Origin of the sequence: Streptomyces sp. NBC_00989 (assembly GCF_045162655.1) — a bacterium.
In the GTDB taxonomy this organism is placed as follows: Bacteria; Actinomycetota; Actinomycetes; order Streptomycetales; family Streptomycetaceae; genus Streptomyces.
Window position 1 is genome coordinate 10,226,037 of record NZ_CP108728.1, and the last position, 57,053, is coordinate 10,283,089.

Here is a 57,053-nt window from a genome sequence, read left to right on the forward strand (position 1 = left end):
CGAAGCCCTGATGCACCAACTGGACCTGACCACCGTCCAGTTGGTGTGGCGGGAGTCGGCCACCGTCTTCCACGTCCGTGACCCCTTCCCCGTCGGCGGCGTCGTCGAGGACCCGGCGACCGGCGCCGCGGCCGCCGCGTTCGGTGCGTACGCGCGTCAACTCGGCCTGGTTCCCCAGGACGTCGCCCTCACCCTGCACCAGGGCGAGGACCTCGGCCGCCCCGGCGAACTCGCCGTGACGCTGCGCGCGGGCGACCCGCGCGTCCGTGTGGGCGGCGCGGGAGCACGCATCGGCTGAAGGCGCCGGCCTCCATGTCAGTGGCCCATGGCACGATCCCGGGCATGACATCGACCGACGAAGCACTTCTTCTCGAGACGGCCGCCAAACACGGCGTTCCCGGGCCCGTCGTACGGAAGTTGATGGCCCGGGCACGGCCGTGCCTCTACCTGGTGCCGTACGAAGAAGTGCCTGAATCCCGTCGGGAGAACGTCCGTCCCGCCGCGCGGACGGGCGGGCTTCCCGCGCTGCCGGACGGGGTGGACTGGCCCGACGGGAGGGAGCCGCTCGTGCTGAGCGTCGACTGCGCGGCCCTGCCGCACGGCGTGCTGGACATCGAACTGCCCGCCGATGGGCACCTGTTGTTCTTCACGGAGATCGAGTACCCGCCGGAGCGCTCCGCGGTGCTCCACATACCGGCCGGAGTACGCACGACGGAGCACCCCGCGTCGTACGAACTGGGCGGTGAGGTCGGGGAGATCAGGGTCTATGAACCACGCACCCTCTATCCCGTCGCCGGACTGACCTTCGACGGCGAGTGGGAAGGCGGCCCGCAGATCAGCGAGTTCCTGGACGCTGACGGTGGCCAGGACGCGCTGGACGGTTTCGAGGAAGCAGTCGGCGACCTGGCCTTCGGCGGGCATCGTCCCGGCGTCTGTGTGCAGCTCGGCGGGTTCTGCGACCCGTGGGACATGGCACCCGACACCGGCGAACTCGTGCTCTTCGCGCAGCTGGCCGGACAGGCGATCGACTACAACGTGTTCACCATGAACCTCATCGTGGGCACACGGCAGGACATCGCCGCCCGGGAGTACGCCGGGCTCCAGTACGAGCAGCAGTGCTGATCCCCCCTGGCCGGTCGCTGGTCGTCTTCACCGCGACCCCGGGTACGGAAAGCCACCGGGAACTCGCCCTCCTCGCGGTGCCGGGCACCGAGCGGTTCGCCACCGGCGCCGGGTGATCCGGTGCGTCCGGCGGTGTGGCCCGTGGGGCTGGAGTGACGTAAGCGCAGGTTGGTGCGACGGAACCGTCGCCTCCTCCCCGCGGAAGTGGCTGATGTTCGTCGGTTGAACGTAGGTCAGGGATCTGGGCGTGTCCACTTATCGGTCAGTCGGAACGTGACTGATTGTCGATGTGAGCTGTGCGACGTCTGTCCGGCATGTGCCTGGTGGGCAGGCCTCTGTCCGTATTGGGTGCCTGTTGTTCGCCCTTGGTCGGTTTCTCTTCGTGACGTGTCCGGATGAGACCATGTCGTGGCTCATATCGCACAGTTGGGAGTCCCCGCAAGGCGCCGGGTTTCAGTCAACCTCGTATGGTGATCTTGGCTGAGATGGGTCGACAAGTAGACAATATTTCGGGCAGGCGCCCAAGGGCGACGAACCACTGCCCGACGAACGACCTCCGGATCAAGCCGGACACGGAGGCAGCGTGCAGGAGGGGTTGTGGAACGCTATTTCACCAGCGGGTGGCACGAGGACCTGCGCCAACGGGTGCGCGAGTTCGCCGAACGCGAGGTACGTCCGCGGATAGCGGAGATGGAGAAGTCGCGCACGGTGGCGCGCGAGCTGTCCAGTCTCATCGCCCGGCAGGGCTGGATCGGCGTGACCATTGGGAAAGAGTACGGCGGAATGGGCGCCGGGCACCTTGCCAAGACCATCACCATCGAAGAACTCGCCCGTGTATGCGGTGCTATGGGAGCCATGGTTCAGGCCTCCCAGCTCGGTGTGGCAAAGATCATCCACTTCGGGAACGCGGAGCAGAAGCGGAAGTGGCTGCCGCGCATCGCCGCCGGCGCCTGCCTCCCGACCATCGCCGTCACCGAACCGGAGTCCGGCGGCCACGTGTTGGGGATGGGGAGCACCGCCGTCCGGGACGGTGACGACTACATCCTCAACGGCCGCAAGGTCTTCGTCGGCAACAGCCATGTCGGCGACGTCCACGGCGTCGTCGTACGCACCGGTGAGGGATCGAAGGGACTGTCGGCCTTCCTCGTCGAGTCCGACCGCCCCGGCTTCTCACTCGGTGAGCAGGTGCCCGCGATGGGCCTGCACGGCTTCAGCTTCGGCGAGATCATCTACGAGAACTGCCGTGTACCGGCGGCCAATCGGCTCGGCACAGAGGGCCAGGGCCTGGCCGTCGCCTACTCCTCCAGCATCCTCTACGGCCGGCCCAACCTCACGGCGGTCTCCCTCGGCATCCACCAGGCCGCCTTCGAGGAGACGACGGCCCTGTGCATCGAGCGCGAGCGCTTCGGAGCGCCGCTCGGCGACCTCACCAACATCAAGCTCAAGCTGGGCCGGATGAAGTCCCGGCTGATGACGGCCCGCCTGGCCGCCTACCACGCCGTCCACCTCCTCGACCAAGGGCTGTCCTGCGACGCGGAGTTGATGAACGCCAAACTCCTCAACGTCGAGGCGGCCGTCGACTCCGCCCGTGACAGCATGGAGATCCACGCCGCCAGCGGCCTGTTCACCGACCGCCCCGTGGAGCGCTATCTGCGCGACGCCCACCACATCTACGCCCCCGCCGGCACCTCCGACATCCAGCTGCTGAGGCTGGGCGAGGTGGCCCTCGGCACGGCCAAGGGCCAGTGGTCAGAGCGACTGGCCGACCTCGTGCGGACCGTCCAACCCCAGCGCCGGCTGGGGCAGTTGGAGACGGCCGGGCACGCGGGCTGAACACCGGGGAGCCACGGACACAGCGTCGTGCCCGCGGCTCCCGTACTTGAACGCCCTTGGCCCCGGCGGCCGTTGGGCAGTGGGCTCAGATCCCGCCCCGGGTCTCCATCGTGTGGAGCCGGTCGACCAGCTGCTGCGCCAGCGACTTGATCGTCGCCAGACCCTCGCGCCCCCACGGATGGGTGTCCGTGTCGACCACGCAGATCGTGCCCAGGGCCATGCCAGTCTTCCAGTCGATCAGCGGCGCGCCCATGTACGAGCGGATGCCTATCTCGTCCACGACGCTGTTGCCCGCGAACCGCGGGTAGTCGCAGACGTCCTCCAGGACCAGCGCCTTCTTGCGCACGACGACGTGCGGGCAGTACCCCTGATCACGCGTCATCGTCCGGCCGACCTCCGGCTGCTCGTCCGGCGCCAGCTGGACGCCCGGACGGCCACCGGCGTAGAGACCGGCGAAGTACTGACGGTTCTCGTCGATGAAGTTGACCATCGAGAACGGCGCGCCCGTGACCTGCGCCAGGTTGCGGGCGAACTCGTCGAACTCCGCGATCGGCGCGTCCCCGAGGCCGAGTTCGCGCAGCCGCGCCACCCGGGCGGCCGCCTCCCGGTCCTCGGGCGTCAGCAGCAGATGGCTGGTCGGGTCGTACGAGTTCTGGGTGGAGTAGGGAACCGGGGCTGACATGCAGGCTCCATTCGGTCACGTCGAGCAGGGCTCAGCGCGACGGGTAAAGCTCCGCGGGCGGGGTGCCGGGAGTCGAGGCGAGCAGATGCTGTACGAGGGCGATCAACACGCGGGTACCGGAGTTGCACTGCCGCGCGTCGCACATCACGACGGGTACGTCGGGCTTGAGGTCGAGAGCCGCGCGGATCTCGTCGGACTCGTAGTGATAGGAGCCGTCGAACTCGTTGACGGCCACGATGAAGCCGATGCCCCGTCGTTCGAAGAAGTCGACGGCGGCGAAGCAGTGGTCCAGTCTTCGGGTGTCCGCGAGCACCACGGCACCCAGCGCGCCGTTCGACAACTCGTCCCACATGAACCAGAAGCGCTCCTGCCCGGGCGTGCCGAACAGATAGAGGACGTGCTCCTTGTCGAGGGACATCCGGCCGAAGTCCATCGCCACGGTGGTGGTCGACTTGTCCTCGATGCCCACCAGGCTGTCGGTGCGGGCACTGACGGAGGTCAGCAGTTCTTCGGTGCTCAGCGGCTCGATCTCGCTGACCGCACCGACGAACGTGGTCTTGCCGACCCCGAAGCCCCCGGCGATCAGGATCTTCAGGGCGGTGGGGAAGGGGTCAGAGCCGCTTACGTAGTCCATGCAGCACCGCCTCCAGGAGGTTTCGGTCGGTCGGGGAGGCCGCCTCGACGGCACGCGGCGAGCGCAGGGAGAGCGCCTGATGCGTCACGAGGTCGGAGAGCAGAACTTTGGTGGTCACCGCGGGCAGGCGCAGATGGGCGGCCACCTCGGCGACCGAGATGGGCGCGTCGCACAGGGTGAGGACCTGGTCGTAGTCGGGCCCCAGATAGCTCTGTGGGCGGGTGCCGGTGGCCATCACCAGGGTGAGCAGGTCGAAGTGCGCCGAGGGGCGGGTACGACCGTTGGTGACGGTGTACGGCCGTATTAACCGCCCTGCCTCGTCGTCGAGCCACGACCCGTCCTCCGCGTCGGACATGGTCAGCGCCTCTGATCCATCGACGAGCCGGCCCCCTGCTGTCGGACCGGCGTGGCGAGATAGGGACGAACACTCTTGACCAGCATGGCCATTTCGTAACCGAGGACGGCCGCGTCGGCCTCCCGGTCGGCCAGCACGGCAAGACAGGCACCGGAGCCCGCGGCGCACACGAACAGCAGGGCGCTGTCCAGCTCCACGACCACCTGTCGCACATCGGCGCCCTGGGCGAACTGCGCGCCCGCACTGCGGGCCAGCGAGTGCAGACCGGACGCCAGGGCGGCCAGATGCTCGGCCTCGGCGGCCGTATCCAGCCCGTCTGCGGCCTTCGCGAGGCCGTCCGTGCTCAGCAGCACTGCGCTGCGTGTATAGGGGACCCTCTGGACGAGTCCCGCCAGGAGCCAGTCGAGGTTCTGCTGGCCGGCGTGCATGTCGCTCACGGTGGCGTTCTTCTCCTTAGTGCGAGTAACGGAGCCTGCGGTCAGCGAGCGCTGTCAGTGGGAGGCTCGTCGGGTTCGTTGTCGGCGAGGCTGACTCCGCGCCGGAACATGGCCATCAGTCCCGGATCGTGCTCGACCTCTTGTTCCTCGGTCTTGCGCGGGGCGGGACCCTCACGCAGCTCCGGTACCAGGTGCTCCTGTGCGTGCCGCTGGGGCAGCCGCGGCCGCTCGTCCCGGGACTCCCTGCCGTACGGCACGGACCCGCGCTCGCGCGGCGCCACCGGATCCACGGTCCGGGGGTGCGGCTGCTGCGGGTGCTGGTGCACGACGGGCATCGGCGCGTTCCCGGTGCGGGCCGGGGGCAGCGGCTGGCGGAACGTGGGCGGCGGAGCGGCGGGCTGGGCGGTCTGCGCGAGGGAGTGGTGGGCCGGAGCCGCCTGTACGGCCTGGTGGTGGGCCGGGGCGACCTGGGGCGGCCGGGACATGTCGGCGACCGCCTGGTGGTGCGACTGGGCGGGGATCTCGCCGGGGTCGTCACCCATCAGGCCGCGCGGGATGACCAGGATGGCCTGGATGCCGCCGTAGATGTTGCTCTGCAGCCGGACCGCGATGCCGTGCCGGCGGGCCAGCGCGGACACCACGTACAGGCCGATACGGCCGTCCGCGAGGAGCTTGCTGATGTCGATGCGGTCCGGCTCGGCGAGCAGGGTGTTGATGCGGGCCTGCTCCTGCGCGGGCATGCCCAGACCGCGGTCCTCGACCTCGACGGCGAGACCGGCGGTCACGCGCTGGGCGCGCATCAGCACCTGGGTCTGCGGCTCGGAGAACGTCGTGGCGTTCTCGACGAGCTCGGCCAGCAGGTGGATGACGTCGGCGACGGCGTGGCCGCGCAGGGTGCCCTCGATCGGGGGGACCAGCTTGACCCGGGAGTAGTGCTCGACCTCGGCGATCGAGGAACGCAGCACCTCGGTCAGCGTCACCGGGCGGGTCCACTGCCGGCGGGACACCGAGCCGCCGAGCACGGCGACGTTCTCCGCGTGGCGGCGGATACGGGTGGCGAGGTGGTCGACGTGGAAGAGACCCTTGAGCAGCTCCGGGTCCTCGACCTCGTTCTCCAGCTGGTCGAGCATGTTGATCGCGCGGTGCACCAGGGACTGCAGACGCCGGGCGAGGTTGACGAAGACCTCGACGCGCTCCTCGCTGTCCGGCGCGGAGGCCCGGGCGAGCTGAGCGGTCTGCGCGACGACGGTACGGGCCTGCCACAGGCCCACGCCTATCTCGTACGTGAGCCGGCCGAGCGGGTCGGTCCCCGACGGCGGCTGGTGCGTGAACGGCACCTGCTCCACCGGCTCGCCGCGCTCCAACCGCTGGAGCACGTCCTGGAGTTCGGCCTGCCCGGTGGTGACCGTACGGCGCAGCGACGCGTACTGCCGCGAGATCCCCGCGGCCTCGGAACGGCCGAGCCGCAGGCCCGCGAAGAGGATTCCGCAACCGAGCACGGCGGCGACGGCGAGCACCGTGTACGTGGTCCCGTCGGCGAACCCGCTCTGCGTGCGCAGCACGGTCAGGACGACGGCGGTGGCCAGGATCGCCATCGCGGCGGCGGGCAGTACGGCGAGCCGGACCGTGCGCGACCGAGTGGCCGAATCCGACGGTCCGTCCTGGACGGAGGACCGGGCGTGTCTGTTTCGCGCGGAGCTCGATCCAGACGTTCGATCAGGCTCCGAGGGCACAGCATAGGAGGGGATTTCGGGCATCGGAGTCCTCTCGATCAACCGGGTGGGACACACGGCGCGCAGCGCACATTAACCGTCAAGTCCGGTAAGGAATGCGACAGTTAACGGTCAGCCACCCTACGCCACCATCCTTAATGCGGTGTAATCACGTCACGTCTGACGCCCGAGCTGGCCTGCTGAAACGGTTCTCTGGTGGTTCCTATGAAGAGAACGGGGACTGTTTACGCGGCATAGGACCTATTTGCCGCATCCCGCAACGCACCGGAAATCCAGAGTTGGCACGACTGTCGTCTGCGGGAACCGCGAAGTTCGCCCAGCAAGACGGCCTGCGGGTGCGGGAGTTGGCGTGTACCTGCCCCCAACTGTGTGGAGAGGTCGCGGAGTTACCGTGCGTCCGCGGTGGCTGGATTCACGCCCTTGTCCGACGGGCCGATCACGGGGTGCGCTGCTCGCCGAGGTCGATGTGCCCGTCCGGCGTGGTGATGCAGGCGGCCACCACATCACTCGCGTGCAGGTAACGAGGGTTGCGGGCCAGGCTCTTGGTGAACATCTTCCACTTCACGGCCGGGGGCGGCAGTGCGCCGATCTTCTCCACTACTGCCGCAATGACAGGTCCCGCTCCTCCACCGCGGTCCACACCGGCAGCAACGCCCCCTTGAACAGCCCGAGTTCGACCTCGTGGGCGAGGACGTTCACGTGGGACGGCCGGAACCTCGCCGGTGTACCCCGAATTGCGTGCGTGGCTGCGGTAGTTGACCATCTGGGCGGCCACCCGGCAGGGCGTGGTGACCGGTGACAGCGCGACCAAGTCGGCGACGGGCGGGCCCGGTTCGCCCGCCGCGCACCACCCGCCAGCCCTCAGCGGTCCCCAGGGCGTTCGTGCTCATGGGGTCATCTGCCCCAACTCCGCTTGTGACCACCCTCGTTGAGGTACTTGGCGCCCGCGGTGATCGACGGCCGGGGAGCCCCGGTCGCAGCGCAGGAAGGCCGTCGTCGGACCCCGGTCGCGCGCCGAGATGCATGCTCGCCGTCGCGCTGGATGACGCGCGCGGCGGCCCGGCGAGCATTGCCCGACCTCGGCCGACACGTCAACCTGCCCTCACGTCAACCCGCCCTGTATGTCAGTACCTTCTTCCCCAGCTCTTTCCTTGCGCCGGTGAACCTCGGCGACTCCTTTCACCTCTACGACGTGTAGTGGAGGTTGCCCCGGAGCGAACTGCCGACCGACGGGGACGGAACGAGGAGAAGGACGCCATGGATGACGGTCCCCGCGCCGGCGGTGGTCTCCGGCTGAGGCGGCGCGACGCGCCCTCCCCGGCCGGGCCGCCGAGCACCCGGCCGCCCGCGACCGAGCCCGCCGCGCCCCAGCAACTGCACCGGGGGATGACGCTGATCGCCGCGATCAGCCTGTTCATCGGCACCCGCGACGCCTGGACGAGGGCGATGACGTCCCATCCGACCGTCGCCGCGATCATCTCCGTCTGCTACGCCGGGATACTCGTCGCGGGCGTCCTCGCCCTCACCACACGCACCCGGCGCGCCCTGACCCGGGTGGACGCCGGCGTCCTGCTGCTCGCCGTCGTGCTGGTGCTGTGCGGCTACTGGCTCAACCATGCCGGCACCGACGAGGGCGTACTCACCGCGCAGGCCGCCCACGAGATCCTGCACGGACACCCGATCTACGGGCAGCCCTGGCCGTGGCTGTTCGACCGTTCGACGGTCGGCATCACCAAGACCATGTCGGGCGGCGCCGACTACACCTACGGCTATCCGCCCCTGACCGCGCTGCTCGCCGCCCCCGTGCAGGCCGTGGTCCACTCGACGGCCGCCGCCACCCTCGTCACCACCGGCGCGCTGCTCGGCGGCGCCGTCCTGCTGTGGCGGGTGCTCCCGGCCCCCTGGCGGTCCGGCGGCACCGCCGTGTGCCTCGGCTTCGGCCTCCTGCCCGGCTACGCCTACTCCGGCTACCCCGCCGTCCTCGCCCTGGTGCTGCTCATCCCGGTGGTGGTCCGCTGGCCCGACACCGGAGCCGGCGGCCGGCTCGGGCTGCCCGGAGTGGCGCGGGCCCTCTGCCTCGGCGCGGCCTGCGCCACCCAGCAACTCGCCTGGTTCCTCACGCCGTTCCTCCTCATCGGCCTCTACGCCGTCCGACGCGGCGACCTCGGCCCCCGGCTCGCCCTCGGCGTGATCGCCCGCTACACGGGCACCGCCGCCCTGACATGGGCCGCGATCAACGCCTACTTCGCCACCCAGGACTTCCACACCTGGCTGCACGGCCTGCTGCTCCCGCTCACCCAGAAGGCGATCCTGCACGGCCAGGGCCTCATGGGGATCTCGTACTACTTCACCGCGGGCAGCAGGCACCTCGACTACTACTCCTACGGCAGCCAGCTGCTGCTGTTCGGCCTGCTCGCCGCCACGCTGCTCTTCGTGCGACGGCTCGGCCCGGCGATCACCGTGCTGCCCTGGCTGAGCTTCTACCTCGCCACCCGGTCCCAGGACGGCTACTTCCTGATGATGACCCCGCTGTGGCTCGCGGCGGCCGCCACCGTCCCGGCCTCCGCGCTCGCCTCGGCCTGGCAGCCCCGCATCCCGCACATCACCGGCCCCCGGGCCAAGGCCGTCCTCGCGGTGGGGCTCGTCACGCCCGCCGTGGTGTGCGTGACGGTCGCCGCGGCCGGCGCACCGCCGCTGCGGATGAACGTCACACCGAGCTTCGCGGAGCGGGCCGGCCACCTGGACATCACCGGTCTCGCGGTCCGGGTCGTCAACACCACCGGCACCCGGCTCACCCCCCACTTCGCCAGCCGCCTCGGACAGGGCGCCTCCGACTGGTGGACCGCCTCCGGCGGCCCGGCGACCCTCGCCGCGCACGCCTCCGCGACGTACGCCGTGAAGCCGCCCGGCGGTGTCCGGCGGGCGCCAGGCGGGTCGCATCCCCTCTTCTACCTCATCGCCGTGACCGGTACCCCGATGACCATCACCAGTGCACGGATTCCGATCAGTTGACCGAGTTTGACGTAAAAGGATATCCCGTAAATGAGAAAGGCCCTACAGGGTTCTCATCTGAGATTGTTATATTGCGCAACCACGCAAGCGAGACGGGAACCCCGCCTCGCTCGACCCGACACGGCCGCGCGCCCCTGGCCGCAGCATCGAACGGCCTGAACGGCCCGACCGTACGTGGGAGTGCCAGATGACCGACCTCGGGGACGGCCCCGTGGGACATGCCACGCGCAGCCGCACACGAGGCGTGCCCAGGCCGCGTGCGGGTGAGGCCGACGAACCGCTGCCCACCGGCGGCCGGGCCGCCGCCCGCGCCGCGGCCCGGCAGGCCCCGCGCGGCGGATCCCGCGCACGCGGCCGCACCGCCTCGCGCCGCCGCGCCAAGGAGACCTCGCGCGGCAAGCGGGTGCTGAAGATCAGCGCGATATCCCTGTCGGTGCTGATCATGGCGACCGCGGGCGGCGGCTGGTGGTTCTACGAGCACCTGAACGGCAACATCAACAGCGTCGCGATCGACGACGGCGCGGGCGGCGAGGAGAAGGCCGACGCCTTCGGCCGTACGCCGATCAACCTCCTGGTGATGGGCAGCGACGCCCGCAGCAGCGCGACCGACTGCAAGCTCGGCGGCGGCTGCTCGGCGACCGGTGTGCAGTCCGGGAACGGCAACGCGGACGTGGAGATGGTGGTGCACATCTCCGCCGACCGCTCGAACGCCACCGTGATGAGCATCCCGCGCGACACCATGACCCAGGTCCCCGCCTGCAAGGACCCGGAGAGCAGCCAGTCGACGGCCGGTTACTACGGCCAGATCAACAGCGCGCTGCAGTACGGCCAGGAGTGCCAGGTCAAGACCGTGCACGCGCTCACCGGCATCACCATCGACCACTTCGTGCAGATGGACTTCTCCGGCGTGGTGAAGATGTCCGACGCGGTCGGCGGTGTCTCGGTGTGCGTCGACGCCGACGTCTACGACACGTACTCGCACCTGAAACTCTCCAAGGGCACCCACACGCTCAAGGGCAACGCGGCGCTCGAGTTCGTCCGCTCCCGGCACGGCTTCGGCGACGGCAGCGACCTGGGCCGTACCGTCTCCCAGCACCTGTTCCTCAGCGCGATGATCCGCAAGTTCAAGAGCGCCGGCACGCTCACCGATCCCACGGCGGTCTACAACCTGGCCGACGCCGCCACCAAGGCGCTCACCGTGGACACCGGACTCGGCACCGTCAAGAAGCTCATCGGGCTCGCGGCGGACCTGGACAAGGTCCCCACGAAGCGCATGACGTTCACCACCATGCAGACCGGCGCCGACCCGAACAACGCCGACCGGGTCGTGCCCGCCACGGCGGCGAAGAGCCTGTTCGCGACCATCGCCAACGACCAGTCGCTGACCACGTCCTCCGGCAAGAAGTCCTCGGCGGCGACCGCGACCGCCACGGCGGTGGCCGTACCCGCCGCGCAGATCGCCGTGACGGTGGAGAACGGCACCAGCATCAGCGGGCGCGCCTCCGCGGTCGCGACCTCCCTGATAGACGGCGGCTTCAGCTCCGGCACCACGACCGGCAACGCCGGAGTCAGCGCGACCACGACCACGCTCACCTACGGCTCCGGGCAGAAGGCCCAGGCCCAGACGGTGGCGAGCGCGATCGGCCTCGCCTCCTCGCACCTCAAGCAGGGCACGGGCGCCGGCCTGACCCTGGTGATCGGCACGGACTGGCCCAGTGGTACGACCTACCCCGGCGCCACCTCGTCCCCGGCCCCCGCCGACACCAAGGCGGCCACCTCCAACGCCCAGGCCTCGACCGCCGACCAGTCGAAGTCCTGCGCCAAGGTCAGCACCTACAAGACGGTCAGCCTGAACGGCGTCCCGATGACCCCGACCCAGGCGTACCGACTGGCGACGAACAAGAAGGACTCGGCGTCCTGACCGAGAGCTACGAGAACTACGAGAGCTAGCGGGCGGCGGCGGTCCAGGTGATGTGCGGGGGATCCACCCGCGCGCACAGCGGGCCGCCGTTCGCGTCGGTCAGCCCGAGCCGGCCGACCAGCAGACCGTCGCGCGCGGCGGCGGCCAGGACGTCGTCCGGCACCGAGTCCAGCATGAGCTTGGCGCGCCGGAACATGGTGAAGAGCCCGGCCTCGTCGACCGTCCCCCACGACAGGTACACGAACCGCAGCCCCATCCGGTGCTGTACATAGGGGCCCGTGACCACGATGCCGTCCGGCGTGGCCTCCGCCGTGCACTCCAGGTTCCAGCTCGCGGACACGGCATCGCCCGGCTGCGGATCCAGCAGCTCGGCCGGCCGGTCCCGGCGCTGCACGGCGACGTGGACGTTGTCGTACGTCGGGACGGGCTTGTCGGCGGGGGCGGGGAAGGTGCGGCCGGGCAGGTCTACGGCGTCGATGCGGAGGTGCATACGGGCCATCATGCCGGGTCCGCCTCCGTACCCTCAGTCGATCAAGGGGAAGTGGCAGGCGGTATGGCGCCCGGAGGCGGTCATGGTCAGCCGGGGCCGCTCCACGGCGCAGCGTTCCTGCGCGTAGGGGCAGCGGGTGCGGAACGGACAACCGCTCGGCTTGTCCACCGGGTTGGGCACCTCGCCGGTGAGCACGATGCGTTCCCGGGGGACCTCATCGGTGAGCGTGCCGTCGTCGATGTCCGGTACGGCCGACAGCAACGCCTGCGTGTAGGGATGCGCGGGCTCCTTGTACAGCGCCTCCGTCTCGGCGAGTTCGACGATCTCCCCGAGATACATGACCGCGATCCGGTCCGACACATGACGGACCACACCGAGGTCGTGCGCGATGAACACGTACGTGAGCGCGAACTCCTCCTGAAGATCCGCGAACAGGTTCAACACCTGCGCCTGGATGGACACATCGAGCGCCGACACCGGTTCGTCGGCGACGATCAGCTTCGGGTTGGTCGCCAACGCCCGCGCGATACCGATGCGTTGCCGCTGACCGCCGGAGAACTCGTGCGGATAGCGGTCCAGATGGGCTGCGGCCAGCCCTACGACGTCGAAGAGCTCGGCGACCCGACGGCGCACGGCGGCCCCGTCGCCGTAGCGGTGCACGAGCAGGGGCTCCGCCACGATGTCCCCGGCGCGACGGCGCGGGTTGAGCGAGGCCTGCGGGTCCTGGAACACCAGCTGCATGCCGGGCCGTACGGGACGCAGCCGCCGTGTGGAGAGCGTGCTGATGTCCTGGCCGTCGAACTCGACCCGGCCGCCGGTGAGTTCGGTGAGCCGGACCAGACAGCGGCCCAGCGTGGACTTGCCGCAGCCCGACTCGCCGACGATGCCGAGCGTCTCACCGGCGCGCACCTCCAACGACACGCCGTCCACGGCCCGCAGCACCCGGCGGCGCGCGGACAGCCCGTCCGCGCGCAGGGGGTAGTGCTTGGTGACGTCCGTGGCGCGCAGCAGCACCTCTGTCGATGTCGTCAGCGCGCTCATGATGTCGCCTCTCGTTCCCTGTCCGGTACGTCCGTCGCCGCCGCGCGCGAGGTCAGGCGCAGCGAGGCGCGGTCGTCGTCGGGCAGCCAGCAGGCGTCGCGGTGTGCGCCGTCACCGGAGTTCGTCGACAACTGGGGCCGCTCCTCGCAGCGTTCGTGCCGCAGCCGGCACCGGGGCGCGAACGCGCAGCCCTCCGGCAGACTCCCCGGCGCCACGGGCATCCCCGCGATGGTGGGCAGCCGCCGGAGTCGGGGTCCGCCCACGCGGGGCACCGAGTCGAGCAGCCCCCACGTGTACGGATGCCGCGGTCCGTGGAACACCGCCCGGCGCGGACCCTCCTCGGCCGCCCGGCCGCCGTACATCACCAGGACCCGGTCGGCGATCTGCGAGATGACGCCCATGTCGTGCGTGATGAGGACCACCGCCGAGCCCTGTGTGTTCAACTCCCGCATCAGGTCGAGTATTTGGGCCTGGACCGTCACGTCCAGCGCCGTGGTCGGCTCGTCGGCGATCAGCAGTGCGGGTCCGCAGGAGAGGGCCATCGCGATGACCGCGCGCTGGCGCATGCCGCCGGAGAACTCGTGCGGGTAGGCGTTCGCGCGAGAGGCCGCGTCGGGGATGCCGACGTCGGAGAGGAGCCGTACGGCACGCTCGTGCGCCTCCTTGCGGGACACCTTCTCGTGCGCCCGGATCTGCTCGGCTATCTGCCAGCCCACGGTGTACACGGGGGTCAGCGCGGTCATCGGGTCCTGGAAGACCATGGCGATCTCCCGGCCCCGTACCGCCCGCATCTCCTTGTCGGGGAGGGCGAGCAAGTCCCGGCCGCGGAACCGGACTTCGCCCTCGACGGTCACGTTCGGACTGGTCAGCAGACGGAGCACGGCGAGCATCGAGACGCTCTTGCCCGAGCCCGACTCGCCGACCACGCCCAGGATTTCACCGGGCGACACCGAGAAGGACAGGCCGTCGACGACGGTGACGGAGCCTCGGCGGGTGCGGAAGGACACCCTCAAGTCGCTTACGTCCAGCAGGGGTTGGTCAGGCATGGCGGGCCCTCGGGTCGAGTCGGGCGTACAGGATGTCCACCAGGGCGTTGGCGAGGACCACGAAGAACGCCGCGTACAGGACGGTCCCCATGATCACGGGCAGGTCCAGGTTCTGGAGGGCGTCGAAGGTGAGCTTGCCGATGCCGGGGAGGCCGAAGACCACCTCGGTGAGCAGCGCGGCACCGCCCACGAGCGCGCCGAAGTCCAGGCCGAACAGCGACACGATCGGGATCAGCGAGCAGCGCAGGGCATGGCGGATCAGGATGCGCCGCTCGGAAAGGCCCTTGGCGCGCGCCGTGCGGACGTAGTCCTCGTTCAGCGCGGTGACGACCTCGCCGCGCAGCAGCCGGGCGTAGATCCCGGCGTACAGCAGCGCGAGGGTCAGCCAGGGGAAGAGCAGGTGCAGCGCCCACTGGCCGGGGTCGTGGCTGAGGTCGACGTAGCCCGGTGGCGGTACCCAGGAGAACACCGAACTGTGCAGCTGCTTCTGGGTGATGAGGTTGACGACCTCGCCGAGCCAGTAGGCCGGCAGCGAGACCCCGACCACGCCGACGAGCATGATCAGCGGGTCGGCCGCCTTGCCGCGCAGGGCCGCGGCGGCGGTGCCCATGACGATGCCGGCCGTCATCCAGATCAGCGCGGCGCCGATGACGAGGGAGAGGGTCACCGGGGTGGCCTGCACGATCTGTGGGATCACGCGGGAGCCGCGGTTGACGAACGACTCCAGGTCGCGGTCGATGAGCAGGTGACGCATCATCAGCAGATAGCGGACGGGCATCGGACGGTCGAGGCCGAAGGAGTGCCGGACCTGGGCGAGCGTGGCCGGGTCGGCGTTGCGCCCGGCTATGCGTGCGGCCGGGTCAACTCCCGGTGTGGCGAAGAAGATCAGGAAGACCAGCACACTGATCGCGAACATCACCAGCAGGGCGGACGCGAAGCGTTTGACGACGAACCGGAGCATGACTCTCACACCCCTCCGCGCAGCCGGGCGCCCGGGTCGAGCGCGTCGCGCACGCCGTCGCCGAGGACGTTGAGCGCCGCCGTGGTCAGCGCGATCAGCAGGCCGGGCGCGATCGTCACGGCGGGCCGCGTGTAGAGAAGCCCGAGCCCGTCCTCGATGATCGTGCCCCAACTGGCGTCCGGCGGCTGGACCCCGACGGACAGGAAGGACAGCGCGGACTCGGTCAGCATGGCGAGCGCGGTCATCAGCGGGACGAACACGATCGCCGTGGGCAGCACGTTCGGCAGCACCTCACGGCGCAGGATGCGCACCGTCGGCGCCCCGGAGCCGATGGCCGCCTGGATGTACTCCTTGTTGCGCAGCACCAGCACCTGACCGCGCAACGGTCGTGCGATGTACGGCACATAGATCGCCGCGATGATCGCGACGGGCAGCCAGAGACTCCCCGCCTCGACGGTGATCGGCCCGAGGTGCAGCCCGTCGGTGAGGAGGACGACCGACAGGCAGATCGCCAGCAGGTACACGGGGAACGCCCAAATCACGTCCAGGACACGGGAGATGACGGCGTCCACGGCACCGCCCGCATAGCCGGCGACGACTCCGACGGCCGTACCGAGGGCGCAGGTGAGCAGCGCCGCCGTGAACCCGATGAACAGGCTCGTGCGGCCGCCGTAGAGCAGGCGGGCCATGACGTCGCGGCCCTGGTTGTCGGCGCCGAGGAAGTAGTGGGCGGGGTCCCAGGTCGGGCCGATCGGGGTGACGCCGAGGCCGAGGCCGGTGCTGCTCGGGGTGAGCACCGGCACGGTCTTCCCGCCGACGACCGTGGAGCCGGAGACGTGGGACTGGAAGGGGTCGGTGCCGGCGACGTGGTGCGCGTACAGCGGGGCGCACAGGGTCGCCAGTACGACCAGGAAGAGGACGACGGCCGCGGCAAGCGCCGACCTGTTGCGCAACAGGTCGGCGCCGGCCGTCCGCCAGGGGCCCGGCGAGCGCCGGGCCTCGACGATGACCAACTCGGTTGTGGCGGTGCTCACTTGACCCACGTCTGGCCGACGATCATGTAGAACTGCTTGCTGAACTGGTAGTTGCCGAGCCGCTTCGACGTGAAGTCGATGATCTTCGGGTTGATGAGTGGGACGACCGGCGACTGCTGCATGATCGACTGGTCGATCGCGCCCCACTGCTTGTTCGCCGCCGTCGGGTCGGTCTGCGCGGTCTTCAGCGCGGTCTGCATCTTCGCGTCGATGCCCTTGTCGCAGAAGCCCGAGATGTTGATGCTGGAGTCGCTGCCGGGGTGGAACGCGGCGCAGGACAGCAGCACGTTGAGGAAGTCCGAGGCCGCCGGATAGTCCTGGTACCAGGACGTCAGGGCGAGTTGGACCTTGTTCTTCGTGTTCTGGATGTACGTGAACTGGATGTTCGCCGACAGCGGCTTGAGCGTCGCCTTGTAGCCGAGCTGGGTGAGCAGGCTCTGCAGGTACTGCCCGATCGACTTGTTGACGTCGTCGTCCTGCACGACGATGCCGACCTCCTGCCCCGCCGTACCGGACTTCTTCACCAGCGCCTTGGCCTTGGCCAGGTTCGCGGCCGTCCAGGTCTTGCCGCCGCCCTTGGTGTAGTCGCACGAGTCGACGTGCCCGGGGAAGCCCGGCGGCAGGATCGTGCACGCGGGGGAGGCGAGGTTGGTGCCGCCGTACAGCCGCACCACGGCCGACCGGTCCACGGCGTAGTTGATGGCCTGCCGCGCCAACTTGTTGTTGAACGGTGCCGAGTTGACGTTCAGCGTCGCGTACCAGAACGCGGTCAGCGGGTTCACGTGCGCCTGGGACGTGTACTTGGTGCCGATCTCGTTCAGCCGGTCGGCGGGTGGCGGGTCGAACACCCAGTCCGCCTGGCCGTTCTCGACGGCGGTCACCTCGGACTCGACGGTCTGCCCGAAGGTGTAGTCGATCTGGTCCGGGTAGCCCTGCGGTTCGGCCTCCCGCGACCACTCCTTGAAGTGCGGGTTGCGCACCAGCTTCAGCGCACGGTTCGGGTCGTACGAGGCCGCCATGTACGGGCCGGTCGTCGGCAGCGGCTTCGTGCCCGCGTCCTTCGCCGGCGAGTCCTTCGGCAGGATGCTGGCGTGCGGGACGGCCAGCTTGTACGGGAACTCCGAGTCCGGCGCCGTCAGGTCGACGGTGACCGTGTTCGCCTTCGCGTCGCCGGTCACCCCGGCCTTGAGCGTGCAGGACGCGGGCGTCTTCAGACAGGCGGTGGCGCCGACGATGCCGTTGTAGAAGGTGCCGGCGGTGGGGCTGGAGACCTTGAAGATGCGCTGGAAGGACGCCACCACGTCGTCGGTGGTCAGCGCCTTGCCGTTGGAGAAGCTGATGCCCTTGCGGAGCGTGAAGGTGTACGTCTTGCCGCCGTTGGTGACCTTCGGCATCGCCGCGGCCAGGTCCGGGACGACCTTGAACGACTCCTGGCCGCCGACCTTCTTGAACGACAGCAGCCCGTCGTACATCGACTGGTACAACTGCCAGTACTGGAGCGTGTAGTTGACCTGCGGATCGAGGCTGCCCGCGGCGGCGTGGGCGACGAGCTTCAGGGTGCCGCCCTTGTGCTGCGGCAGGAACGCGGAGGTCCCGGACGCCGACGAGGACGTGGACGTGGTCGGGTCGGAGGAGCCGCTGTCGGAGGACGAGCAGGCGGCGGTGGTCAGGGCGAGGGCGACGGTGGCGGCGGCGAACGCGCCTCGTCTGGTGCTGCGGGACATCCAGGGAACTCCCGTCGGGGGAACGGCGGTCGGGTCGGCCGAGATGGGCCGAAGGGGCTCAGTCGGTGGAGTCGAGGAAGGTGCCCACGACTTGGAGGTAGAGCTCCTCCTCCTCGACGTGCGGCATGTGGCTGGAGTGCTCGAACATGTGCCAGCGCACGTCGGGGATGTGGTCGGCGAACGGGCGCAGGGTCTCGGGCGTCGCCTCGTCGTACCGGCCGGACACCAGCAGGGTCGGTGCCTCGACCAGATGCAGCCGGTCGATCACGGACCAGTCCTTCATGGTGCCGACGACATGGAACTCGTTCGGCCCGTTCATCGTGTGGTACACGGTCGGATCGGCCGCGATGTTCTCCCAAGTCGCCTGCACCTCGGGTGGGTTGGGGTCCAGCCGGCACACATGGCGTTCGTTGAAGACCTGCTCGGCGGCGATGTAGTCGGGGTGGTCGGTGGTCCCGGCCGCCTCGTGGGCGAGCAGGGTGCGCTGGACCTCGGGCGGGAGCTGGGCGCGCAGTTCGGCCGCCGCCGCGAGCCACAGCTCCATGGACGCGGGGGAGTTGGCGATGACCAGCCCGCGCAGCCCGGCCGGCCGGCGTACCGCGTGCTCGGCGGCGAGCATGCCGCCCCAGGACTGGCCGAGGAGATGGTAGGCATCGGCGATGCCCAACTCCTTGAGCAGGTTGTCGAGTTCGTCGAGGAAGAGCTGGACGGTCCAGAAGTCGGCGCCCTCGTCGGGCAGATGGGTGGAGAGCCCGGTGCCGAGCTGGTCGTAGTGCACCACCTGGCGGCCCTGCTCGGCGATGCCCGCGATGCTGAGCGTGTAGTTGTGACCGGCGCCGGGTCCGCCGTGCAGGACGACCAAGGGTGTCCTGCCCGGTTCGCCCGTGATCCGGTACCAGGTCGACTTGCCGTTGAAGTCGACGGTGCCGGTGTGGTTCGGTTCGGGGATCGCCACGCGGTTGCCTCCCAGGCACGCCGTTGAACAGGCGGGATTGCGGCCGGTCGTCGGACGGGACGAGGAGCTGAGACGCGGAACTGCGACGACGGGCCGGGACGAAAAGGATGTGACGGATGGCTGCGATAGTGATTGGGTAAAAGGTCAGCGCACAAGACCTTTTAGCGGTGGCTGGGCAAGACGTAACGGCGTGTTCACGTGGCCCGCCCGCGTTTACAGAAGCGGCATTGAAGGGGGAGGACAGCTGACATCCGTACCTGAGGCATCCGAAGCGGGGGACGAGTTCTCCCGCGTGCTCGACCGCGTCCTCCTCGGCGGCTCCCCGTCCTCCGCGCTCCGCCCGGTGCGGGTGGCCTCCGCCGTCGACGAGGTGTCCGACCGGCTGCTCACCGCGATCGCCGTCGGCGACTTCCTGCCCGGCGAACGGCTGCCGGCCGAGCGCGAACTCACCGGCCTGCTCCGGGTCAGCCGCCCCACGGTCCGCGAGGCGGTCGCCCGCCTCCAGGCCGTCGGCGTCGTCGAGATCCGCCGCGGCCGCAACGGCGGGACCTACGTCCGCGACAGCTGGACCGAGTCGACGGCGGCCGCGGTCCGGCACACGCTGCTGCCCCGCTGGGAGGAGTTCGAGCAACTCTTCGACCTGCGGGGACTGGTCGAGGGCATGGTCGCCGCGACGGCGGCCCGACGCCGTAGCGCCAAGGACCTCGAACCCATGCGGGACGCCCTGTCCGCCTACCTCTCCGCGAGCACCCAGCGCGACGCGCACACGGCGGACAGCGCCTTCCACCAGGCCGTCCGTACCGCCACGGGCAACCCCCAGATCGTCATGCTCAGCCAGGACCTGCTGGCCCGCATCAGCCTCGGCTTCCCGGTCGAACCCTGGGGCAAGGGCGAACAGACCCACTTCCACCGGGGCGGCGAGGACCACAAGGCCCTGTACGAGGCCATCGCCGCGGGCGAGCCCGAGCGCGCCGAGGAGATCGCCCGGGGCCACTTCACGATCAGCGCCGACCTGATCCGCGAGGTGCTGGCGAGGGTCCGGGCGAGTTAGGCCGACACCGGTCGGCTACGACGGCCGGATCACGTCCGTGACCTCGGCGGTGCCGCCCACCTGCACGGCCGACCCGGGCCGGGCCGTCGCCGTGATCGTGGCGGGGCTGCCGAGCGAGTCGCCCATGTCGACGGCGATCTCGGTGACACCCCGCCCCGCGAGGTCGGCGGCGAGGCACGCGGTGCTGTTGGCGTTCGCGATGTCCTCCGGGACGCCGATCGACGGCGCGAACATGCGCGCCGCGACCCGGCCCGAGTGCGTCGGCACCGAGTAGACGTAACAGCCGAGGAGTCCGAACCGGTCGCAGGCCGACCGGAGTTGACCGAAGTCCGGGGCGAGCGCGCCGAGCACGGACCGCGAGGCGACGGGCACCAGCAGCCGCGCCCGCCCGACCGAGGCGACCCGGGCACCGGGCGCGAGCGTGTCGCTGCCGACACCCAGCGCCGGCAGGGCGAGCCCGCACTCTGCCGCGGTCGGCTCACGCAACTCGACGGGACCGGGCTCGAAGGCGGCACGGACCCGCACCCCCTCCCGTACGGCCCACCCGGCGAAGGAACGCCCCGCCGCACGCAGAGTGCCCCGGTACTCCGTACCTCCGGCACGCTCCGCGAGGAAGGCCAGGGCGGCGACCGTACCGTGGCCGCACGCGGGCAGTTCGCCCTCGGCGGTGAAGAAGCGAAGGGACACGGCCGACCCGCGCGCCGAGACGAAGACGGCGTGTGACGTCCCGGCGAGAACCGGTACCCGGCACCGTTCCTCGTCGCTCAGCGGCGCCTCGTTCAGCACCGCCGTCGGACTCCCGCCCCGCCCGTCCCGCAGACACGCGCGGACGATCGTGACGGGCGGTCGGCTGATCACACGAGAACCGTACTCCGGAGCCCCGACCCGCGGTCCGGACGGCGTGTGGGCGCGGTGACGGCCGTACTCCTCGCTATGTTCTGTCACAACATCAGACATTCGGAGCAAAAATGCCAAAAACGGATGAGCTGCTTGATGTGACGGAGACGGTGTTCCCGGCCGCCGTCCGCCCACCCGAGCGGCGGCGCCGCGTCCTCCGCAGGCCCCCGCCGACCACCGCACTCGTCATCGCGCTCGGCCTGGCCGCGGCCGTCCTCGCGCTGTCCGGCACGCCATGGCTGAACGACCCCGCCGTAGCGGCCTGGCGCACCGTCTGCCTGGCCATCACCGTGCAGGCGCTGCCCTTCCTCCTCCTGGGCACCGCCCTGTCCGGAGCCATCAACGCCTTCGTCCCGGCGGACCTGTTCACCAAGGTGCTGCCCAAGCGCCCCGCCCTCGCCGTCCCCGTCGCGGGCATCGCCGGCGTGGTCCTGCCGGGCTGCGAATGCGCGTCCGTGCCGGTGGCCAACAGCCTGATCCGCCGGGGCGTCACCCCGGCCGCGGCCTTCGCGTTCCTCCTCTCGGCGCCCGCGATCAACCCGATCGTGCTGACCGCCACCGCCGTCGCCTTCCCGGGCAGCCCCGCCATGGTGCTGGCCCGGCTCCTCGCCTCCCTCGCCACCGCCGCCGTCATGGGCTGGCTGTGGCTCTGGCTGGGGCGTGAGGAGTGGCTGCGGCCCGTCGTACGCCACACCGGCCACCAGTCGGGACACAGCCGCTTCACGGAGTTCCGGCTCGGCTTCCAGCACGACTTCCTGCACGCCGGCGGCTTCCTCGTGCTGGGCGCCATGGCGGCGGCCACCTTCAACGTGACCGTCCCGCGCTCGGTCCTCGACACCTTCTCCGGCTCGCCCTGGCTGTCCGTGCTGTTCCTGGCCGCACTCGCCGTCGTCCTCGCGGTCTGCTCCGAGGCCGACGCCTTTGTAGCGGCCTCACTCACAGGCTTCTCACCCACAGCACGGCTGGCTTTCATGGTGGTCGGCCCCATGGTGGACCTGAAGCTGATCGCCCTTCAGGCGGGCACCTTCGGCCGGGCGTTCGCAGTGCGATTCTCCACCGCGACCACCGTCGTGGCCGTGGCCGCCAGCGTCCTGATCGGAGGCGCCCTGCTGTGAAGCGCACCGCCCAAGTACTCCTCCTGGTCCTGACCGGCCTGGGCCTCCTGCACACCGCCCTCTTCACCGACCTCTACCTCCGCTACGTCAAGGAGGGCCTGCGCCCGCTCCTGATCATCTCCGGCGCCCTGCTGCTGCTCCTGGGCCTGGCGCACGCGATGTTCGACCGCGGATCCGGCGACGCGGAGGCCCACGACCACGAGCACGACCACGGCCATGGGCACGACCACTCCACCGCCCCCCGCATCGCCTGGCTGCTCTTCCTCCCCGCGCTCAGCCTCCTCTTCTACGCCCCACCCGCCCTCGGCGCCTACACGGCCTCCCACGCGGGCAGCGAGGCCGTCAAGAAACAGAAGGGGTTCGCCGCACTGCCCGCGACCTCACCCCTGCCGATGACCCTCACGGACTTCACCACCCGGGTCCAGCAGGACAAGGAGCTGGCCATCAAGGGGCGCAGCGTCGAGATGACCGGGTTCGCGACGCCGGTCCGGGGCGGCGGCTGGGACCTGACCCGGATCATCTTCACGTGCTGCGCGGCGGACGCCCAGACGGTCAAGGTGCACATGTACGGCACCCCGGCCCCGCCCGCCAACACCTGGCTGGCCGTCACCGGGACCTGGCACACGCAGGGCGCCCTCGGCACGAGAACCGCGGCGGCGGCCCTCGACGTCCACGCCACCCGGAACATCGCCCAACCGGTCAACGCCTTCACGGACGACCTGCCCCTGACGCCGTCCTGAGCCCGTCCCGAGAACCTGAACTCCGGCCGGCAGCAGGGGTGTTGTGTACCCCCTCTGCCGGTTTCACCCATGGGGTTCATGTCCCGAACTCCTGGCATTTCCGAGAGTTAACGGGTCATTGGGGCACATGCGGTGTGAAGGCATGGTCGACGTGTAAATCATCTTGTCATGAACCTGTGATCCGACGGGCGGATCGCGGTCTCATGGAGGTGTTGGATGCACCGCAGACTTGCCACCGGTCTCGCCGCCTCAACTCTGGCTCTGGCAGCCGTAGTCGCCACCGCGACAGCAGCCACCGCCGCCCCCGCCGACAAGCCCCAGGTCCTTTCGACCTGGACCCAGACCAGCGCGTCGAGCTACAGCCTCTGGGCCGCGGCCCGCGCCAACCAGACCGCCTGGTCCGCCTACGCGTTCGACTGGTCCACCGACTACTGCTCCGACTCGCCCGACAACCCCTTCGGCTTCCCCTTCGCCACCTCCTGCGCCCGCCACGACTTCGGCTACCGCAACTACAAGGCCGCGAACGCCTTCAGCACCAACAAGTCGCGGCTCGACAACGCCTTCTACGCGGACCTCAAGCGCGTCTGCGCCGGCTACAGCGGCGCCACCGCGACCACCTGCAACAGCACTGCGTGGACGTACTACCAGGCCGTCAAGGCCTTCGGCTGACGGACCGTCAACCGGGCGCGGGATGCGGGACGTCGGCCTCGACGTCCCGCAACTCGCCTTTCGGCAAAGCCGGTTCACCCTTCCTCGGAACCGGCACTCCCCGACCCGACCCGCCTCGCGCCCCGTCAGCGCAACGCGTCGCGCAGCAGCCTGGCGTTCTTCACCAGCTGACTCGACCCGGTGCGCCCGGCCACCGCCACGACCTCGGGGATCTCGCCCTTGGCGCCGCAGTGCGAGGCGCACATGACGCCGAGGGAGAGGAACGCCCCCGCGCCCCGGACCGGCGTGTCCCGCAGCAGGCCGGGGAGGGCGGCCGAGAGGACGGACCACACGGTGCCGTAGGCGCCCGTGTCGGCCGCGCTGCGCAGTGTGTCGTGCGCGCGGTTCGACTCCACCCACTGGGCGCGGATCAGCACCTCGATCTGCTCCCCGAGCAGTCCGCCGTCCAGCTGACCCCGCGCGGCGAGCACCAGCAGGGCGTCCACCACCGCGTCCGGATCCAGTCTCATGTCGATCGCCAGCGCGAGGTGCACCGCGTATTCGGCGGGGCCCCCGGACTCCGCCACGAGCGGCAGGATTCCGGTCCTGCCCCGTCCGGCCTGCGGGGACTCCATGTAGTCACGGGCCATCACTTCCTCACGGTGGTGCGGCAGTTGAGCCACCCAGAAGGGCGCGGCCGGCTCCCCGAGTGAGGTCTTCCTCTTCGGATACGGCCCGAACAGGGCCGCCGCGGCAGACGGGAGGGGCGGGTCGACGACCACCCCGGAGCGCAGGGGCGTACACCACATCTCCCACGAACTGACCGGCTTCCGCTGCTGCCACCCCTCCCGCGTCGAACTCTGGCGCGGCAGACCGCCCTCGCGCAGCCACCGCGCCAGCCGCTGCCCAGCGTCCGAACGCAGCTTCCCGGCCGCGCGCAGCACCTCCTCGGCCGAGGCGTCCGGGACGACCGAGGTGTCCGAACCGTCCGGGACGGGGGCCACGCGCAACAGGGCCTGCGCCAGGTCGACCGGGGCGGGGGCGACCCCGAGTTCCTCCAACTCCCCGATCCGCTCCACCAGTTCGGCCGCGTCCAGCGCGCCGGTGCTGTGGGTCGGCACGGCCAGCAGGAACGGCTGCGTGCCGGACTCGATGACGTCCATCGCCTCGGTCAGCCGCGCCATGAGCATGCTCCCGGGGAGGGAGGGGACGCGGGCGTACCGGCTGTCCCCGCGCAGATGGACGGCGTTCTCCCTCGGCTCGTCGCCCCGTACCGCCCTCGCCACGTCGTAGAGGTCGGACTGCGTGCAGTCGTACCTTTCGCGCGGTTTCCTGCGCACGACCGGACCCAGCGCCTCGGACAGGGCGCTCCGGTCGCGGTGGGCGTGGCGGACCAGCCCGTCCAGGGCGCGTTCGAACGGCACCACGTCCCAGTCGTCCGCGACGACCGCCGCGACCTCCTGAGCGACCTCGACGGCCGTCCCGACGGGCCCCGGCACCGGTCGGGGGCCGGTCAGGACGGGAAGGACGTCGGCGACCTGCTCGACGACGGCGAACTCCCGGGACACGCCGAGCAGTTCGGCGGCGCGTTCCGCGATGCCGGGGCCGAGCCGCCCGGCCGCCGTCCGCAGGTCCGGCAACACCGCGTCCCCGGCGGCCTTGAGGTGCCGGGCGACCACGTCGAGGGCGCGCTCCTGCAAGGACGCGTCCCGGTGGTCGAAGGTCATCGCCACGTCGGCCAGGACGCGGGCGGCGCGCGTCGGGTCCCGCCGGATCTTCCGGTCGAGCCAGGTCAGTTGGGCACGGACGATCTTCTTCTCCGGCCGTAGCAGGACCCGTTCGCAGACGTCGGTGAGGATGCCGGGCTCCAGCAGCCCCGCCTCGTCCACCCCGGTCAGGACCTCCTGGGCGTAGCCCGCCACCGGCAACGACCCGTCCAGCAGGGCCACATGGTCCCGGACGACGGACGCGTTCTCGGCCGGTGTGGGCGCGAGGGCGCGCAGGAAGGCGAGGGGCGGCGCCGTCTCCATGCGGGTGCCGTCCTGGAGGAGACGGGCGAGCAGGGTCTCGACGAGCGCGGCCCGTTCGTCCGCGACCAGGGCGTGTTCGGGCGGTGCGAGGGCGAGTGACTCCACGATTCCCGCGCCGTAGTGCGGGTGTGGCGGATCGGCGGCCAGGTCCGCGAAGAGGTTGCGGACGAGCTCCTCGCGGTCGATCAGACCGTCGGTGACGAGGCCGGTCAGCATGTCCAGCCAGTTCGGACGGCCGGCGACGAAACGCCCCGGGTGCGCCACGATCAGGGGCAGGAGCACGGGAGTGAAGTCGTCGGCGCGCAGCCGCTCCGTGAGGCTCGACCCCGGTGCCCCGCCCAGGAGATGACCGGGCCGCTCCCCGTGGTCGCCGGCCCGGTCGGGCAGCCAGTAGAAGAGGAACGGGTCCGATGCCGGGACCGGACAGCCCGTGGTGCGTACGACATGTTCCACGGTCCTGAGCCAGCCGGCGGTCAGCTTCGCCTCCGGGCCGTCGAGCCGTGCGATCAGCTCGGCCCGCCAGGCGACGGGGTACAGGTCCAGGACGTCGACGGTCCAGGCACCGGACGGGATCGCGTTCCTGTGCCGCGCGACCCAGTCGGCCGCGGCCTCGGGAGTGACCTGGCATGCCAGATCCGCGGCATACCGGGCGGCGACCTCCTCCTGCGGCCGCTGGAACCGGGTCTCCTGTATCGCCTCCCGGAGATCCGCCGTGTCCTTCGCGTACCCGGCGCGCTGCTCCGGGGTCAGCGTGCCCAACTCCCCGACCACCGCGGCGAGATCGCCGGCTTCCACGAGTTCCAGCAGTCTCACAGTGCGGCCTCCGTCGTCTCGTCCCGGACCATGCGCGCCGCGAGGACGTGCTTGCAGGGGCCGCGTCCGCCCCGGTACTTCGCCCACCACAGACACGTGCAGCTGAGCCGCCCCGTGTCGTCGGCGCGGACCAGGTGGACCCGGTCGCCCTTCCCGACCCGGGTCAGCGCGCCGTCGGGCCGGACCGCCCCGTCGGCGACCAGGGCCCGCGCTCCGCGCAGCCGGGGGTTGCGTGCCTCAGCGGCGCCCGCGTCGAAGGGCAGATGGCGGTGGAAGTACGCCTCCTCCGCGAGGTCGTAGCCGATCTGCCCGGACGTCCCCAGCACCGTCAGCGCGGCCCGGACCCGCTCGGGAGACAGCTCGGCCTGCCGGGACAGCTCGGACACGTCGATCCTCGGCTCCCAGGCCAGCAGCGCCGAGACGAGGTCCGCGTCGTCCGCCGCCGGGCCGCCCGCGAGGTCGTACAGCACACCGCCCTCACCGGAGAACCCCCGTGCCGCGTCCTGCGAGAGCAACAGCGTCAGTCGCATGCCCGGCAGCCCGACCTCCCACGCGACGGCCGTGGCCTGCCCCTCCGCGAGGTCCGGGGCGTAGATCCGCAAGGTCGTCGCGTGCCGCAGGACTTGACGGAGCGTCAGCAATCGGTCGGGACCGGGCAGGGACACGGCTCCGGGTGCCGGCCTGCTCGCGGGGCGCAGGGTGCGGCCCGCGGGTGTCAGCCAGCGCGTCGTCCGGCTGCCGGCCCCCGACCGGGGCAGCGCACGCAGGACGGCGGCCGCCTCCGCTGCCGGCACCTCGGCGCGCAGGGTGAAGCCGGCCGCGAGCACCTGGGCCTCGGCGAAACCGCGCAACCAGCGCTCCGGGAGGGGCACCCGCTTCTCCACGAACCGGCCGTCGAAGGTCCTGACCTCCAACTCATCGGGCCCGACGGTCAGTTGCAGCGGGTCGAGACCGCCGAGTCCGGCGAGCGCCCGCCGGAGCGGGAGGTTGATGTCGACGTTCGTGGTGCCGTGACCGACATCGTCGCCGTCGAGGCCGGGCGCGAGTACGTCGAGGCGGGCGTAGACGCCGCAGCAGCCGGAGAAGGACTCCATCCGCAGCCGGTCGCCGTCGGCCGTCACCACCGGGTCCAACGAGGCCGGCGCGGCCGGTCGGTAGTACCGGGCGGCCGCCACGTCGGCGACCGCCAGCAGCGCCGCCGCCGCGGCGGTCGGCGCGGTCAGGAACCCGTGGAAGAACCGCGGATGGGCCACCTCACCGTCCGGCGTGGCACCCCCGGAGGTCTCCAGCGCGAGGGTGGGCCCGGCCGCGGACGCGCGCACGGCCGACGGGTGCAGGTAGGTATAGGACTGTAAAAGTGAGGTCACGCGGACACGCTATGACGGGGTACTGACAGAGACCGCCGGACTCGGAAGCGTCTACGAGGGTGAGGCAGCCCTGCCGTCACACCGCGACGACCCCGACCCCCGCCTCCTCGAACCGCCGCACCATGTCCGCCCCCACCCCCGCGTCCGTCACCAGGGTGTTCACCGCCTGGGCCGAGCAGATCCGGGCGAACGCCCGCTGGCCGAGCTTGCTGGAGTCGGCCGCGACGATCACGCGCTCGGCGCGCTCGCACAGCAGCCGGTTGATGGCGGCCTCCGCCTCGTCGTGGGCCGCCGCGCCGTGCGTCACGTCGAAGGCGACCACACCGAGCACCGCCACGTCGACGGTGATCTGCGAGAGCACCCCGTCCGCGAGCGGCCCGACGAGTTCGTACGACTGCGGGCGCGCTACCCCGCCGGTCAGCACGATCTTGAACTGGGGCCGTACGGCAAGTTCGTTGGCGATGTTGAGCGCGTTGGTCACGATGGTCAGCGCGGGCGTCCCGGAGGTGAGGTCGCTGCGCACGGCGAGGGCGCGGGCCACCTCCGTGGTCGTCGTGCCGCCGGTCAGGCCCACCGCCTCGCCGGGCGCGACGAGTTCGGCGACCGCCTTGGCGATGCGCTGCTTCTCGGAGGCGTGCCGGGCGGTCTTGTAGCGCAACGGCAGTTCGTACGACACCCCGTGCACGACGGCGCCGCCCCGGGTGCGCACCAGCATCTGCTGCTCGGCGAGTTGGTCGAAGTCGCGGCGGATCGTCGCGGCCGACACCGCGAGGTCGGCCGCGGCCTCCTCGACGTCGAGCCGGCCGCGCTCGACGAGCAGGTCCAGCAGCGTCTTCCAGCGGGCGTCGCGCGACATCCGCACTCACTCTCCGTTCCTCGATCCTCCGCGACCCTAGCGCACGCTCCCTTGGTCCAATTGCTTGATTGTGCTCGAAAGCTCGCTATATCTTGCAGGAACAAGCATCAACGGGGAGGGGTACGGCATGACCTATGTCGAGGACGAGCTGAACAGCCAGCCCGAGTGCTGGATACGCGCCGCGTCGGAGGCGCCCCGACACCGGGACGCGCTGCCGGCGCCGGGGGAGCGGGTCGCGATCGTCGGCTGCGGCACCTCGTATTTCATGGCCCAGGCGATCGCCGCCCTGCGCGAGGGAACAGGCCAGGGTGAGACCGACGCCTTCGCCGCCTCGGAGTTCCCGTACGGGCGGACGTACGACCGCGTCCTCGCCCTCACCCGCTCCGGCACCACCACCGAAGTGCTGGAACTCCTGCGGCAGTTGAGAGGGCGCACCCGCACCACCGCGATCACCGCCGACCCGCACACGCCCGTCATGACGGCCGCCGACGAGGTCGTCGTGCTCGACTTCGCCGACGAACGGTCCGTCGTACAGACCCGGTTCGCGACCACCGCGGTCACCCTGCTCCGCGCCCACCTGGGCCTGCACACCGACGCCGTGGTCGCCGACGCCCGTACCGCGCTAGCCGCCGAACTGCCCCAACAGCTCATCGCCTGCACCCAGTTCACCTTCCTCGGCCGCGGCTGGACCGTCGGGCTCGCCAACGAGGCCGGGCTGAAGATGCGCGAGGCCTCCCTGTCCTGGACCGAGGCCTACCCGGCGATGGAGTACCGACACGGCCCGATCAGCATCACCACCCGCGGCACCGCCACCTGGATGCTCGGTGAGGCGCCCGAGGGAATCGCCCAACAGGTGGGCGCCACCGGCGGGTTGTGGATCGAGGGCGGCCTCGACCCCCTCGCCGAACTCGTCCGCGCCCAGCGTCTCGCGGTCGCCGTCGCCGCGTACCGCGACCTCGACCCCGACCGCCCGCGCCACCTCACCCGCTCGGTGATCCTCACCCCCTGAAGCCCCGGTATCCGGTACGCCAGGAAAGGACAGGCCGTGCCCCTCGTCACCACCGGCGAGCTCGTCACCCGCGCCGCCGAGGCCCGCTCAGCGGTCGCCGCCTTCAACATCATCACGCTGGAACACGTCGAGGCCGTCATCACCGGCGCCGAGTCCACCAGTGCCCCCGTCGTCCTCCAAGTCAGCGAGAACGCCGTCAGGTTCCGCTACGGCCGCCTCCTCCCGCTCGCCCGCGCGGCCGTCGCCGCCGCCGAACGGGCCGCCGTACCCGTCGCGTTGCACCTCGACCACGTCCAGAGCGACGACCTGCTGCGGCAGGCGCACAGCGCCGGGTTCAGCTCCGTCATGTACGACGCGGCCCGCCTGCCCTACGCCGAGAACCTCGCCGCGACCCGCGCCGCCGCCGACTGGGCGCACTCTCAAGGGCTGTGGATCGAGGCCGAGTTGGGAGAGGTCGGCGGCAAGAACGGCGAGCCGCCCCTCGACGCCCACGCACCCGGCGCCCGCACCGACCCCGCCCAGGCCCGCGCCTTCGTCGCCGACTCCGGCGTGGACGCACTCGCCGTGGCCATCGGCAGCTCCCACGCCATGACCACCCGCACGGCCACCCTCGACCACGACCTCCTCAAGCGGCTCACCGCGAACCTGGACGTCCCCCTCGTCCTGCACGGCTCCTCAGGAGTCCCCGACGACGAACTGACCGCGGCCGTCGCCGGCGGCATCACCAAGGTCAACGTGGGCACGGCTCTCAACCTCGCGATGACCGGCGCGATCCGCGCCTTCCTCGCCGAACACCCTGAGGCGGTCGACTCCCGCACGTACCTGAGCGTGGGGCGGGAGGCGATGGCAGGGGCGGTGGCCCGGATCATCGGTGTGCTCGACGGAGGGGGTCCGGCTACCGCTTGACGGCCTTCAGCACGACGAACTTGGCGTCGCTGGCCACCAGTTGACTGTTGCCGAACAGCCGCTTCAGCTTCACGTGGTAGGCGAGGTGACGGTTGCCGATGACCCACAGCTCGCCGCCCGGCCGCAGTGCGCGCCGCGCCCCGGAGAACATCCGCCAGGCCGTCGCGTCGGTCGTCGCCTGGTGGGAGTGGAACGGGGGATTGTTCAGCACGAGGTCCACGCTGTCGGCCGGAACCCCGACCAGCCCGTCCCCGACCCTGAACTCGGCCTGCCCCGGAACGCCGTTCGCCTTGTACGTCGCCTCCGCCGAGGCGACGGCCTGGAACGACTCGTCCACGAACAGGACTTCGGCCTCCGGATCGGCCAGCGACACCGCCGTACCGACCACGCCGTTGCCGCACCCGAGGTCGACGACCTTGCCGAGCCCAGGACTTGAGGGCAGGTTCTGGAGGAGGAAACGGGTGCCGATGTCGAGGCGTTCCGCGCAGAACACACCCGCGTGGTTGACCACGGTCCGGCCCGAGACGACACCGATGCCGTCGGGCAGGGCATAGCTGTGCGGCCAGGGGTTGGTGGCGCGGGCCGCCGACGACCGGGGCGTGCAGTGGATCAGCCGGGCCTTCTTCTCGGCCAGCGAGGTCCGGGTCGGGCCGAGGATCCGCTCGAACAGCTTCAGCGTCGAGGTGTGGATCTCCTTCACCATGCCGGTGCCGACGACGACCGTGTCCGCGTGCACCGCGGGCGCCAGCCGCAGCAACTGGTCCTCCAGCAGCGCGAGACTCTTGGGCACCCGGACCAGCAGCACGTCGACGCGCTCGGGCGGCGGATCCTGGGTGGTGAGCAGCCGTACGGAATCGGCGTCGGCCTCGTTGCGGGCGAGGTTCGCCCTGGTCGCCTCCTGAGTGAGGAACGAGTCCGTGATCTGCACCGGACCGTACTCCGCGAGAGCCGTGGCCAGGGCGCCCCAGCGGTCGCCCACGATCACGACCGTGCCGGACAACGGGGTGTCCTGTTCCGCGAGATGCCGCAGAAGGTATTCGTCGGAGGCGTCCCAGGCGCGCAGCCGGTCGCGCTGGTCCTCGGGGAAGCGGGACAGGGCGTGCTCGCCCTGCGGAGTCGTCATTCGGTCGATATGGTCGTCCATCGTGCGCCAAGGCTAACCGAGTCCCAGTTCACGGCCGGTCGGGCAGGATGGGCCCATGGACGCCGAGCTGTTTCCCAGGCCCCGGACGGAGGTCGCTCCCGGCGCCGTGCACGTGCCGGACTGGCTCGACACGGCCCGCCAGCGCGACCTCCTGACGGCCTGCCGCGAGTGGGCCCGGCCCCCGGCCGGACTGCGCACGGTCCACACCCCCGGCGGCGGCACGATGACCGCCCGGCAGGTGTGCCTGGGCTGGCACTGGTACCCGTACGCCTACTCCCGCACGGCGACCGACGGCGACAACACCCCCGTGAAACCGTTCCCGACCTGGCTCGACGACCTCGGGCGGCGGGCGGTCGCCGACACACTGGGGGCGCCGGCCGCGTCGTACGACATCGCACTGATCAATTTCTACGACGGCGACGCCCGCATGGGAATGCACCGCGACAGCGACGAACAGTCCGACGCCCCCGTGGTGTCCCTCAGCCTCGGCGACACCTGCGTCTTCCGCTTCGGCAACACCGAGACCCGTACGAAGCCGTACACGGACGTCGAGTTGAGGAGCGGCGACCTGTTCGTGTTCGGGGGCGCGTCGCGGCTGGCGTATCACGGGGTGCCGCGGGTGTACGAGGGCACGGCGCCGGGGGAGTTGGGACTGAAGGGCAGGTTGAATGTCACGCTCAGGGTCAGCGGGTTTTAGGGCGCGGGGCTGTATCGATATGCGGCTCCGCCGCGTGGGCGCGACCAGCCCCCACCGGCCCGCGCTGTGAACACCACCTGCACTCCTCGTCTCCACTCCTACGGATCATGGGAGACTCCCCCTCATGAGCGGCAAGGCGGACCCCCGGCCGGCGGGGGAAGGAACCACCTCGAGGGCGAGACTGGACCGAGGCCGCGGAGCGCTCGGCCCCGCGCTGGAGCTCGTGCACACCGGCCGCGCCCCCACCCGCGCCGTACTCACCGCCGAACTGGGGGTGACCCGGGCGACGGCCGGCGCGGTGGCCGCCGAGCTGGAGGCGCTGGGGCTGATCAGGGTCGATGCCAGGCCCGGCGCGGCAGCCGGTTCACAGGGACGCCCCTCGCACCGGCTCGCGCTGGCCGAGGACGGCCCCGTCGTGCTCGCCGCCCAGGTGCACGCCGACGGCTTCCGCGCCGCGCTGGTCGGGCTCGGCGGCCAGATCGTCGCGACCGCACCCGGCTGCGAGACCGTCGACGCGGACCCGGCGAAGGTGCTCGGCTCGGTGGTGGAGGCCGGCGCGGATCTGCTGCGCGAGACGGGCCGGCGGTGCGTGGGCGCCGGGCTCGCCGTGCCCTCCGCCGTGGCCGAGCCCGAAGGACTGGCGCTGAACCCGCTCCACCTGGCCTGGCCCGCGGGCGCGCCCGTGCGGCGGATCTTCGCCGAGTGCGTGCGCGCGGCCGGCCTCGCCGGACCCGCGTTCGCGGGCAACGACGTCAACCTCGCCGCGCTCGCCGAGCACCGGCACGGCGCGGGACGCGGCGCCCGCGACCTGCTGTGCGTGGCGACCGGCCACCGGGGTGTCGGCGGCGCGCTGGTGCTCGACGGGCGTCTGCACACAGGGAGTTCGGGCCTCGCACTCGAAGTCGGGCACCTCACCGTCAACCCCGAGGGCCGCCCCTGCCACTGCGGCAGCCGCGGCTGCCTCGACGTCGAGGCCGACCCGCTCGCCTTCCTCACGGCCGCAGGTCGCGAACCCGGCCCCGAGGTCTCCCTGCTTCAGGAGTCCAACGAACTGATCCGCCGCCACTACGACGACCCGTCCGTCCGGAAGGCCGCCGAAACCCTGATCGACCGGCTCGGCCTTGGCCTCGCGGGCCTGGTGAACATCCTCAACCCCGACCGGATCATCCTCGGCGGACTGCACCGCACGCTCCTCGACGCCGACCCGGACCGGCTGCGCGCGGTCGTCGCCGGCCGGAGCCTGTGGGGACAGAGCGGGGGCGTGCCGATCCTCGCGTGCACCCTGGACCACAACAGCCTGGTCGGGGCAGCCGAGTTGGCGTGGCAGCCGGTGCTCGACGACCCGTTGGCGGCGCTGTCCTGACGGCGGACGGTGCCGTCCGGCAGACACGTGGAAAAGGTGTGTGGTGGGCCCGTTGGGTCCGTGACCCGAGTGGGTCTATCGTCAGAAACCTAAGGCCAGAGGATGGAGGCGGCCGGTGATGCCGCAGGACGAGGCCGTGATCGGATGCACGGGAGAGGTGATCATCGAGACGCGCGGCAGCGCGGGTCCCGGCGAGATCCTCGTGCGGGTCCGGGGCGGCTCCGAGACATTCCTGGCCTGGTCGGATGATCCCCTGCCCACGGGGGCCAGGGTGCTCGTGATCGAGTCCCGTGGACGTCGTGCCGTGCACGTCATCGAGTGGGCGGATCCATTGGACGCGCTGGGCGGCGAACCCGCCGGCGCAGAGTGAGGAGCAAGACATGTTCGGTTACCGCGTTCCCGCCCCCGATGAGGCGATGTTGATCTCGGGTGGCAGGCGGGGACTGGGGGGCGCGCCGTTCCGAGTGGTGACGGGGCACGGGAAGTTCGTGCTGCCGGTCTTCCGCAAGACCCGTTTTCTCACGCTGTCGATGTGCGAGGCCGAGGTCACCGAGACCTGTGTGACCCGGCAGGGCATCGCGCTGCACGTCCGCGCCGTGATCGCGTTCAAGGTCGGCAACGACACCGAGAGCATCATCAACGCGGGCCAGCGGTTCCTCTCCGACCAGGACCAGATGTCGGTGCTGACCGGCCGCATCTTCGCCGGTCACCTGCGGTCCATCATCGGCTCGATGACGGTCGAGGAGATCGTCACGGAGCGGCAGAAGCTCGCCGCCGAGGTGCTGGACACGTCGAAGGTCGAGATGGCGAAGATCGGCCTGATCGTGGACTCGCTGCAGATCCAGTCGATCGACGACGGCGAGGTCGGCTACATCGAGGCCATGTCCGCGCCGCACAAGGCGGCCATCCAGCGGCAGGCCCAGATCGCGCAGGCGCAGGCCACCCAGGCCTCCGTCGAGGCGGAGCAGGTCGCGGCCCGCAACCAGGCCGAGTACGCGCGGCAGACCGCGGTCGTCAAGGCCGAGTACTCGGCCGAGGTGGACCGCGCGCAGGCGCAGGCCGCGCAGGCCGGACCGCTCGCGCAGGCCCACGCCCAGCAGGAGGTGCTCGCCGCGCAGACCGAACTGGCCCAGCGCCAGGCAGAGTTGCGCCAGCAGCAGCTGGTCGCCGAGATCGTCAAGCCGGCCGAGGCCGAGGCCCAGCGGATCAAGCTGCTCGCCATCGCCGAGGCGGACCGGATGAAGATCCAGGCCGAGGCGGCGGCCTCCTACGACCGGGTCGCGCTCGACCGGATGCTGATCGACCAGCTCCCGCAGATCGTGAAGGAAGCGGCGGGGGGTCTCGCGGGCGCCAACGTCAACGTCCTCAACGGCGCGGACGGCCTGGGCGAGATCGCGGCGGGACTGGTGTCGCAGGGGCTGACGATTCTGGACTCGGTCCGGGGGAACCTCAGCGGCGCGGACCCCGACGGTCGTCGTCCCGGCGACGAGGTCAAGAACCTGCTCCAGTTGCAGGCGAAGAAGGACGAGAAGAAGAACGACGGGCCGGTGGACCTGGACTAGGCGCTCCGCTGGGAGCAGCGGGGTGTGCGTCGTCGGTTTGGTGCGGCGCCGTTGTGGCTGGGCGCGCCCGCGCGGCGGTAGCCGCAAATCAAGTACAGCCCCGCGCCCCTTGCAGCACAGGCCGCAGCCCTACGGCGCCGTGAGGCTCCACAGGGCTGCCACCAGGGGGCGGCGTAGATCCGACCGTCGTACACACAGGCCGATCGGGAACGGTTCCGGTGGTGGGTCCGCCGTGATCACCGCCAGCCGTTCCCGTACGGCGCTGTTGTCGAGGACGAGCCGGGGCACCACGCCCGTTCCGCAGCCCAGGGCGACCAGGGTCAACAGGCCCTCGTGGCCGTCCGGTTCGCAGGCCACGTCGGGTGTTGTGCCCCGGGTGCGGAACCAGCGGTCGGCGGCCTCGCGGACCAGGCCCCGGTGCGGGAGGACGAACGGGCCGTCGAGCCCCGGGTCGGGACGGTCGCGTGCGGTGACCAGGACCAGTTCGGTCACCGCGACCGTGCGACTCGCCAGCGGTTCCGGCAGCCGCGCCGGGATGCCCGCGACCGCCACGTCCACCTCACCCTCGTCGAGGCGGGCAAGCGCCGCCGCCGCGTCGCCGGTGCGCAGATCGAGCCGTACCTGCGGATGCGCGGCCCGGAACGGCGCCAACAGGTCGGGCAGCAGGGCCTGGCAGGCGGTCACCGTCGCGAACAGGGCCAGCCTTCCCGTGAGGTCGGCCGGGTCCGGATGCTCCTCGCGGTAGGCACGCCACAACTCCAGTGACTGGACGGCGTATTCACGGAAGCGGTGCCCCTCCGCGGTCAGGGACACCCCGCGCGCCCCGCGGTCGAACAGCCGGTGTCCGAGGCCGGCCTCCAGTCGCTGCACGGTCCGCGTGAGCGTCGCCGGACTGACATGACAGTCGAGACTGGTCCGCCCGAAGTTCAGCGTCTGCGCCAGATGCAGGAAAAGCCGTAGCTCCCGATGGTCGTCCCGCATACCGTGACCTGTCCCTTTCACCTCACGCAACAGACCGCTGCGCAAGTTGCGCTTGCCGCAACGCTCGCCCGGAGCCTACAACTCCACCATGACCTCGACCACGTACACCTCCGCCGTCTTCACCCTCGAAACGATGGACGTGCCCGGCGGCACGGAGACCATCCTGCGCGGTGGCCGGCACCTCTTCCCGCTGCTCCCGCAGGCCTTCGCCGGCGTCCGCCGTATCGGCGTCATCGGCTGGGGCCCGCAGGGGCGTGCCCAGGCCCGCAACCTGCGCGACTCCCTCGCCGGTACGGACATCCGGGTGAGCGTCGGTCTGCGCCCCGGCTCGGCGTCCGCGGCCGACGCCCGCGCGCACGGCTTCACCGAGGAGGACGGCAGGCTCGGCGACTGGCTCGCGGTCACCGCCGACAGCGACCTGGTGATCCTGCTGATCGCGGACGCGGCCCTCGCCGCCCACCACGAGGAGATCTTCGGGGCGCTGAAGCCCGGCGCCACCATCGGTCTCTCGCACGGCTTCCTGCTCGGTCATCTCCGGGCCACCGGTGGGGAGTTCCCGCCCGGACACGGCGTGATCGCCGTCTGCCCCAAGGGCATGGGCGACTCCGTGCGGCGGCTCTACGAGCAGGGTGCGGAGATCAACGGCGCGGGCATCAACAGCAGTTACGCCGTCCACGCCGACCCCGACGGCAAGGCCACCGACCGCGCGCTCGGCTGGTCGGTCGCGCTGGGCTCGCCGTACACCTTCCGCACCACCCTGGAGAGCGAGTACCGCTCCGACATCGTGGGCGAACGCGCCATCCTCCTCGGTGCCGTCCACGGCATCGTCGAGAGCCTCTTCACGCGCCACCGTCTGACCGGCGACGACGCGGTGACCGCGTACGAGCGCTCCTGCGAGAACGTCACCGGCCCGATCGCCCGCACCATCTCCCAGGCCGGACTCCGCGCCGTCCGCGAGGAGTTGGACCCGGCCGGACGGGAGGTCTTCGACCGCGCGTACTCGGCGACCTACGGTCCCGCCCGCGAGATCGTCGCCGAGATCTACGACGAGGTCGCCGACGGCACCGAACTGCGCAGCGTGGTTCTTGCCGAACGGCGGCTCGGGGCACGGGAGATGAGCGGGATCGGCGGTTCCCCGATGTGGGCCGCGGGAGCGGAGGTCCGGGCGCGCCGGGCCGAACGGGCCCTGCCCGTCGAGCCGTTCACCGCCGGGGTGTTCGTGGCGACCATGACCGCCCAGGTCGACGAGTTCGCCGAGCGCGGTCACCCCTGGTCGGAGATCGTCAACGAATCCGTCATCGAGGCGGTCGACTCCCTGCTGCCGTACATGCACGCACGGGACGTGGCGTACATGGTCGACAACTGCTCCCGTACGGCCCGTCTGGGCGCCCGCCGTTGGGGCCCGCGCTTCCAGGCGGCCTACGAGCAGATCGCCTACCCGGCATCCGAACTCCCGGCGGACGGAGCCCTGTTGGCGGCTTTCGACACCCACCCCATGCACGAGGCCCTGGCCGCGGCGGCGAAACTGCGGCCGTCCGTGGACATCTCGGTGGCCTAGCTCGCCGGCCTGGCTCGGTTGCCTGGTTCAGTTGCCTGGCTCAGCGCGCGCTCGGGAACGGCAGAGCGTCCTGGTAGGCGTTCACCGGCTTGGCGACCTTCTCGACGGTGACGCCGTCGAGCGCGGCCGCGGCGGAACTCGTCCCCAGGGTTCCGCTCGCGTGCCAGGTCCCGGTGATCGTCACCCAGGTGTTGGCGGACAGGGCCGGGATGCCGTAGACCCGCACCTTGATGGACTGGGCGTCCGCCGCGCAGCACGAGATCATGATCCGGGTCAGGTCCCAGTAGGCGGACCCCTTGTCGGGCGTGACGAACCCGGTCATCTGGACGGTGCGGCCCTTGATGACCCGCTTGCGGTCCTGCTGCACGCGGGTCGTGAAGTCGGTCAGGGTCATCGGCAGCGGCGAGGTCGCGGGCAGCGGATCGAAGGAGTCCTGCACGGGGACGGCCTTGGTGGCGGCGCGGGAGGCGGTGTAGGCGCCGAGGGCGGGTGGGGCGTAGAAGAGGAGGCTGAGTGCGGGGAGGAAGAGCAGCCAGGCGACGCGGGGCACCTTGGAGTGGTTGTGGCCCGTGTGCTCTTCGGGGAGTTCGGTGTGGTGCTGGTCTATGTGGTTCTCGCCTATGTGGTCTTGGCCTGTGTGGTGGCCATCCATGCCCGGGTTCTGCCGTGACCGTGACCAGGCCTCCGCGATGCCGAGCAGGATCAGCAGGAACCCGGACACGACGAGCATCGGGCGCATGCTCGACTTGACGTAGCGCAGGCACAGGTCGGTGAAGAGCGAGGCGTGCAGCAGGCCCAGGCCGCTGAGGACGAGCAGGGTCACCTGGAGGGGGCGTCTCACAGCAGTACGGCTCCGATCAGCGCGCTGGACAGCACCGCGACGACCGTCGTGGCGGCGGAGAAGCGAGCCGCGAAGGCCCGGCCGAACGTGCCCGCCTGGAGGGCGATCAGCTTCAGGTCCACCATGGGGCCCACGACCATGAAAGCGAGCCGGGCGGTGGGGGAGAAGCCCGTGAGGGAGGACGCGACGAACGCGTCGGCCTCGGAACAGACCGCGAGGATGATCGCGAGGGCGGCCAGGAAGAGCACGGACAGCCAGGGCGAGCCGGCGAAGGTGTCGAGCACCGAGCGCGGGACCGCGACATTGAAGGTCGCCGCCGCCATGGCCCCGACGACCAGGAACCCGCCCGCGTGCAGGAAGTCGTGCTGGAAGCCGGTGCGGAACTCCGTGAAGCGGCTGTGCCCCGGCCGGTGTCCGGTGTGACGGGCGACCGGCCGCAGCCACTCCTCACGCCCCAGCCAGAGCCACAGCCAGCCCATCACCACGGCGGTCGCGAGCGAGGCGAGCAGCCGGGCCAGCACCATCACCGGACTGGCGGGAAACGCGATCGCGGTGGCGGTCAGCACGACCGGGTTGATCGCGGGCGCCGAGAGCAGGAACGCGAACGCGGCGGCCGGGGTGACCCCGCGCCCGATCAGACTGTTCGCGACCGGCACCGACGCGCACTCACAGCCCGGCAGCACGACCCCCGCCATCCCGGCCACCGGCACCGCGAACACGGCCCGCTTGGGCAGCACCTTCGTGAACACCCGCGCCGGTACGAACGCGTTGATCGCCCCCGACAGAGCCGTACCGAGCAGCAGGAAGGGCAGCGCCTGCGTGGTGATGGCGAGACACACGGTCCGCCAGGCCTGCACGGCCGGCGCGTCCAGCCACCGCCCGACGACGAACAGGAGCAGCCCCGGAACGACAGCCGCCCCGAGCAGCATGAGCGGCCAGGACCGGGGCCACCCGGTCACCGCGACATCCGCTTCCGCCGCCGCTCCGGGTGGCTCAACCGTCGTCTGCACACGAGCTCCACATGTTCGATGTCCGCGTCGAACATAGCGGGCCCTTCTCAGCCTTCGGCGACCGGCTCCGGAGAGCGGGCGTTCTGCGCGACGACATAGCGGGGTGCCGTGGTGAATGCGTGCGCCTTGCTCACGCTGACGCGGGGCGTGCCATGGTTCCCCGTTCCTTCCAGCGCCCTCCGCCTTCCCTCAGCGCCACTCGACCGCGAACGCCCGCGCCGGGTTCTCCGTGAAGACGCGCCACACGAGTTCCTCCCCCAGCTCCACCGCGAGCCGTGGCCGCATCCGCCGCAGCAGATACGGCATCCCCGGGCCGCCGTCCACCGAGCGCGCGTCGGCGACCACCGTGTCCCCGCCGAGCAGCAGCCGGTCGCCGAAGCCGGCCTCGGCCAGCGTCCGGACCGTGTCCGGCATCCGCCAGTCCGTGGCGTGGTGGGCGCGGGACGGGCCGTCGAAGGCCAGGTAGGCGCCCGAATCGGCGGCCTGTCGCTGGACCACCGGGTCGGGGGAGCGGTTCAGGTGGCCGAGGATCACCCGGTGCGGCTCGACCCCCAACTTGCCGCACAGCAGCTCGAGTACGTCGAGGGCGCCCGTGCCCAGCTCCAGGTGCACGGCGATCGGTGCGCCCGTCGCGCCGTGGGCCTCGGCCGCGGCGGTCATCGTCCAGCGGGCGTGCGCGTCGAGGCCGTGGAAGCCACCCGCGACCTTGATGATCCCGGCGCGGACACCGGACGGCCCGACGCTCTCGGTCAGTTCGGCGACGAAGACCTCGGCCAGCCTGCCGCGCAGACTCTCCAGCAACTCCGGGCTGTAGTGCGCCGCTTGGTGCAACCCGGTCGCGCAGACCACATGCACACCCGTCTCCCGGGACAGCGGCGGCAGATCGGCGACCCGTCGCCCCATCCCGTACGGCGTCCATTGCACGATGCTGCCCCCGCCGACGGAACGGAACGCGTTCAACTCGGCCCGTGCGGCCGAGGCGTCACCCAGCTCCTGGCCGGGGAGTCGCGGGCTGCGGAGGAAGAGATGGTCGTGCGCGTCGCACATACCCAGCAGCCGCGGGTCCACATCCCCAAGTACCGTACGGACGAGGGTATTCACCACTGCCGCCCTCGCGGTAACCCGTCCCGCCCCGGCGCCGAGAGGTGCAGCACCTGGAACACGTCTCCCTCCGCCTTCGGCGTTTCGTGCTCCCAGAGCGAGAAGTGGACCAGCTCCCAGCTGTGCGGATCGACGGCCGCCGCCGCGAGGACCGCACCGTCCTCCCCGGCCAGCCGCCGGGTCTCACGCACCGCGTCCTCCATCACCGCTGCCAACTCCCCACTCCCCGCTATCCGTTGACGCCGCCGCACGGCGACGGCCGCCGGTGAGCCCGCAGCGCCGCCCTCCTCGTACGCGAGGCCGGTCCACCGCAACACCTCCGGTCGCCCGAAGTCGTCGACGAGCCTCTGGAAGGCGCCGCCCCAGAGGAAGCGGTTCATGCCCTCCACGGTGTTCCACAGATAGAACGGCGCGTATTGGTTGACCGGCGAACCGTGCACCCCGCGCTCACGCAGCAGATACGCCTTGAAACCGAGCCCGTCCCAGTCGTCGAGCAGATGCCCGACGCGGGCGACCCGGTCCCGGACGATGTCCATGTCGTAGTCGGCGGGAAGGGTGAGTTCGTAGTTCATCGCGTGCATCACATGCCTCCTCAGGAGGGTGAGAGAAGAGAGAGCAGTCCCCGGACACCGACGTCGAAGGCGGCCGGCGACCCGGACGCGCGGGCCAGGACATACCCGCCCTGCACGGTAGCGAGGATCGTGGCGGCGATCTCCTCACCGTCCAACTGCGGCCCGAACTGGCCCTGTTCCTTGCCCTCTTCGACGATTCCGGCGAGCCGCTCGCGGATCGCGTCGAGCGTCGCGTCCACCGGCTCCCGCAGCTCGGCGCTGGCGATCACGTCCGGATCCATCGTCAGCCGCCCGACCGGACACCCGCGCAGCACATCCCGCTCGCGCCGCAGATACGCCTCGATCCGCTCGTACGGCGTGCCCGGCCCGTCGAGTACTCCCACGGCGGTGGCCAACAACTCCTCGGCTGTCCGCCGGATCGCCACCAGCGCCAGCTCCGGCTTGCCCTTGAAGTGGTGGTACATGCTGCCCTGCCCGGCACCGGCCCGCTCCAGGATCGCCTTGGGGCTGGTGCCGACGTAGCCGCGCTCCCACAACAGCTCGCGAGTGGACTCGATCAGTCGCTCCGGGGTGCTCATACGAGGACTGTACATACTAGTAGGTACAGAAGTCGAACGGTTATCGGCGGACGGGGAGCAGCCAAAACGCACCCGCGTACTCCCCGGGAGGTACGCACACAGCCGCTGGCCGTACGACGACCCGGACCCCTCCCCGGAGCCAGTCTCGATACATCACCGGACATCACCGGACCAGCAGGAAGCCCCCTTCGGGGCTCCGGACCTCTTGGAGATGAATCGACATGCAGACTCTGGCGAACTGGAACGGCGGCGGCCCCGGCCCGTGGATCCTGTTCTTCCCGCTGATCTGGGCGGCCGTGGTGGTCGGCGTGGTGACCGTGCTGCGCCGCACCGCCTGGCGCGGCCGCGGGATCGGGCGCGGCGGACCGTGGCGCGCGATGGCCGACCCCCGCCCCACCGGCGACTCCCCGCTCGCCGTCCTCGGCCGCCGCTTCGCCTCCGGCGAGATCGACGAGGACGAGTACTGGCGCCGCCTGTCCGTCCTGGACGAGCAGTTCGGCCGCACCGGCAAGGGCGGGGGCCCGGCATGACCTCCGTGACCACCACCCGCACGGCCGCGCGGGTCGTCGACGCCGTCAAGGTGTACGGCGTCGGCGACACCGCCGTACGCGCCCTGGACGGGGTGAGCGTCGACTTCCCGGTCGGCCGCTTCACCGCGATCATGGGCCCCTCGGGCTCCGGCAAGTCGACCCTGATGCACTGCGCGGCCGGACTCGACACACTCACCTCAGGCGCCGCGTACATCGGCGACACGGAACTCGGCTCCCTCGACGACCGACGCCTCACCCTCCTCCGCCGCGACCGCGTCGGCTTCGTCTTCCAGGCCTTCAACCTGATCCCGACGCTGACCGTCGCCGAGAACATCACCCTCCCCCTGGACCTCTCCGGAGCCAGCGGCGACCAGGAGTGGATCGACGCACTCGTCGACGTCGTCGGCCTGCGCGACCGCCTCCACCACCGCCCCTCGGAACTCTCCGGCGGTCAGCAGCAACGCGTCGCCGTGGCACGGGCGTTCGCGGGTCGGCCGGAGGTCGTCTTCGCCGACGAGCCGACCGGCAACCTCGACTCCCGCTCCGGCGGCGAGGTCCTCGGACTGCTCCGCCGTGCCGTACGGCAGACGGACCGCACGGTCGTGATGGTGACCCACGACCCGGTGGCCGCCGCCCACGCCGACGAGGTCGTCTTCCTCGCGGACGGCCGCCTCGTGGACCGTATGCAGGACCCCACGGCGGAGAAGGTCCTGGACCGCCTGAAGGCCTTCGAGGACGTGAGGTCATGAACGCGTCCGTACGCCTGAGCATGTCCTCCCTGCGGGCCCACAAAAGGCGCTTCGCCGGTACGTTCCTCGCCGTGTTCCTCGGGGTCGCCTTCCTCGCCGGGACCCTCGTCATGGGCGACACCCTGCGCGCCAACTTCGACACCATGTTCGGCGACGCGACCAGCGGCACGGACGCGGTCGTCCGCAGCGCCGACGCCATCACGACACCCGGCGAGAGCCAGGGCGTACGGCAGCCCGTGAGCACGGCCCTGGTGAAGACCATCGACCAGGTCCCCGGCGTCGCGGCCGCCGCCCCCAGCATCCAGGGCGCGGGCCAACTCGTCGGCGCCAACGGCGGGGCCATCGGCGGCAAGGGCCCGCCCACCCTCGCCGGCAACTGGATCACCGACCCGAAGCTCAACCCGTACCGGCTCGCGGAAGGCCGAACTCCTGCCCGCTCGGGCGAGGTTGTCATCAACCGAGGCGCCGCCGACAAGGGCCACTTGACGATCGGCGACACGACGACCCTGCGCACCCCCGACCCCGTCAAGGTGACGATCGTCGGCCTCGCGACCTTCGGCGGCGAGGACGGCATGGCACAGGTGACGTTCACCGGCATGACGCTGTCCGACGCCGAGAAGTACCTCACCGCGAAGCCGGGCGAGGCGGCGAGCATCCAGGTACGAGCAGGCCCGGGCGTAAGTCAGCAGGCACTGGTCAACAACCTGACTCCCGTCCTCCCCAAGGGAGTTGAGGCGATCACGGGTCAACAGTCGGCGCAAGAGAACACGGACATGATCTCGTCCCAGTTCCTCACCATCTTCACCACCTTCCTCCTGGTGTTCTCCGGCATCGCCCTGCTGGTCGCGACCTTCTCCATCAGCAACACGTTCGCGATCGTCATCGCCCAACGCACCCGGGAGAACGCCCTGTTGCGCGCCCTCGGCGCCTCCCGCCGCCAGGTCACCGCAGCCACCGTCACCGAGGCGAGCGTCGTCGCGGTCACCGCGTCGACCGCCGGACTGGCGGGCGGCATCGGCATCGCGGCCGGACTGAAGCTGCTGTTCCCGGCGATCGGATTCCCGTTCCCCGAGGGCGACTTGGTGATCCGGACACTCTCCATGGTCCTGCCCCTCGCAGTCGGCATCATCGTCTGCCTGGGCTCCGCACTCATGCCGGCGGTACGAGCGGGCCGCACCGCACCCCTGGCGGCGCTGCGCGAGACGGCCGTGGATCAGACAGGCGCGTCCCGTGTCCGAGCGGTGACAGGACTGGCCCTCGCCGCCTTCGCGATGGGGGCCACCCTCACCGGAGTGCTGATCTCACCGTCCTTGCTGCTGGCGGGACTTGGCGCGGTACTGGCCCTGGTCGCCTTCGTCGTCCTCGGCCCCGTCGCCTCCTCCACGGCGGTACGCGTCCTCGGCAGCCCTCTGGACCGACTGCGCGGCGTCACGGGCGCACTCGCCCGACGCAACGCCCTGCGCAGCCCCCGCCGTACGGCCGCCACCGCGAGCGCGCTGATGATCGGCGTGGCCGTGGTGTCCCTGTTCACCGTGTTCGGCGCCTCGTTGAAGGCCACGATGGACCAGACGGTGTCCCGGTCCTTCGCCGGTGACGTGGCCGTCAGCACCCCGTCCTTCGGCGCGGGCGGCAGCGGCCTGAGCCCCCGACTCGCCCCGGCCATCGGCAAGCTGCCCGAGGTGGACACGGCAGTGGGACTCGGCCGCGGAGTGGCCGAAGTGGACGGCAAGGGAAGGGCGTTGACGGTGACGGACCCCACCGCCCTGGCCCGCACCTTCGACCTGGGCACCATCCAGGGCTCACTCCGCGCCCTCGGCACCGACGGCATCGCCATCACCAGGACGGAGGCCGACCGCCAACACCTGACCACCGGCAGCAAGGCCCAACTGGCCTTCACCGACGGCAAGAAGCAGACCTTCACGGTCCGCGCGGTCTACGGCCAGTCCGAACTCGCCGGCGACTACGTCATCACCCGAGCCGCCTGGGCCCCCCACCGCACCCAGGACTCCGACACACTGGTCGCCGTCTCCTTCAAGAAGGGCGTGAGCACGGCCAAGGGCAAAGCGGCGGTCGAGCGGATCGCTGCCCAATACGGCAACCCACAAGTCCAGACCCGCCACGAATACGCACAGTCCTCGGCCGGCGGCATCGACATGATGCTGACCCTCGTCTACGCCCTGTTGGCCCTGGCGGTCCTGATCGCCCTGCTCGGCATCGCCAACACCCTCACCCTGGCGATCCACGAACGCACCCGCGAACTGGGCCTGTTGAGGGCGGTCGGCCAGACCCGTTCCCAACTCCGGGCGATGGTCCGCTGGGAGTCGGTCCTGGTAGCAGGCTTCGGCACGCTCGGCGGCCTCGCCCTCGGCGCCTTCCTGGGCTGGGTCCTGGTCAAGGCCTCGGACGGCGCGAGCGACAGCGCCTTCGCCTTCGCGCTCCCGCCCGTCCAACTCGTGGTGGTGGCCCTGGTGGGCGTAGCCGCAGGCGCTCTCGCGGGCCTACGCCCGGCACGCCGCGCGGCCAGGCTGGACGTACTGCGGGCGATCGCCACCGAGTGATCTGACCCGGGTAGAGAAACTCACGGCGTCCACTCTCACAAGCGGCGAGGGCCCACCAAGTCCCACTGTCCCCACGCCGACGGCCGAGAGGGAGCCGTAGGGGCGCGCCGGTGTCGAGAGCCCCAGCGCGCGGAGGCCCGAAGGGTCGAGCACGGTGGGGCTCTCGACACCGGCTCCCAGCGCCTCGTAGGCGACCGAACCAAAAGAGGTGCCCGCGTGGGTGAGTTCACAACACCGGTCCGGTATCGCGAGCTTTCACCAAGGTGAGTCGCCATCTGAAGCCAGACCCGGCCGTCCCGCCGTCCACAACACCGGCTAGGGCACCTGTCTTCTCAACACAGGCCAGGGCACGTTTCCTCGACACAGCCCCAGGCACCCAATAGCCACCCCCCCCGCAACGAATCACCGCCCGATCAACCGGCAACGGCGGACCGGGCGGGAGCGTGTTGGGGCCGATGACCGTCGACCGGGTGCTCGACCTCGGTGACGAACCGGTGCGCGGGCTTCTCCGCCGCCGCACGACGCGGCGGACGAGCCGGTGCAGGCGCCGCAGGCGTCGCCGGCGCAGGCGCGGTCAACGTGAACCACACGACCTTCCCGGACTCTCCGTCCGGCCGCACCCCCCAGTTCTCGCTCACGGCGGCGACCATCGCGAGCCCGCGCCCACAAGTGGCCGTAGGGGAGACCTCGTCGATGTCGCCCACGACCGGAAGCCGGGGATCGTGGTCGTGCACCGAGACCATGAGCTGGTCCAGCAGCAGCTCGATCTCGACGACGCACGTCTTGTCGGGCTGGGCATGCCGGTGGACGTTGGTGAGGAGCTCTGTGACACCGAGCGCGGCCCGGTCTATCAGAGGGTCCAGATGCCAGTAGCGCAATTGCGCAGATACGATTCTGCGGACCTGGCCGATCCGCGACGGCAGGGCTTGGAGCTCCACCGTGCAGTGCCTGCTTGGGTGACTGATCACGGCTGCGACTCCCCGACTGAGGTCCGGAAGAACACGGAGTTCGGATCCAGCAGGGTGGTCAAGGAAAGGCCGCCTGCTGTTGTGTCCGGCGGGCTGGTTCGCAGCGTTATCGCCGGTAAACCCAGAGTGACGTGAGACCAGAGTGACTCAGGGGCCGCGGTCCCGCAACTCGCGGCCGGCAACTGCTCTTCAATGGCGCGGAACAGCCGCTGCGCGGCCCGGACGAACCACTCCACGGCGCGGACCGGCCACTCCACCGCATGGCCGCTCCACCCCCACGGACCGGCCATTCCACCGTATGGCCACTCCAGCCCCACGGATCGGCCGCTCCACCGCGCGGAGAACCCGCCGCGAGGTTCAGCCGCCCCGCCCCGCCGCCTTGCGCACGGCCTCGATGAACCGTCGTGCCGCGGGTGGCCCCGGCTGCCCGGGCGCGGGGTCGTGTTCGCCGAGGGTCAGCAGATACCTGTTGCCGTTGAGGTCGGCCAACGCCCGATCCTCAGGGGCGAACCATGGTTTCGACGCACGCACCGCCTGCACCGGCGCGCTGTCGATCTCGCTGCCGTAACTGGTGAGCAACTCCAGCCTGCCGTCATTGATCCGGACCTGTCCGGCCCGGGTGAGCGACCGCAGCCGCTTCCCGATCCGCACGCCCGTGGCCGTGAACTCCGGCTCCGCCATGCTTCCCCGCCCCCTTGGTCCAGGACATCTGGTGATCCAGTGTGCGCCCCCGTTCAGGACGTTCGTCCCGCTCCGGTGCAGTCTGCCCGCCTGGGCCGTCGAGCACCAGTACGTACCGCCCGGTCACGGTGAGTATCCGGAGCACTCGCGCGAGTGCGCCCCCAAGCCCCGCCGACGGCCCGCCCACGGCTCGTCGCAAACCCACCGCAAACCCGAGGCGACTCCGTCGTGAGCCCGCCGAAGCCCTGCCCCAGGTCCGCCTTTGAGCCGCCCAAAGGTGTGTTTATGCAGGTGAGAAGCGTGCGGAAGGTGCCTATGATCGAGGTGTCGGCCGCGCGAGACGCCGTCGGCGCAACGCGTAAGGAGCCCCACCGTGAGCACCACCCCACAGGCCCTGACCGGTGCCACCCTCGACGTCGACCGCAGCGACACCGCCTACCGGAACTGGCTCAAAGAAGCCGTCCGCAAGGTCCAGGCCGACGCCAACCGCTCCGCCGACACACACCTGCTCCGGTTCCCGCTCCCGGAGAAGTGGGGCATCGACCTGTACCTGAAGGACGAGTCGACCCACCCCACCGGCAGCCTCAAACACCGCCTCGCCCGCTCCCTCTTCCTCTACGGCCTCTGCAACGGCTGGATCCGGCCCACCCGCCCGGTGATCGAGGCGTCCAGCGGTTCCACGGCCGTCTCCGAGGCGTACTTCGCCAAACTGATCGGGGTCCCCTTCATCGCGGTCATGCCCCGCACGACCAGCGCCGAGAAGATCCGCCTGATCGAATTCCACGGCGGGCAGTGCCACTTCGTGGACGACCCGCGCAAGATGTACGAGGAGTCGGCCGCCCTCGCGGTGGAGACCGGCGGCCACTACATGGACCAGTTCACCTACGCGGAGCGGGCCACGGACTGGCGCGGCAACAACAACATCGCCGAATCCATCTTCCGCCAGCTGGAGTTGGAGCGCTTCCCGGAACCCGCGTGGATCGTCGCCACGGCCGGCACCGGCGGTACCTCGGCGACCCTCGCGCGCTATGTCCACTACATGCAGCACGACACCCGCGTCTGCGTCGCCGACCCGGAGAACTCCTGTTTCTTCGAGGGCTGGACCACCGGCGATCCGGACGTCACCCGCGACTGCGGCTCCCGTATCGAGGGCATCGGCCGCCCCCGTATGGAACCGAGCTTCGTCCCCGGCGCCATCGACCGCATGATGAAGGTCCCGGACGCGGCCAGCGTCGCCGCCGTGAGAGCCCTGGAACAAGCCATCGGCCGCAAGGCGGGCGGCTCCACCGGCACCGGCCTCTGGAGCGCCCTGAAAATCATCGCCGAGATGGTGTCAACGGGCCAACAGGGCAGCGTGGTAACCCTGTTGTGCGACCCGGGCGACCGCTACCTCGACAAGTACTACTCGGACACGTGGCTGACCGCACAGGGCCTGGACATCACCCCGTACAGCAAGGCGATCACCTCGCTCCTGGCAACGGGAGTCTGGCCAACCTGATCTGAATGAACGCCAGTTGGGCAACTCCAGGGGCGCGGGGCCGTATCGATGTGCGGCTCCGCCGCGTGGGCGCGACCAGCCACAACGGACCCGCGGCCGACACACATCCCAAGGAACCCCTAGCCGGCCAGCCGCCGATCCAGCGCCGTCACCGCATCCTTGAACGCCCTCCCCAACCCGGGCCGCGCCAACCGCAACACCCCCCGAAACACCGCGGCCCCATCCGCGGCGAACGTCCACTGAACCCGAGTCCCACCCCCGACGGGAGTCAACCGCCACTCCTCGACCAACGCCCGAATCCCGGGCGCGTTCGTCACGTCGACGCGATACGCGTACGTCTCCGGCGACTTGGCCACCAACACGGTCTCGTCGAACCGCGTCCCACCCCGCAGCCGAATCTCCCGCCCCGCCCCGTCCCCGGTCGGCCGTGCGGCCGTCACCGCGGAGAACCACTCGCTCCAGCCGGCCACATCCTCGGCGAGCGCACTGAACACGGCGTCGGGCGGCGCGGCGACCTCCCGCGCGAAGACCAGTCGTACGGGCGCGGTCTCGACGAAGTCGATCCCCACCGGACGCAGACGGTGAGCCATGGTCAAACCTCCGCTACGCGACGGCAGTTGGGGTCAGGGAAGGCGTCACCCTAGCTGACGGGGCATCAGATGTCTGCCCCGTCACCGGCTTCGCCCGCCACCATGAGCCGCAGATGCTCGGAGATGTCCGCACGCGCCTCGACCGGCAACCCCGCGTCCGTCACCAACGTGTCGACCTGTTCCAGCGCGGCGAACGAACTCAGGCCCACCGTCCCCCACTTGGTGTGGTCTGCGACGACCACGACCCGCCGTGCGGACTGCACGAGCCGGCGGTTGGTCTCGGCCTCCGCGAGGTTCGGTGTCGACAGGCCGGCCTCGATCGATATGCCGTGCACACCGAGGAACAGCATGTCGAAGTGGAGCGCCGCGATCGCCTGGTCGGCCACCGGTCCCACCAGCGAGTCGGAGGGGGTGCGCACTCCGCCGGTCAGTACGACCGTCGCCGCGCCCTGCCGCTGCCCCGACGTCCGCTGCGCCGCGTGGAACACGTCAGCCACCCGCACCGAGTTGGTGACCACGGTGAGGTCGGGGACCTCAAGGAGATGGTGCGCGAGCGCGTACGTCGTCGTACCGCCCGAGAGCGCGATCGCCGTACCCGGCGCCACCAACTCCGCCGCCGCCCGCGCGATGTCCTCCTTGGCGGTCAGCTCCAGCCCCGACTTCGCCTCGAAGCCCGGCTCGTGCGTGCTCGCCTCGACGACCGGGACCGCTCCGCCGTGCACCTTCTCCAGGACGCCCTGGCGGGCCAGCGCGTCGAGATCGCGGCGGACGGTCATGTCCGACACGCCCAGCTTGCGGGTCAGTTCGTTGACGCGGACGCCACCGCGGCGTCGGACCTCGTCGAGGATCAGGGCGCGCCGCTGCTCCGCGAGGAGGTTCTGATTCTCACTCACGTACGCTCCGGTCCTTTCGCCGCAACCCGTCAGACTGCCCGCGCGCCCGCCCCGACCAGGAGATTCTTCCCGGCTGCGGTGCGCGGACGCCCCAATACTCGCACGCCCCCGCAAGCCCCGCGCCACCGCCTGTCCCGACGCGCACATGTCATTCGGTCATCATCCGTCCCTCGCGTGTCATACCGATCGGGGGAGATTCGGTGACGGGGCGTGTGCGACGCGTCGGAAAGGACGATCCTGGTGTGCACACGGACACAGACAGACAGTGCGTCACGGGGGATGTGCGAACAGTGGAGCGTGTACAGGAACACGCCGTCACGAGCGAGGCGAAGAGCCTGGCCGGACGGCCCGATCAGACCGAACCCGCCCTGGAACTCCTGGTCCACGGAGTCGGAGGCACCACACCCGAGGAGATGCTCGGCGATCCACGCACGGTGCGGATCACCGGCGACGACACGGCGGCCGTCTTCCGGCGCGCCGCCGACGTCGACGCCGAGTCCCGGCCCGCCGACCAGCGCACCGGACCGATCCGCGAGGCCTACGTCTGGTGCAACCTCACCTCGGGCAACGGCACGCGCGCCCTGTGGCTGTTGCTGCTGCCCTTCATGGTCGTCAACCTCGCGCACTGGATGCGCCCCACCGCCCGCGGCCGGCAACGGACGGTGCGTTTCTACGGCCTGCTGGTGCGGCTCGCCGGACTGACCCTGACCGTGCTGCTCGTCGCGGCCGCCTGCGAGGTCGCCCTCGACCTGGCCGCCTGGCAGTGCGCCGGCACGCGCGCGTGCGCCGAACGGCACACATGGCTGGGCTTCCTGTCGCCCGCGATGTCGCACGACAGCTGGTGGAGCCGCCCCGGCCGCCGTCTCGCGCTCGCCGCCCTGGTGCCGAGCGCGCTCACCGTCCTCCTCTGGTACCTCTCCCGCCGCACCTGGAGCGAGTACGAGTCGCAGCAGCCGATGTCCCGCCGACCCGAGCCCGACGACGAGACCGGCCACAGCGCTCTGGGCCGCCCCGGCTTCTGGTACGGCCGCCGCCTGGTGGCCCGACTGCGCGCCGCCCACACGGCGGCCGGCCTCCTGACGGTCGCCGCGGCCGTCACCGTCACGGCGGCCCGCTTCGACCGCGGGCCCGACGGCTCCGACCCGCTGGCCGGTCTCGGCGTACTCCTGGAGATCGCGCTCGCCGGCCTCGCGTTCGTCGTGGTCTACGTAGTGTGCCGTCGCGGCCGCAGCGAGAACCGTCTCGACCAGGCCCTCGACCGCCGTCTCGTACGACGCCTGCCGCTCGGCGCGCTCCTGCTGCTCGCCCTCGCCCTGCTGTACGCCGGCTGGTCGCGCCCCGGGTGGCAGTCGTCCGGGCGGCTGCCCGGAGACACCGCCTTCGGCGGAATCGCCCTGGTCCAGGGCCTGTTGGTGGTCGCCCTCGCTGTCGTCGCCCACCTGCTCTACCGCACCCACCCCGACCCGCGTTCCGCGATGCACGGCCTCGGCGGACCGGCCGTGGCGATGCTGGCCTGCGCCCTGGGCGGCGTGATGTCCGGCGGGGTCTCCCAGCGGGTCTCCGACTGGCTGGACGGCACCGGAACGTCCATCGCGGGCCCGCCCGTCCTGCTCACCTGGCAGGCCTCGGTGATCCCGACCCTGCTCGTCGTCGTCCTCGTCCTGTGCGCCGCACTCGGCCACCGCACCTGGCGGCTGCGCCGCAGCGAACTGGCCGCGGTGGCGGACGACTACCCGGGCGAGCGGAAGGACCGGGCGCGCACCGCCCGGATCGCGAGCACGCGCGCGATGGCCGCGCTCACCGACCGCGGCCCCCTCCTCGCCGCCGTCGTCTCCACCGCGACCCTGCTGCTGGGCGCCGGAGCGCTCGTCGGCGCCTTCACCACCAACCGGACACCGGAACGGGCCGGGGAGGAGGGCCACGCCTTCGTGCACGGCGCCGCCCAGACCTCACAGGGCCTCGGCTCCTGGCTGATCGGGCTCGGCTTCATACTCTTCGTCACCTGGGGCAGGCGCGCCTACAAGGACGCCTCCGCGCGGCGCACCATCGGCATCCTGTGGGACGTCGGCACGTTCTGGCCGCGCGCCGCCCACCCCTTCGCCCCGCCCTGCTACGCCGAGCGCGCGGTGCCCGACCTGACCTGGCGGATCGCCACCTGGACCCGCGCCACCGGCGGCCGCCTAGTCCTCTCGGGCCACTCCCAGGGCAGCGTCCTCGCCGCAGCCGCGGCCTGGCAACTCAAGCCCGCCCAGCGCAAACGCGTCGCCCTGCTCACCTACGGCTCACCCCTGGAGCGTCTCTACGGCCGCTGGTTCCCGGCCCACTTCGGACCGGCCGCGCTCAGCCGGCTGCACCGCGAGGTCGACTGCTGGCGCAATCTGTACCGGCTCACCGACCCCATCGGCGGCCCGGTGCGCGTGTCCGGCGACTGCGGCCCGGAGGTCGACCACGAACCACCCCTCAAGGACCCACTGGAGTACGGCCGTACGGCACGGCATCCGCTGCCCGCGCCGATCCTCGGCCACTCCGACTACCAGGCCGACCCGGTGTTCGCCGAGGAGCGCGAGCGGCTGCTGGCCCGGCTGCGGCCCGAGGTGCCGCCTCAGGGCAGCTCGGGCAGGTCGTCCGCGTAGAGCAGGGTCAGGTCGTCCGTGCTCGGCTCCTCGAACTGGGCGACCCGGCTCGCGTGCCGCTCCACCATCGCCTCGAAGGTCTGCCGCGCGGTACGGCCGTTGCCGAACGCGGCGCCCTTCGGGATCGCCGTGAAGTACTTCGTCAGCCCCTCGGGCGCGCCCTCGGCCAGCCGGTACTCGTGCTCCTCGGCCTGCTGCTCGACGATCCTGAGCAGTTCCTCGGCGTTGTAGTCGCTGAAGGTGATGGTCCGTGAGAAACGGGACGCCACACCGGGGTTGACGGACAGGAACCGCTCCATCTCCGCCGTGTAGCCCGCGACGATCACCACGACCGCGTCGCGGTGGTCCTCCATCAGCTTCACGAGCGTGTCGATGGCTTCTTTACCGAAGTCGCGTCCCGAGTCCTCCGGAGAGAGGGCGTACGCCTCGTCGATGAACAGGACTCCGCCGCGCGCCTTGTCGAAGGCCTCCTGGGTGCGGATCGCGGTGGAACCGATGTGCTCGCCGACCAGGTCGACCCGGGACACCTCGACGAGATGCCCCTTCTCCAGGACCCCGAGCGAGGCGAGGATCTCGCCGTAGAGCCGCGCGACCGTCGTCTTGCCGGTGCCGGGGGAGCCGGTGAAGACCAGGTGCCGTTTGACGGAAGCAGCCTTGAGGCCGGCCTGCTGGCGGCGGCGGCCCACCTCGATCATGTCGGTGAGCGCGCGCACCTCGCGCTTGACGCTGTCCAGGCCGACCAGCGCGTCGAGTTCACCGAGGACGGCCTTGGAGGAGCGGGACTCCTTCTCCGCGTCCGTCGCGGTGATCAGCGGGTTCTGCTCGGCCGTGCGCTGGCCGGGGATCGCGCCCAGCACGCTGGTCGACTGGCTCGCCGTCTCCACGGCCGTCTCGTGGGCGGTGGGCGGCTTGAGGCCGCTTTCGTCGCTCGCGCAGTCCTCGACGACCGGGCCCGTGCCGGGCGCCGCGTCCGGACCGGCGTCCGCGAACTCGTAACCGCCGCGCGCGCACCGCTCAGTACGGCACTTCTTCAGCGTCGTACGGCAGCCGTCGATCACATGGAAGCCGTAGCCGCCGCTGCCCGTCACACGGCAGCCGAGGAAGGTGCCACGGCCGCCCGCGGAGACGTAGAAGCCCGCCTCGGCGGGGGAGTCGACCGTGCAGCGCTCGATGGTGGGGTCGGCGCCCTTGGTGACGATCACGCCGGTCTGGGTGGCGTCCACCGTGCAGTTGTTCAGGGTGCCGCCGCTGCCGTGGTCGCGGAACCACGCGCCCGTGGCCGCGTCCCGGATCCGGCAGTCGTCGAGCTGCGCGGTGGCACCGTCGCTCACCGACACGGCCGTGTTGCGGACCTGGGAGATGTCGCTGTCGACAACGTCCGCGCGCGAGCCGCGGTCGAGCACGAACAGCGCGTCCGGTACGTCGTGCACCCGGCACGAGTCCAGGACCACGGTCGCGCCGTCGCTGACCCACACCGCCGGATAGTCGCCCGTGCTGTCGAAGATCTCGCACTGGTTGGCGTCCACGCGCGTGCCCGGGTCCCACACCGACAGTCCGTTACGCCCGAACTGACGCACCGTCGTCCGGGTCAGCGTCAGCACCGAACGGGAACGCAGGTCCACCGCGTTCTCCGGGATGTCGTGGATGCGGCAGTCGGCCAGCGTCAGCACCGCGTCCGTGTCGAGCGTGACGCCGTCCGCAGTCGTACGGTGCACATCGCAGTCGGTGAGGTGCGCGGTGGCCCGGCCGGTGATCTGGACGCCGCTGCCCCGCGTCTCGTAGACCTCACAACCCACCGCCTCCAGCGCGGAGTTCTCACCCGTCACGGACAGACCCACCCCCGACGCGTGGTGGATACGGCAGCGCTCCAGACGCGGGTGGCCGCCGCCGCGGACCGCGACGCCCGCCTGCCCGGCCGAGACGACCTCGCACTCCTCGAACACCCCGCCACCGCCGTCGAGTACGGCGATCCCGATGCCGGCCGGGTTGTCGACGGTGCAGCGCCGCACGGTGGGGCGGGCACCGCCGCGCACCTCGATGCCGGACGCGGAGCGTGTGACGATGCGAAGGTCCGTCAACTCCGGTGCGCCGTCCTCGACAAGGAGCGCGGGCGCGGCCGAGTCCTGGCCCTCCACATGCAGGTCCTGGACCACGGCGGAGGCGCGGACGGTCAGCGGCACGCCGTCCAGGGGCGCGATGCGCACCGAGCCGGGCGAACCCTCGGGGCCGCGCAGGGTCACCGACCGCTGCACGACGAGGTTCTCCCGGTAGGTGCCGGGAGCGACGGTGAGGACGTCCCCCTCGGCCGCGGCCTCCAGAGCGGCGGCGAGCGACGCGTACTCACCTGTGCGGCGCCGCCACCTCGATGTACCGGTGTGCGTCACCTGGACCGTGCCCTGTGCCATGGCGCTGCTGTGCCCCCACCTCGTGGTACGCGGGTTGATGCCGAAGCCTTCGCCGGTCCACCGTAGCGTGCGTGCGGGCGGTGGGTTGACCAGAGTTGGAAGGCTGTCAGCTGCCGGTGCCGGTCCTGCCCCAGTCCGGGCCCGCCCGCTCCCACGCCCGGTCCCAACGGGCGTACCTGCGGCGGACCATGCGCCACAGCACGATCCGTCTGCCGCTGTCGACGAGCCCTGCGGTCAGCAGCGCCGCGCCGAGCCCGGCGAGCACGGCGTGCGTCGTCGCCGTGGCCGAGTCCAGCGGGCGGGCCACTATGTGTCCGCGCTGGTCCGTCCAGAGCCTGAAGTGGTCGCCCGCGTGCGGGGTGTTGAGGCTCGCCATCACCGTGCCGTGGTGGGCGCTGCCGTCCGGGGCGGTCCAGTCGGCGAGGACCTTGCTGCGGATGTCCCGCGCGGTGGACGAGTCGGGGTCGGGGTCGAGCTCGGCCCCCTTCAGCTTCTTGACCACCGTCGCCGTCACGGCGTGCCGGACCGCGCGCTGCTCCCGGACCGACCGCTGCAGGGTGTCCTGCGCGACCGCGCCGACGAGCGAACCGATCACGGGTGCGGCGACCAGGACCAGCAGCAGGACCACGAGAGCCAGCCAGGCCTCGACCAGATCGGTCGCGCGACGCAGCGGATTGCGCCGCCAACGCCACAGACCCCTGATTGCTCCCACCGTCCCGCACCCCCTTCCCGCTCCGTGATAACTCCAGGCGTGGCCGTTCACCCAAGAGCCCCGGCAAAGAGAGAGCGAAATCACCTCTCGCCGGGCCTCTCATGAACTTCTCACGGGATCTCAACGACCGGGCCCACGGGGAGGGTTCCCGCCTCACGGGCTCTTCGGCGGAACCTCGCGCGCTCATCGGCACAACTCCGCCTACGCGAGAAAGCGGACCGGATCTCCGACGCGGATCGTGCCGGTCGAGCGGGGCACCAGGGTTTGCCCGAAGACGAGTCTGCCGCCGATACGGCGGTGCCGGGCGAGGGTGCGCAGGGGCTCCTTGCCGCGCTCGCCGGTGCCCTGGTCGGTGGTGGTCACGACGCAGCGCCCGCACTTCTTCGCGACACGGAAGGAGACCTCGCCGATCACGACGTCCGACCAGTCGTCCTCGGCCCAGGCGGCGGTGCCCGCGACGACCACATTGGGCCGGAACCGGTTCATGGGCAGCGGGCCCTCGGCCGGGTGATCCCCTTGCGCGACAAGGGAGTTGAGGGCGTCGAGGGAGGCCTCGGAGGTCAGCAGCAGCGGATAACCGTCGGCGAAACTGACGGTCTCGCCGGGAAGCGCGTAGTCCGGGTCGACGGGTCTGCGCGTGGCGGGATCGTCCATGTGGACGAGACGCACCCCGAAGCCCAGATAGTCGCTGCACCAGATGTGCGCGGCGTCCCGCCCCGGGACCGCGTCGACCTTGGTACCGAAGATCTCCATCGCCACGGTGGTGACCGGCTCCGGAACGGACACGGTCAGCGGGTCACGGCCGGGCGCGGACAGACGAACACCGCCGCCGGGCAGAAGCTCGGCGGCGGCCAGTGCGAGACGCGGGTGCTCGCGTTGCGTGACGACCTTTCCCCCGTCGTCGATCAGCACCCAGCGTCGGTCACCGGCCAGCCCCCAAGGCTCCACGAGAGCCTCCCGGGGCGAGAAGCCCCGGAGGGCCTTGACCGGATGAACGTGGATCGACCGCAGCTCCGC

At 70.9% G+C, this 57,053-nt stretch carries 53 protein-coding genes (2 of these 53 cut by a window edge); 22 read left to right on the forward strand and 31 right to left on the reverse strand.

Annotated elements, in window-relative coordinates; genetic code table 11:
• From OG714_RS46030 to OG714_RS46045, 4 genes are all read left to right on the forward strand, one after another.
• A protein-coding gene (locus OG714_RS46030; protein ID WP_406130195.1) for a PhzF family phenazine biosynthesis protein crosses the window boundary here: on the forward strand, nt 1-298 show its 3' end. 578 nt of this gene lie to the left of the window's left edge; the window shows 298 of its 876 coding nt (coding positions 579-876); its start codon lies off the left edge, out of view; the stop codon is at nt 296-298.
• 44 nt (nt 299-342) lie between these two features.
• Nucleotides 343-1,122 carry a DUF1963 domain-containing protein gene (locus tag OG714_RS46035; protein ID WP_406130196.1) on the forward strand — a complete coding sequence of 260 codons (780 nt, stop codon included), beginning with the start codon at nt 343-345 and terminating at the stop codon, nt 1,120-1,122.
• The gene (locus tag OG714_RS46040; protein ID WP_406130198.1) at nt 1,116-1,238 is read left to right on the forward strand and encodes a hypothetical protein; all 123 of its coding nucleotides are present in this window, start codon (nt 1,116-1,118) and stop codon (nt 1,236-1,238) included. The genes OG714_RS46035 and OG714_RS46040 overlap by 7 nt, the downstream gene beginning before the upstream one ends.
• Before the next feature lie 481 nt (nt 1,239-1,719).
• Complete coding sequence (locus tag OG714_RS46045) at nt 1,720-2,955, forward strand: acyl-CoA dehydrogenase family protein (RefSeq protein WP_406130200.1); 1,236 nt, start codon at nt 1,720-1,722, stop codon at nt 2,953-2,955.
• Between the two features lie 85 nt (nt 2,956-3,040).
• Here the strand turns inward: OG714_RS46045 and OG714_RS46050 are convergent, their stop codons facing one another.
• The 6 genes from OG714_RS46050 to OG714_RS46075 form a co-directional block, all read right to left on the reverse strand.
• Complete coding sequence (locus OG714_RS46050; protein ID WP_406130201.1) at nt 3,041-3,637, reverse strand: GAF domain-containing protein; 597 nt, start codon at nt 3,635-3,637, stop codon at nt 3,041-3,043.
• Nucleotides 3,638-3,668: 31 nt separating this feature from the next.
• Entirely contained in the window at nt 3,669-4,271 is a 603-nt protein-coding gene (locus tag OG714_RS46055; protein WP_043677399.1) for an ATP/GTP-binding protein, read from the reverse strand.
• Nucleotides 4,249-4,626: a DUF742 domain-containing protein gene (locus tag OG714_RS46060; RefSeq protein ID WP_384149189.1), complete on the reverse strand. Its 378-nt coding sequence runs from the start codon at nt 4,624-4,626 to the stop codon at nt 4,249-4,251. Before OG714_RS46060 ends, OG714_RS46055 begins: the two co-directional genes overlap by 23 nt.
• A gap of 2 nt (nt 4,627-4,628) precedes the next feature.
• Nucleotides 4,629-5,054, reverse strand: coding sequence for a roadblock/LC7 domain-containing protein (locus tag OG714_RS46065; protein WP_384149512.1), 426 nt, complete (start codon nt 5,052-5,054; stop codon nt 4,629-4,631).
• Nucleotides 5,055-5,104: 50 nt separating this feature from the next.
• Nucleotides 5,105-6,658, reverse strand: coding sequence for an ATP-binding protein (locus tag OG714_RS46070; RefSeq protein WP_406130203.1), 1,554 nt, complete (start codon nt 6,656-6,658; stop codon nt 5,105-5,107).
• A gap of 574 nt (nt 6,659-7,232) precedes the next feature.
• Complete coding sequence (locus tag OG714_RS46075) at nt 7,233-7,394, reverse strand: hypothetical protein (protein ID WP_406130205.1); 162 nt, start codon at nt 7,392-7,394, stop codon at nt 7,233-7,235.
• A 659-nt stretch (nt 7,395-8,053) separates the two neighbouring features.
• Here OG714_RS46075 and OG714_RS46080 point away from each other — a divergent pair.
• Both OG714_RS46080 and OG714_RS46085 read left to right on the forward strand, forming a co-directional pair.
• Complete coding sequence (locus OG714_RS46080) at nt 8,054-9,808, forward strand: hypothetical protein (RefSeq protein ID WP_406130206.1); 1,755 nt, start codon at nt 8,054-8,056, stop codon at nt 9,806-9,808.
• 187 nt (nt 9,809-9,995) lie between these two features.
• Nucleotides 9,996-11,729, forward strand: a complete 1,734-nt coding sequence (locus OG714_RS46085; protein WP_406130208.1) for an LCP family protein — start codon at nt 9,996-9,998, stop codon at nt 11,727-11,729.
• Nucleotides 11,730-11,754: 25 nt separating this feature from the next.
• On the opposite strand, the gene OG714_RS46090 is transcribed toward OG714_RS46085, so the two are convergent.
• The 7 genes from OG714_RS46090 to OG714_RS46120 are packed head-to-tail and all read right to left on the reverse strand — an operon-like array spanning nt 11,755 to nt 18,980.
• Entirely contained in the window at nt 11,755-12,219 is a 465-nt protein-coding gene (locus tag OG714_RS46090) for a DUF5990 family protein (RefSeq protein ID WP_406130209.1), read from the reverse strand.
• Between the two features lie 33 nt (nt 12,220-12,252).
• Nucleotides 12,253-13,260, reverse strand: coding sequence for an ABC transporter ATP-binding protein (locus tag OG714_RS46095; protein ID WP_406130211.1), 1,008 nt, complete (start codon nt 13,258-13,260; stop codon nt 12,253-12,255).
• Nucleotides 13,257-14,306 carry an ABC transporter ATP-binding protein gene (locus tag OG714_RS46100; protein ID WP_406130213.1) on the reverse strand — a complete coding sequence of 350 codons (1,050 nt, stop codon included), beginning with the start codon at nt 14,304-14,306 and terminating at the stop codon, nt 13,257-13,259. Before OG714_RS46100 ends, OG714_RS46095 begins: the two co-directional genes overlap by 4 nt.
• Nucleotides 14,299-15,267: an ABC transporter permease gene (locus tag OG714_RS46105; RefSeq protein WP_406130215.1), complete on the reverse strand. Its 969-nt coding sequence runs from the start codon at nt 15,265-15,267 to the stop codon at nt 14,299-14,301. Before OG714_RS46105 ends, OG714_RS46100 begins: the two co-directional genes overlap by 8 nt.
• A 5-nt stretch (nt 15,268-15,272) precedes the next feature.
• Nucleotides 15,273-16,301 (reverse strand): ABC transporter permease, encoded by a 1,029-nt coding sequence (locus tag OG714_RS46110; RefSeq protein WP_406130217.1) that lies wholly within the window; start codon nt 16,299-16,301, stop codon nt 15,273-15,275.
• Nucleotides 16,298-18,025, reverse strand: a complete 1,728-nt coding sequence (locus tag OG714_RS46115; RefSeq protein ID WP_406130219.1) for an ABC transporter substrate-binding protein — start codon at nt 18,023-18,025, stop codon at nt 16,298-16,300. The genes OG714_RS46110 and OG714_RS46115 overlap by 4 nt, the downstream gene beginning before the upstream one ends.
• Nucleotides 18,026-18,083: 58 nt before the next feature.
• Nucleotides 18,084-18,980 (reverse strand): proline iminopeptidase-family hydrolase, encoded by an 897-nt coding sequence (locus OG714_RS46120; protein WP_406130220.1) that lies wholly within the window; start codon nt 18,978-18,980, stop codon nt 18,084-18,086.
• Between the two features lie 292 nt (nt 18,981-19,272).
• On the opposite strand from OG714_RS46120, the gene OG714_RS46125 reads away from it, so the two are divergent.
• The gene (locus tag OG714_RS46125) at nt 19,273-20,031 is read left to right on the forward strand and encodes a FadR/GntR family transcriptional regulator (protein WP_406130222.1); all 759 of its coding nucleotides are present in this window, start codon (nt 19,273-19,275) and stop codon (nt 20,029-20,031) included.
• A 15-nt stretch (nt 20,032-20,046) separates the two neighbouring features.
• Here the strand turns inward: OG714_RS46125 and OG714_RS46130 are convergent, their stop codons facing one another.
• Complete coding sequence (locus OG714_RS46130) at nt 20,047-20,889, reverse strand: PhzF family phenazine biosynthesis protein (RefSeq protein WP_406130224.1); 843 nt, start codon at nt 20,887-20,889, stop codon at nt 20,047-20,049.
• Nucleotides 20,890-20,999: 110 nt separating this feature from the next.
• On the opposite strand from OG714_RS46130, the gene OG714_RS46135 reads away from it, so the two are divergent.
• From OG714_RS46135 to OG714_RS46145, 3 genes are all read left to right on the forward strand, one after another.
• A complete protein-coding gene (locus tag OG714_RS46135) occupies nt 21,000-22,043 on the forward strand; it encodes a permease (protein WP_406130225.1) in 1,044 nt (347 codons plus the stop codon).
• Nucleotides 22,040-22,783 carry a TIGR03943 family putative permease subunit gene (locus OG714_RS46140; RefSeq protein WP_406130226.1) on the forward strand — a complete coding sequence of 248 codons (744 nt, stop codon included), beginning with the start codon at nt 22,040-22,042 and terminating at the stop codon, nt 22,781-22,783. The genes OG714_RS46135 and OG714_RS46140 overlap by 4 nt, the downstream gene beginning before the upstream one ends.
• A 216-nt stretch (nt 22,784-22,999) precedes the next feature.
• Nucleotides 23,000-23,452: a phospholipase gene (locus OG714_RS46145; RefSeq protein ID WP_406130228.1), complete on the forward strand. Its 453-nt coding sequence runs from the start codon at nt 23,000-23,002 to the stop codon at nt 23,450-23,452.
• A 125-nt stretch (nt 23,453-23,577) separates the two neighbouring features.
• On the opposite strand, the gene OG714_RS46150 is transcribed toward OG714_RS46145, so the two are convergent.
• From OG714_RS46150 to OG714_RS46160, 3 genes are all read right to left on the reverse strand, one after another.
• Nucleotides 23,578-26,274 carry a DUF6493 family protein gene (locus OG714_RS46150; protein WP_406130230.1) on the reverse strand — a complete coding sequence of 899 codons (2,697 nt, stop codon included), beginning with the start codon at nt 26,272-26,274 and terminating at the stop codon, nt 23,578-23,580.
• A complete protein-coding gene (locus tag OG714_RS46155) occupies nt 26,271-27,641 on the reverse strand; it encodes an SWIM zinc finger family protein (RefSeq protein ID WP_406130231.1) in 1,371 nt (456 codons plus the stop codon). The genes OG714_RS46150 and OG714_RS46155 overlap by 4 nt, the downstream gene beginning before the upstream one ends.
• Before the next feature lie 76 nt (nt 27,642-27,717).
• A complete protein-coding gene (locus OG714_RS46160; RefSeq protein ID WP_406130233.1) occupies nt 27,718-28,497 on the reverse strand; it encodes a DeoR/GlpR family DNA-binding transcription regulator in 780 nt (259 codons plus the stop codon).
• Nucleotides 28,498-28,624: 127 nt separating this feature from the next.
• Between OG714_RS46160 and OG714_RS46165 the strand changes: the two genes are divergently transcribed.
• Both OG714_RS46165 and OG714_RS46170 read left to right on the forward strand, forming a co-directional pair.
• On the forward strand, nt 28,625-29,506 hold the full coding sequence (locus OG714_RS46165; protein ID WP_406130235.1) for an SIS domain-containing protein: 882 nt from the start codon (nt 28,625-28,627) through the stop codon (nt 29,504-29,506).
• A gap of 36 nt (nt 29,507-29,542) precedes the next feature.
• Nucleotides 29,543-30,412, forward strand: a complete 870-nt coding sequence (locus OG714_RS46170; protein ID WP_406130237.1) for a ketose-bisphosphate aldolase — start codon at nt 29,543-29,545, stop codon at nt 30,410-30,412.
• Here the strand turns inward: OG714_RS46170 and OG714_RS46175 are convergent.
• Nucleotides 30,402-31,535 carry a methyltransferase gene (locus OG714_RS46175; RefSeq protein ID WP_406130239.1) on the reverse strand — a complete coding sequence of 378 codons (1,134 nt, stop codon included), beginning with the start codon at nt 31,533-31,535 and terminating at the stop codon, nt 30,402-30,404. The genes OG714_RS46170 and OG714_RS46175 overlap by 11 nt on opposite strands.
• A 76-nt stretch (nt 31,536-31,611) precedes the next feature.
• Between OG714_RS46175 and OG714_RS46180 the strand changes: the two genes are divergently transcribed.
• The 4 genes from OG714_RS46180 to OG714_RS46195 all read left to right on the forward strand — a co-directional run bounded on the left by OG714_RS46180 (nt 31,612) and on the right by OG714_RS46195 (nt 35,178).
• Nucleotides 31,612-32,253, forward strand: a complete 642-nt coding sequence (locus OG714_RS46180) for an alpha-ketoglutarate-dependent dioxygenase AlkB family protein (protein ID WP_406130241.1) — start codon at nt 31,612-31,614, stop codon at nt 32,251-32,253.
• A gap of 124 nt (nt 32,254-32,377) precedes the next feature.
• Nucleotides 32,378-33,616 carry an ROK family protein gene (locus tag OG714_RS46185; protein ID WP_406130243.1) on the forward strand — a complete coding sequence of 413 codons (1,239 nt, stop codon included), beginning with the start codon at nt 32,378-32,380 and terminating at the stop codon, nt 33,614-33,616.
• Between the two features lie 118 nt (nt 33,617-33,734).
• Nucleotides 33,735-33,986: a hypothetical protein gene (locus tag OG714_RS46190; protein WP_384149240.1), complete on the forward strand. Its 252-nt coding sequence runs from the start codon at nt 33,735-33,737 to the stop codon at nt 33,984-33,986.
• Nucleotides 33,987-33,996: 10 nt separating this feature from the next.
• On the forward strand, nt 33,997-35,178 hold the full coding sequence (locus tag OG714_RS46195) for a flotillin family protein (protein WP_019058116.1): 1,182 nt from the start codon (nt 33,997-33,999) through the stop codon (nt 35,176-35,178).
• Between the two features lie 129 nt (nt 35,179-35,307).
• Here OG714_RS46195 and ilvY read toward each other — a convergent pair whose 3' ends face one another.
• Nucleotides 35,308-36,159 (reverse strand): HTH-type transcriptional activator IlvY, encoded by an 852-nt coding sequence (gene ilvY / locus OG714_RS46200; protein WP_406130245.1) that lies wholly within the window; start codon nt 36,157-36,159, stop codon nt 35,308-35,310.
• 88 nt (nt 36,160-36,247) lie between these two features.
• On the opposite strand from ilvY, the gene OG714_RS46205 reads away from it, so the two are divergent.
• Nucleotides 36,248-37,717, forward strand: coding sequence for a ketol-acid reductoisomerase (locus OG714_RS46205; protein ID WP_406130247.1), 1,470 nt, complete (start codon nt 36,248-36,250; stop codon nt 37,715-37,717).
• 40 nt (nt 37,718-37,757) lie between these two features.
• On the opposite strand, the gene OG714_RS46210 is transcribed toward OG714_RS46205, so the two are convergent.
• The 5 genes from OG714_RS46210 to OG714_RS46230 all read right to left on the reverse strand — a co-directional run bounded on the left by OG714_RS46210 (nt 37,758) and on the right by OG714_RS46230 (nt 41,819).
• Nucleotides 37,758-38,558, reverse strand: coding sequence for a TIGR03943 family putative permease subunit (locus tag OG714_RS46210; RefSeq protein WP_406130248.1), 801 nt, complete (start codon nt 38,556-38,558; stop codon nt 37,758-37,760).
• On the reverse strand, nt 38,555-39,568 hold the full coding sequence (locus OG714_RS46215) for a permease (protein WP_406130249.1): 1,014 nt from the start codon (nt 39,566-39,568) through the stop codon (nt 38,555-38,557). The genes OG714_RS46210 and OG714_RS46215 overlap by 4 nt, the downstream gene beginning before the upstream one ends.
• A 189-nt stretch (nt 39,569-39,757) precedes the next feature.
• Complete coding sequence (locus tag OG714_RS46220) at nt 39,758-40,669, reverse strand: phosphotriesterase (protein WP_406130250.1); 912 nt, start codon at nt 40,667-40,669, stop codon at nt 39,758-39,760.
• Nucleotides 40,666-41,250, reverse strand: a complete 585-nt coding sequence (locus tag OG714_RS46225; RefSeq protein WP_406130252.1) for a DUF4865 family protein — start codon at nt 41,248-41,250, stop codon at nt 40,666-40,668. Before OG714_RS46225 ends, OG714_RS46220 begins: the two co-directional genes overlap by 4 nt.
• Nucleotides 41,251-41,261: 11 nt before the next feature.
• A complete protein-coding gene (locus OG714_RS46230; RefSeq protein WP_406130253.1) occupies nt 41,262-41,819 on the reverse strand; it encodes a TetR/AcrR family transcriptional regulator in 558 nt (185 codons plus the stop codon).
• A 221-nt stretch (nt 41,820-42,040) separates the two neighbouring features.
• On the opposite strand from OG714_RS46230, the gene OG714_RS46235 reads away from it, so the two are divergent.
• From OG714_RS46235 to OG714_RS46245, 3 genes are read left to right on the forward strand one after another with little or no spacing between them, the layout of a single operon-like run.
• Nucleotides 42,041-42,349 carry an SHOCT domain-containing protein gene (locus OG714_RS46235; protein WP_406130255.1) on the forward strand — a complete coding sequence of 103 codons (309 nt, stop codon included), beginning with the start codon at nt 42,041-42,043 and terminating at the stop codon, nt 42,347-42,349.
• Nucleotides 42,346-43,098 (forward strand): ABC transporter ATP-binding protein, encoded by a 753-nt coding sequence (locus tag OG714_RS46240; protein ID WP_406130257.1) that lies wholly within the window; start codon nt 42,346-42,348, stop codon nt 43,096-43,098. The genes OG714_RS46235 and OG714_RS46240 overlap by 4 nt, the downstream gene beginning before the upstream one ends.
• On the forward strand, nt 43,095-45,656 hold the full coding sequence (locus OG714_RS46245; protein WP_406130259.1) for an ABC transporter permease: 2,562 nt from the start codon (nt 43,095-43,097) through the stop codon (nt 45,654-45,656). Before OG714_RS46240 ends, OG714_RS46245 begins: the two co-directional genes overlap by 4 nt.
• Nucleotides 45,657-46,069: 413 nt before the next feature.
• Here OG714_RS46245 and OG714_RS46250 read toward each other — a convergent pair whose 3' ends face one another.
• Together OG714_RS46250 and OG714_RS46255 are read right to left on the reverse strand one after the other, a co-directional pair.
• Entirely contained in the window at nt 46,070-46,624 is a 555-nt protein-coding gene (locus OG714_RS46250; protein WP_406130260.1) for an ATP-binding protein, read from the reverse strand.
• 357 nt (nt 46,625-46,981) lie between these two features.
• Nucleotides 46,982-47,305 (reverse strand): hypothetical protein, encoded by a 324-nt coding sequence (locus tag OG714_RS46255; RefSeq protein WP_019058105.1) that lies wholly within the window; start codon nt 47,303-47,305, stop codon nt 46,982-46,984.
• 373 nt (nt 47,306-47,678) lie between these two features.
• On the opposite strand from OG714_RS46255, the gene OG714_RS46260 reads away from it, so the two are divergent.
• A complete protein-coding gene (locus OG714_RS46260; RefSeq protein WP_406130262.1) occupies nt 47,679-48,803 on the forward strand; it encodes a PLP-dependent cysteine synthase family protein in 1,125 nt (374 codons plus the stop codon).
• A 119-nt stretch (nt 48,804-48,922) separates the two neighbouring features.
• Here OG714_RS46260 and OG714_RS46265 read toward each other — a convergent pair whose 3' ends face one another.
• The gene (locus OG714_RS46265; RefSeq protein ID WP_406130263.1) at nt 48,923-49,393 is read right to left on the reverse strand and encodes an SRPBCC family protein; all 471 of its coding nucleotides are present in this window, start codon (nt 49,391-49,393) and stop codon (nt 48,923-48,925) included.
• Between the two features lie 65 nt (nt 49,394-49,458).
• On the reverse strand, nt 49,459-50,286 hold the full coding sequence (locus tag OG714_RS46270; RefSeq protein WP_406130265.1) for a DeoR/GlpR family DNA-binding transcription regulator: 828 nt from the start codon (nt 50,284-50,286) through the stop codon (nt 49,459-49,461).
• Nucleotides 50,287-50,576: 290 nt separating this feature from the next.
• Between OG714_RS46270 and OG714_RS46275 the strand changes: the two genes are divergently transcribed.
• On the forward strand, nt 50,577-52,919 hold the full coding sequence (locus OG714_RS46275) for a hypothetical protein (RefSeq protein ID WP_406130266.1): 2,343 nt from the start codon (nt 50,577-50,579) through the stop codon (nt 52,917-52,919).
• Here the strand turns inward: OG714_RS46275 and OG714_RS46280 are convergent.
• From OG714_RS46280 to OG714_RS46290, 3 genes are all read right to left on the reverse strand, one after another.
• Nucleotides 52,889-55,324 carry a right-handed parallel beta-helix repeat-containing protein gene (locus tag OG714_RS46280; protein WP_406130268.1) on the reverse strand — a complete coding sequence of 812 codons (2,436 nt, stop codon included), beginning with the start codon at nt 55,322-55,324 and terminating at the stop codon, nt 52,889-52,891. The two genes, OG714_RS46275 and OG714_RS46280, sit on opposite strands and share 31 nt — an antisense overlap.
• 106 nt (nt 55,325-55,430) lie before the next feature.
• Complete coding sequence (locus OG714_RS46285) at nt 55,431-56,036, reverse strand: hypothetical protein (RefSeq protein WP_406130269.1); 606 nt, start codon at nt 56,034-56,036, stop codon at nt 55,431-55,433.
• A 201-nt stretch (nt 56,037-56,237) separates the two neighbouring features.
• Nucleotides 56,238-57,053, reverse strand: partial view of an MOSC domain-containing protein gene (locus OG714_RS46290; protein WP_406130271.1) — the 3' portion only. 9 nt of this gene lie beyond the right edge of the window; the window shows 816 of its 825 coding nt (coding positions 10-825); the start codon falls outside the window, past its right edge; the stop codon is at nt 56,238-56,240.

What these genes read in the sequence shown, in the direction of transcription:
- OG714_RS46145 (WP_406130228.1), top strand. Translation starts at nt 23,000, where the DNA reads ATGCACCGCAGACTTGCCACCGGTCTCGCCGCCTCAACTCTGGCTCTG.
- OG714_RS46245 (WP_406130259.1), top strand. Translation starts at nt 43,095, where the DNA reads ATGAACGCGTCCGTACGCCTGAGCATGTCCTCCCTGCGGGCCCACAAA.
- OG714_RS46135 (WP_406130225.1), top strand. Translation starts at nt 21,000, where the DNA reads ATGCCAAAAACGGATGAGCTGCTTGATGTGACGGAGACGGTGTTCCCG.
- OG714_RS46180 (WP_406130241.1), top strand. Translation starts at nt 31,612, where the DNA reads ATGGACGCCGAGCTGTTTCCCAGGCCCCGGACGGAGGTCGCTCCCGGC.
- OG714_RS46065 (WP_384149512.1), bottom strand. Translation starts at nt 5,054, where the DNA reads ATGCACGCCGGCCAGCAGAACCTCGACTGGCTCCTGGCGGGACTCGTC.
- OG714_RS46165 (WP_406130235.1), top strand. Translation starts at nt 28,625, where the DNA reads ATGACCTATGTCGAGGACGAGCTGAACAGCCAGCCCGAGTGCTGGATA.
- OG714_RS46090 (WP_406130209.1), bottom strand. Translation starts at nt 12,219, where the DNA reads ATGCACCTCCGCATCGACGCCGTAGACCTGCCCGGCCGCACCTTCCCC.
- OG714_RS46205 (WP_406130247.1), top strand. Translation starts at nt 36,248, where the DNA reads ATGACCTCGACCACGTACACCTCCGCCGTCTTCACCCTCGAAACGATG.
- OG714_RS46160 (WP_406130233.1), bottom strand. Translation starts at nt 28,497, where the DNA reads ATGTCGCGCGACGCCCGCTGGAAGACGCTGCTGGACCTGCTCGTCGAG.
- OG714_RS46235 (WP_406130255.1), top strand. Translation starts at nt 42,041, where the DNA reads ATGCAGACTCTGGCGAACTGGAACGGCGGCGGCCCCGGCCCGTGGATC.
- OG714_RS46035 (WP_406130196.1), top strand. Translation starts at nt 343, where the DNA reads ATGACATCGACCGACGAAGCACTTCTTCTCGAGACGGCCGCCAAACAC.
- OG714_RS46225 (WP_406130252.1), bottom strand. Translation starts at nt 41,250, where the DNA reads ATGCACGCGATGAACTACGAACTCACCCTTCCCGCCGACTACGACATG.
- OG714_RS46060 (WP_384149189.1), bottom strand. Translation starts at nt 4,626, where the DNA reads ATGTCCGACGCGGAGGACGGGTCGTGGCTCGACGACGAGGCAGGGCGG.
- OG714_RS46095 (WP_406130211.1), bottom strand. Translation starts at nt 13,260, where the DNA reads ATGAGCGCGCTGACGACATCGACAGAGGTGCTGCTGCGCGCCACGGAC.
- OG714_RS46085 (WP_406130208.1), top strand. Translation starts at nt 9,996, where the DNA reads ATGACCGACCTCGGGGACGGCCCCGTGGGACATGCCACGCGCAGCCGC.
- OG714_RS46175 (WP_406130239.1), bottom strand. Translation starts at nt 31,535, where the DNA reads ATGACGACTCCGCAGGGCGAGCACGCCCTGTCCCGCTTCCCCGAGGAC.
- OG714_RS46055 (WP_043677399.1), bottom strand. Translation starts at nt 4,271, where the DNA reads ATGGACTACGTAAGCGGCTCTGACCCCTTCCCCACCGCCCTGAAGATC.
- OG714_RS46230 (WP_406130253.1), bottom strand. Translation starts at nt 41,819, where the DNA reads ATGAGCACCCCGGAGCGACTGATCGAGTCCACTCGCGAGCTGTTGTGG.
- ilvY (WP_406130245.1), bottom strand. Translation starts at nt 36,159, where the DNA reads ATGCGGGACGACCATCGGGAGCTACGGCTTTTCCTGCATCTGGCGCAG.
- OG714_RS46280 (WP_406130268.1), bottom strand. Translation starts at nt 55,324, where the DNA reads ATGGCACAGGGCACGGTCCAGGTGACGCACACCGGTACATCGAGGTGG.
- OG714_RS46080 (WP_406130206.1), top strand. Translation starts at nt 8,054, where the DNA reads ATGGATGACGGTCCCCGCGCCGGCGGTGGTCTCCGGCTGAGGCGGCGC.
- OG714_RS46265 (WP_406130263.1), bottom strand. Translation starts at nt 49,393, where the DNA reads ATGGCTCACCGTCTGCGTCCGGTGGGGATCGACTTCGTCGAGACCGCG.
- OG714_RS46185 (WP_406130243.1), top strand. Translation starts at nt 32,378, where the DNA reads ATGAGCGGCAAGGCGGACCCCCGGCCGGCGGGGGAAGGAACCACCTCG.
- OG714_RS46070 (WP_406130203.1), bottom strand. Translation starts at nt 6,658, where the DNA reads ATGGCGATCCTGGCCACCGCCGTCGTCCTGACCGTGCTGCGCACGCAG.
- OG714_RS46050 (WP_406130201.1), bottom strand. Translation starts at nt 3,637, where the DNA reads ATGTCAGCCCCGGTTCCCTACTCCACCCAGAACTCGTACGACCCGACC.
- OG714_RS46100 (WP_406130213.1), bottom strand. Translation starts at nt 14,306, where the DNA reads ATGCCTGACCAACCCCTGCTGGACGTAAGCGACTTGAGGGTGTCCTTC.
- OG714_RS46195 (WP_019058116.1), top strand. Translation starts at nt 33,997, where the DNA reads ATGTTCGGTTACCGCGTTCCCGCCCCCGATGAGGCGATGTTGATCTCG.
- OG714_RS46190 (WP_384149240.1), top strand. Translation starts at nt 33,735, where the DNA reads ATGCCGCAGGACGAGGCCGTGATCGGATGCACGGGAGAGGTGATCATC.
- OG714_RS46105 (WP_406130215.1), bottom strand. Translation starts at nt 15,267, where the DNA reads ATGCTCCGGTTCGTCGTCAAACGCTTCGCGTCCGCCCTGCTGGTGATG.
- OG714_RS46115 (WP_406130219.1), bottom strand. Translation starts at nt 18,025, where the DNA reads ATGTCCCGCAGCACCAGACGAGGCGCGTTCGCCGCCGCCACCGTCGCC.
- OG714_RS46255 (WP_019058105.1), bottom strand. Translation starts at nt 47,305, where the DNA reads ATGGCGGAGCCGGAGTTCACGGCCACGGGCGTGCGGATCGGGAAGCGG.
- OG714_RS46240 (WP_406130257.1), top strand. Translation starts at nt 42,346, where the DNA reads ATGACCTCCGTGACCACCACCCGCACGGCCGCGCGGGTCGTCGACGCC.